48 protein-coding genes (2 of these 48 cut by a window edge) are annotated in these 57,671 nt (G+C 65.0%); 25 read left to right on the forward strand and 23 right to left on the reverse strand.

Annotation, left to right across the window (positions count from 1 at the left end; all coding sequences use genetic code 11):
- Nucleotides 1-275 carry the 3' end of a glycerophosphodiester phosphodiesterase gene (locus AC1DWU_RS17345; RefSeq protein ID WP_477151255.1) on the forward strand. It extends 559 nt beyond the left edge of the window, so the window shows 275 of its 834 coding nt (coding positions 560-834); its start codon lies off the left edge, out of view; it ends in the stop codon at nucleotides 273-275.
- A 225-nt stretch (nucleotides 276-500) separates the two neighbouring features.
- Here the strand turns inward: AC1DWU_RS17345 and AC1DWU_RS17350 are convergent, their stop codons facing one another.
- On the reverse strand, nucleotides 501-1,319 hold the full coding sequence (locus AC1DWU_RS17350; protein WP_477151256.1) for an inositol monophosphatase family protein: 819 nt from the start codon (nucleotides 1,317-1,319) through the stop codon (nucleotides 501-503).
- 195 nt (nucleotides 1,320-1,514) lie between these two features.
- Here AC1DWU_RS17350 and AC1DWU_RS17355 point away from each other — a divergent pair, with 195 nt between their 5' ends.
- From AC1DWU_RS17355 to AC1DWU_RS17370, 4 genes are all read left to right on the forward strand, one after another.
- Entirely contained in the window at nucleotides 1,515-2,195 is a 681-nt protein-coding gene (locus AC1DWU_RS17355) for a hypothetical protein (protein WP_477151257.1), read from the forward strand.
- 1 nt (nucleotide 2,196) lies between these two features.
- Complete coding sequence (locus AC1DWU_RS17360; protein WP_477151258.1) at nucleotides 2,197-3,645, forward strand: O-antigen ligase family protein; 1,449 nt, start codon at nucleotides 2,197-2,199, stop codon at nucleotides 3,643-3,645.
- The gene (locus AC1DWU_RS17365) at nucleotides 3,645-4,442 is read left to right on the forward strand and encodes a metallophosphoesterase family protein (RefSeq protein ID WP_477151259.1); all 798 of its coding nucleotides are present in this window, start codon (nucleotides 3,645-3,647) and stop codon (nucleotides 4,440-4,442) included. Before AC1DWU_RS17360 ends, AC1DWU_RS17365 begins: the two co-directional genes overlap by 1 nt.
- A gap of 123 nt (nucleotides 4,443-4,565) precedes the next feature.
- Nucleotides 4,566-6,719: a GumC family protein gene (locus AC1DWU_RS17370; RefSeq protein WP_477151260.1), complete on the forward strand. Its 2,154-nt coding sequence runs from the start codon at nucleotides 4,566-4,568 to the stop codon at nucleotides 6,717-6,719.
- Here AC1DWU_RS17370 and AC1DWU_RS17375 read toward each other — a convergent pair whose 3' ends face one another.
- The 8 genes from AC1DWU_RS17375 to AC1DWU_RS17410 are packed head-to-tail and all read right to left on the reverse strand — an operon-like array spanning nucleotide 6,720 to nucleotide 16,014.
- Complete coding sequence (locus AC1DWU_RS17375; RefSeq protein WP_477151261.1) at nucleotides 6,720-7,718, reverse strand: glycosyltransferase family 2 protein; 999 nt, start codon at nucleotides 7,716-7,718, stop codon at nucleotides 6,720-6,722.
- Nucleotides 7,715-8,899 (reverse strand): glycosyltransferase, encoded by a 1,185-nt coding sequence (locus tag AC1DWU_RS17380; protein WP_477151262.1) that lies wholly within the window; start codon nucleotides 8,897-8,899, stop codon nucleotides 7,715-7,717. The genes AC1DWU_RS17375 and AC1DWU_RS17380 overlap by 4 nt, the downstream gene beginning before the upstream one ends.
- Nucleotides 8,883-9,959: a glycosyltransferase family 4 protein gene (locus AC1DWU_RS17385; protein ID WP_477151263.1), complete on the reverse strand. Its 1,077-nt coding sequence runs from the start codon at nucleotides 9,957-9,959 to the stop codon at nucleotides 8,883-8,885. The genes AC1DWU_RS17380 and AC1DWU_RS17385 overlap by 17 nt, the downstream gene beginning before the upstream one ends.
- Before the next feature lie 47 nt (nucleotides 9,960-10,006).
- Nucleotides 10,007-11,152: a glycosyltransferase family 4 protein gene (locus AC1DWU_RS17390; protein ID WP_477151264.1), complete on the reverse strand. Its 1,146-nt coding sequence runs from the start codon at nucleotides 11,150-11,152 to the stop codon at nucleotides 10,007-10,009.
- A complete protein-coding gene (locus AC1DWU_RS17395; RefSeq protein ID WP_477151265.1) occupies nucleotides 11,149-12,582 on the reverse strand; it encodes an O-antigen ligase family protein in 1,434 nt (477 codons plus the stop codon). The genes AC1DWU_RS17390 and AC1DWU_RS17395 overlap by 4 nt, the downstream gene beginning before the upstream one ends.
- Complete coding sequence (locus AC1DWU_RS17400; RefSeq protein ID WP_477151266.1) at nucleotides 12,579-13,562, reverse strand: glycosyltransferase family 2 protein; 984 nt, start codon at nucleotides 13,560-13,562, stop codon at nucleotides 12,579-12,581. Before AC1DWU_RS17400 ends, AC1DWU_RS17395 begins: the two co-directional genes overlap by 4 nt.
- Nucleotides 13,559-14,818 (reverse strand): oligosaccharide flippase family protein, encoded by a 1,260-nt coding sequence (locus AC1DWU_RS17405; protein WP_477151267.1) that lies wholly within the window; start codon nucleotides 14,816-14,818, stop codon nucleotides 13,559-13,561. The genes AC1DWU_RS17400 and AC1DWU_RS17405 overlap by 4 nt, the downstream gene beginning before the upstream one ends.
- 35 nt (nucleotides 14,819-14,853) lie before the next feature.
- Nucleotides 14,854-16,014 carry a glycosyltransferase gene (locus tag AC1DWU_RS17410; RefSeq protein WP_477151268.1) on the reverse strand — a complete coding sequence of 387 codons (1,161 nt, stop codon included), beginning with the start codon at nucleotides 16,012-16,014 and terminating at the stop codon, nucleotides 14,854-14,856.
- 294 nt (nucleotides 16,015-16,308) lie between these two features.
- Between AC1DWU_RS17410 and AC1DWU_RS17415 the strand changes: the two genes are divergently transcribed.
- Both AC1DWU_RS17415 and AC1DWU_RS17420 read left to right on the forward strand, forming a co-directional pair.
- Nucleotides 16,309-16,935, forward strand: coding sequence for a class I SAM-dependent methyltransferase (locus AC1DWU_RS17415; protein WP_477151269.1), 627 nt, complete (start codon nucleotides 16,309-16,311; stop codon nucleotides 16,933-16,935).
- Nucleotides 16,936-16,940: 5 nt separating this feature from the next.
- Nucleotides 16,941-18,644 carry a glycosyltransferase gene (locus AC1DWU_RS17420; protein WP_477151270.1) on the forward strand — a complete coding sequence of 568 codons (1,704 nt, stop codon included), beginning with the start codon at nucleotides 16,941-16,943 and terminating at the stop codon, nucleotides 18,642-18,644.
- Here AC1DWU_RS17420 and AC1DWU_RS17425 read toward each other — a convergent pair.
- Entirely contained in the window at nucleotides 18,627-20,450 is a 1,824-nt protein-coding gene (locus AC1DWU_RS17425) for an ABC transporter ATP-binding protein (RefSeq protein WP_477151271.1), read from the reverse strand. The genes AC1DWU_RS17420 and AC1DWU_RS17425 overlap by 18 nt on opposite strands.
- Nucleotides 20,451-20,526: 76 nt before the next feature.
- Here AC1DWU_RS17425 and AC1DWU_RS17430 point away from each other — a divergent pair, with 76 nt between their 5' ends.
- Genes AC1DWU_RS17430 through AC1DWU_RS17445 form a run of 4 tightly spaced genes read left to right on the forward strand, consistent with a single transcriptional unit; the run spans nucleotide 20,527 to nucleotide 25,189 of the window.
- Nucleotides 20,527-21,738, forward strand: coding sequence for a glycosyltransferase family 2 protein (locus AC1DWU_RS17430; protein WP_477151272.1), 1,212 nt, complete (start codon nucleotides 20,527-20,529; stop codon nucleotides 21,736-21,738).
- Nucleotides 21,713-23,308: a glycosyltransferase gene (locus AC1DWU_RS17435; protein WP_477151273.1), complete on the forward strand. Its 1,596-nt coding sequence runs from the start codon at nucleotides 21,713-21,715 to the stop codon at nucleotides 23,306-23,308. Before AC1DWU_RS17430 ends, AC1DWU_RS17435 begins: the two co-directional genes overlap by 26 nt.
- A 7-nt stretch (nucleotides 23,309-23,315) precedes the next feature.
- Entirely contained in the window at nucleotides 23,316-24,296 is a 981-nt protein-coding gene (locus AC1DWU_RS17440) for a polysaccharide deacetylase family protein (RefSeq protein ID WP_477151274.1), read from the forward strand.
- Nucleotides 24,293-25,189 (forward strand): glycosyltransferase family 2 protein, encoded by an 897-nt coding sequence (locus AC1DWU_RS17445; RefSeq protein WP_477151275.1) that lies wholly within the window; start codon nucleotides 24,293-24,295, stop codon nucleotides 25,187-25,189. The genes AC1DWU_RS17440 and AC1DWU_RS17445 overlap by 4 nt, the downstream gene beginning before the upstream one ends.
- 12 nt (nucleotides 25,190-25,201) lie before the next feature.
- On the opposite strand, the gene AC1DWU_RS17450 is transcribed toward AC1DWU_RS17445, so the two are convergent.
- Nucleotides 25,202-25,978 carry a sugar transferase gene (locus AC1DWU_RS17450; RefSeq protein WP_477151276.1) on the reverse strand — a complete coding sequence of 259 codons (777 nt, stop codon included), beginning with the start codon at nucleotides 25,976-25,978 and terminating at the stop codon, nucleotides 25,202-25,204.
- A 567-nt stretch (nucleotides 25,979-26,545) separates the two neighbouring features.
- Between AC1DWU_RS17450 and AC1DWU_RS17455 the strand changes: the two genes are divergently transcribed.
- The gene (locus AC1DWU_RS17455) at nucleotides 26,546-26,995 is read left to right on the forward strand and encodes a hypothetical protein (protein ID WP_477151277.1); all 450 of its coding nucleotides are present in this window, start codon (nucleotides 26,546-26,548) and stop codon (nucleotides 26,993-26,995) included.
- A 77-nt stretch (nucleotides 26,996-27,072) separates the two neighbouring features.
- On the opposite strand, the gene AC1DWU_RS17460 is transcribed toward AC1DWU_RS17455, so the two are convergent.
- From AC1DWU_RS17460 to AC1DWU_RS17480, 5 genes are all read right to left on the reverse strand, one after another.
- The gene (locus AC1DWU_RS17460; protein ID WP_477151278.1) at nucleotides 27,073-27,594 is read right to left on the reverse strand and encodes a transglutaminase-like cysteine peptidase; all 522 of its coding nucleotides are present in this window, start codon (nucleotides 27,592-27,594) and stop codon (nucleotides 27,073-27,075) included.
- A gap of 115 nt (nucleotides 27,595-27,709) precedes the next feature.
- Nucleotides 27,710-32,476 (reverse strand): tetratricopeptide repeat protein, encoded by a 4,767-nt coding sequence (locus AC1DWU_RS17465; RefSeq protein WP_477151279.1) that lies wholly within the window; start codon nucleotides 32,474-32,476, stop codon nucleotides 27,710-27,712.
- Between the two features lie 246 nt (nucleotides 32,477-32,722).
- Nucleotides 32,723-33,313, reverse strand: a complete 591-nt coding sequence (locus AC1DWU_RS17470; RefSeq protein ID WP_477151280.1) for a hypothetical protein — start codon at nucleotides 33,311-33,313, stop codon at nucleotides 32,723-32,725.
- Nucleotides 33,314-33,401: 88 nt separating this feature from the next.
- Nucleotides 33,402-34,376 (reverse strand): UDP-glucose 4-epimerase GalE, encoded by a 975-nt coding sequence (galE, locus tag AC1DWU_RS17475; RefSeq protein ID WP_477151281.1) that lies wholly within the window; start codon nucleotides 34,374-34,376, stop codon nucleotides 33,402-33,404.
- The gene (locus tag AC1DWU_RS17480; protein ID WP_477151282.1) at nucleotides 34,376-35,329 is read right to left on the reverse strand and encodes a UDP-glucuronic acid decarboxylase family protein; all 954 of its coding nucleotides are present in this window, start codon (nucleotides 35,327-35,329) and stop codon (nucleotides 34,376-34,378) included. The genes galE and AC1DWU_RS17480 overlap by 1 nt, the downstream gene beginning before the upstream one ends.
- Before the next feature lie 307 nt (nucleotides 35,330-35,636).
- On the opposite strand from AC1DWU_RS17480, the gene AC1DWU_RS17485 reads away from it, so the two are divergent.
- The 6 genes from AC1DWU_RS17485 (at nucleotide 35,637) to AC1DWU_RS17510 (ending at nucleotide 41,383) form a co-directional block, all read left to right on the forward strand.
- Nucleotides 35,637-37,133: an ABC transporter substrate-binding protein gene (locus AC1DWU_RS17485; protein ID WP_477151283.1), complete on the forward strand. Its 1,497-nt coding sequence runs from the start codon at nucleotides 35,637-35,639 to the stop codon at nucleotides 37,131-37,133.
- A gap of 69 nt (nucleotides 37,134-37,202) precedes the next feature.
- Entirely contained in the window at nucleotides 37,203-38,180 is a 978-nt protein-coding gene (locus AC1DWU_RS17490) for an ABC transporter permease (RefSeq protein WP_477151284.1), read from the forward strand.
- Entirely contained in the window at nucleotides 38,177-39,022 is an 846-nt protein-coding gene (locus tag AC1DWU_RS17495) for an ABC transporter permease (protein ID WP_477151285.1), read from the forward strand. Before AC1DWU_RS17490 ends, AC1DWU_RS17495 begins: the two co-directional genes overlap by 4 nt.
- A complete protein-coding gene (locus tag AC1DWU_RS17500) occupies nucleotides 39,019-39,825 on the forward strand; it encodes an ATP-binding cassette domain-containing protein (RefSeq protein ID WP_477151286.1) in 807 nt (268 codons plus the stop codon). Before AC1DWU_RS17495 ends, AC1DWU_RS17500 begins: the two co-directional genes overlap by 4 nt.
- Nucleotides 39,822-40,568: an ABC transporter ATP-binding protein gene (locus AC1DWU_RS17505; RefSeq protein ID WP_477151287.1), complete on the forward strand. Its 747-nt coding sequence runs from the start codon at nucleotides 39,822-39,824 to the stop codon at nucleotides 40,566-40,568. The genes AC1DWU_RS17500 and AC1DWU_RS17505 overlap by 4 nt, the downstream gene beginning before the upstream one ends.
- Nucleotides 40,569-40,588: 20 nt before the next feature.
- Nucleotides 40,589-41,383 (forward strand): DUF1684 domain-containing protein, encoded by a 795-nt coding sequence (locus tag AC1DWU_RS17510; protein ID WP_477151288.1) that lies wholly within the window; start codon nucleotides 40,589-40,591, stop codon nucleotides 41,381-41,383.
- A 9-nt stretch (nucleotides 41,384-41,392) separates the two neighbouring features.
- Here AC1DWU_RS17510 and AC1DWU_RS17515 read toward each other — a convergent pair whose 3' ends face one another.
- The gene (locus AC1DWU_RS17515) at nucleotides 41,393-41,839 is read right to left on the reverse strand and encodes an RrF2 family transcriptional regulator (RefSeq protein ID WP_477151289.1); all 447 of its coding nucleotides are present in this window, start codon (nucleotides 41,837-41,839) and stop codon (nucleotides 41,393-41,395) included.
- 84 nt (nucleotides 41,840-41,923) lie between these two features.
- Nucleotides 41,924-43,315, reverse strand: a complete 1,392-nt coding sequence (locus AC1DWU_RS17520; RefSeq protein ID WP_477151290.1) for a UDP-glucose dehydrogenase family protein — start codon at nucleotides 43,313-43,315, stop codon at nucleotides 41,924-41,926.
- A 643-nt stretch (nucleotides 43,316-43,958) separates the two neighbouring features.
- Here AC1DWU_RS17520 and gmd point away from each other — a divergent pair.
- From gmd to AC1DWU_RS17555, 7 genes are read left to right on the forward strand one after another with little or no spacing between them, the layout of a single operon-like run.
- Nucleotides 43,959-45,020 carry a GDP-mannose 4,6-dehydratase gene (gmd, locus tag AC1DWU_RS17525; RefSeq protein ID WP_477151291.1) on the forward strand — a complete coding sequence of 354 codons (1,062 nt, stop codon included), beginning with the start codon at nucleotides 43,959-43,961 and terminating at the stop codon, nucleotides 45,018-45,020.
- On the forward strand, nucleotides 45,020-45,949 hold the full coding sequence (fcl, locus tag AC1DWU_RS17530; RefSeq protein ID WP_477151292.1) for a GDP-L-fucose synthase: 930 nt from the start codon (nucleotides 45,020-45,022) through the stop codon (nucleotides 45,947-45,949). The genes gmd and fcl overlap by 1 nt, the downstream gene beginning before the upstream one ends.
- 14 nt (nucleotides 45,950-45,963) lie before the next feature.
- Nucleotides 45,964-47,217, forward strand: coding sequence for a WcaI family glycosyltransferase (locus tag AC1DWU_RS17535; RefSeq protein WP_477151293.1), 1,254 nt, complete (start codon nucleotides 45,964-45,966; stop codon nucleotides 47,215-47,217).
- Nucleotide 47,218: 1 nt separating this feature from the next.
- Complete coding sequence (locus AC1DWU_RS17540) at nucleotides 47,219-48,511, forward strand: hypothetical protein (RefSeq protein ID WP_477151294.1); 1,293 nt, start codon at nucleotides 47,219-47,221, stop codon at nucleotides 48,509-48,511.
- The gene (locus AC1DWU_RS17545) at nucleotides 48,508-49,626 is read left to right on the forward strand and encodes a glycosyltransferase (protein ID WP_477151295.1); all 1,119 of its coding nucleotides are present in this window, start codon (nucleotides 48,508-48,510) and stop codon (nucleotides 49,624-49,626) included. The genes AC1DWU_RS17540 and AC1DWU_RS17545 overlap by 4 nt, the downstream gene beginning before the upstream one ends.
- Nucleotides 49,627-49,670: 44 nt before the next feature.
- The gene (locus AC1DWU_RS17550) at nucleotides 49,671-50,960 is read left to right on the forward strand and encodes a hypothetical protein (protein WP_477151296.1); all 1,290 of its coding nucleotides are present in this window, start codon (nucleotides 49,671-49,673) and stop codon (nucleotides 50,958-50,960) included.
- The gene (locus tag AC1DWU_RS17555) at nucleotides 50,957-51,532 is read left to right on the forward strand and encodes an LbetaH domain-containing protein (protein ID WP_477151297.1); all 576 of its coding nucleotides are present in this window, start codon (nucleotides 50,957-50,959) and stop codon (nucleotides 51,530-51,532) included. The genes AC1DWU_RS17550 and AC1DWU_RS17555 overlap by 4 nt, the downstream gene beginning before the upstream one ends.
- 18 nt (nucleotides 51,533-51,550) lie before the next feature.
- Here AC1DWU_RS17555 and AC1DWU_RS17560 read toward each other — a convergent pair whose 3' ends face one another.
- The 5 genes from AC1DWU_RS17560 to AC1DWU_RS17580 form a co-directional block, all read right to left on the reverse strand.
- Nucleotides 51,551-53,011, reverse strand: a complete 1,461-nt coding sequence (locus tag AC1DWU_RS17560; RefSeq protein WP_477151298.1) for an SGNH/GDSL hydrolase family protein — start codon at nucleotides 53,009-53,011, stop codon at nucleotides 51,551-51,553.
- A 484-nt stretch (nucleotides 53,012-53,495) separates the two neighbouring features.
- The gene (locus tag AC1DWU_RS17565; RefSeq protein WP_477151299.1) at nucleotides 53,496-53,759 is read right to left on the reverse strand and encodes a spike base protein, RCAP_Rcc01079 family; all 264 of its coding nucleotides are present in this window, start codon (nucleotides 53,757-53,759) and stop codon (nucleotides 53,496-53,498) included.
- Between the two features lie 70 nt (nucleotides 53,760-53,829).
- On the reverse strand, nucleotides 53,830-55,266 hold the full coding sequence (locus tag AC1DWU_RS17570) for a mannose-1-phosphate guanylyltransferase/mannose-6-phosphate isomerase (protein WP_477151300.1): 1,437 nt from the start codon (nucleotides 55,264-55,266) through the stop codon (nucleotides 53,830-53,832).
- A gap of 5 nt (nucleotides 55,267-55,271) precedes the next feature.
- Entirely contained in the window at nucleotides 55,272-57,431 is a 2,160-nt protein-coding gene (locus AC1DWU_RS17575) for a GumC family protein (protein WP_477151301.1), read from the reverse strand.
- 200 nt (nucleotides 57,432-57,631) lie between these two features.
- Nucleotides 57,632-57,671 carry the 3' portion of a hypothetical protein gene (locus AC1DWU_RS17580; RefSeq protein WP_477151302.1) on the reverse strand. The gene runs 227 nt beyond the window's last position, so the window shows 40 of its 267 coding nt (coding positions 228-267); its start codon lies off the right edge, out of view; its stop codon occupies nucleotides 57,632-57,634.

The following is a 57,671-nucleotide window of genomic DNA, read 5'->3' on the forward strand; positions in this document are numbered from 1 at the left end:
TGGAGACGCGCGACTACGCGGGCTTTGTCGCCGATGCGGTGGCGGCTTCGCCGAAATCGGAGCTGGATTATCTCGAGTATCGGCTGGTGCTGGAGGCGGACCGGGATGGGTTCGACATCATCGGGGCGTTCCACGCGCATGGGCGGCGGATCGATGCGTATACAGTGCGGCGGGCCGACGACGACGGCATGGCGGTGATCACGCGACTGCTGGAGCTGCGGGTGGATCAGATTACGACGGACGATCCTGAGGGCGTGGCAGCCGCGCTGGGATGAACTCGATCTCTCGTCATCTCTCCCCTTGCGGGAGAGAATGCGATTTCTTGGGCTTAGCCTCTTGGCTAAGTCCTAGAAATCGCAAGAGAGGGGTATTGGAAGGCACATTGGCTCCGCACCCCCTCTCTTGCGAAAACTAAGGACTTAGCTGCGCTAAGCCCAAGTTTTCGCTTTCTCCCCCGCCAAAGGGGGAGAGGGGGCACCGAGTTCGTGGCGGCGTGTGCGCTACACCCCCTTCCGCTCCTTCTTCGGCACGTCCTTCAACTTTTTAATCAGGTACGCATGGGTCGCCTTGTTGGCGACGATCATGGCGCCGGTCTGTTCGTAGTATTCCGGGCCCCTGCCCCACCAGTCGGTGACGATGCCGCCGGCTTCCTGGACGAAGAGGATGCCGGCGGCGGTGTCGACGAAGCCGGTTTCCTCGAAATAGCCGGTGAGCCGACCCATCGCGACATAGGCGCAGGAATTGGCGGCGCTGCCGACGATGCGGACGGCCCCGACCGGCGCGCGGATGGCGTCGAGGCGCTCGTAGGCGCCGGGGTAGAGCGAGAGGCCGGGTGTGGGGAGGCCGGTGCCGATGTTCATGAGGCCGATATCGGTCTGTTCGGAGACCTGCAACTGCTCGCCGTTCATGAAGCTGCCCTGCCCGGCGATGGCGGTGAACAGCTCGTCGGCCGGCGGGTTATAGAGCACGCCCACGACCGTCTCGTTGCCACGGCGGAGCGCGATCGAGATGGTGTAGTGCATGCCGTTGATAAAATTGGTGGTGCCGTCGATCGGATCGACCAGCCAGCGGTATTCCTGATCAGCCTTGTCGACGGGCGGGAATTCCTCGCCGGTGAAGCTCCAGTCAGGATAGCGCTCGAACAGGAACTTGCGGATCAGGAGTTCGGACTCCTTGTCGGCGTCGGAGACGAAATCGGCCGGTCCCTTGATGCCGATCTCGATGTCGCGGAATCGCTTGAAATAGCCTTGGGTCAGGGCGCCGGCCTGCCGCGCCACGCTGACCATGTCGGCAAGAACGGCGTCGTAGGAAATGCTCATCTGAATCACTCGCTTGTGGGTGCGGAACCATAGCGCGGCACGCCTGCGGATGCAGGTGCAATCGGCCCTCCTCGGGCACCCGGTGCAGCCTTTGCGAGGCGTGGAAGTTAAGCCTGGCAATCAAAACAATTTGCTTGTGATGCGCCTAAGTGCCTAATCAACAGACGTAGTTCCGACATCGACTGGCAATGACGCATGGCTGGTGGTTCTGGTACAAGAAAGACCATACTAGTTCTCTCGCTTGCACTGCTCGCCGCGGGAGGATGGGTGGGACTGCGAGAGGCCTCGCCGTACTTTACCGGTGGCATCGAAGATGCAGAGCGCTTCGCGTCGCTCGCGGCGAAAAACCCCTCGCCCGGCCCTTCGATTGCATCGGAGCGGCTGGTGCTCGACAATTGCGTCCGCACCATTTCGTCGCTGTACGGACGCTTGCAGCCGACTGACCGGAAGTCGCAGGTGAGCGAACACTGCCTCGAGGCCGCCGACGCCATCGTGCGGCAGAACCCGAGTTCCTCTTATGCCTGGTATGTTGGGGCGCTAACGTCGGAACTGACCGGGGACACGGCCGGCATGAACGAGCGGCTGCTGAAATCGCAGCAGACGGGGGCCGCCGAGCAATGGATCGCGGAGCTGCGGGTCCCGCTGGCCGAGGATCATCTCGCCGAGCTCGCGCCGGAAGTGCGCGCCAACCACGATCGCGATCTCAAGATGCTGGTCGCCAGCATTCGGGGGATTTCCAGCATCGCCAAACGATATGTCCAACAGGCCGATTTCCGCGAGCGGATAACGGCCATCGTCGAGACGATGCCCGAGGCAGACCAGCGCCGTTTCGTGTCGCATGTCGGCTCGGCGGCACGACAGGCAGTCGGGAGTTAGCATGTCGCAGATCGAGATCACCACGACTCGGCCCGAACATGGGCGCCGCATGGCGCGGCCGGCGCTGTGGAGCCGACAGTCGCAACTGAACGATACGGTGGCGCGGTTGCTGATGCTCGTGGTGGCGCTCGCTCCGGTGCCGCTCGGCAGCAACCGGGGGTTCTTCTGGGCGGTCACAGCGGTAGTGGTGGGGCTAATCGGCACCTTCTACACAATTCGGCTGGGCCGGCTGAACGAGGCTGCCCGCTACGGCTTTCAGTACATGCGGCTGTCGGTTTTCCTGGCCTTGTTGCTGGGCCTTTTCCTGATCTTGCAGACGGTGCCGTTTAGCCTGTTGGGGCCGTGGGCAGACCAGGTGAGGCAGTACCTGTCGATCGTCACGCCTGATGGCGCAGTGCTGACCCCGAACACCATCAGCCTCGCGCCGCAGTCGACGTGGCTGATGCTGATGCGAATGGTGACCTACGCGGTGTTCTACCTGCTGATGCTGCAGGTCACGACCAATCACCGGCGCAAGTCGTTCGTGTTGAATGCGGCGCTGATCATCGTCACGCTCTACGCGATCTACGGCTTCGTCTCGCTGGTGCAGCTCGGCGACACGATACTCGGCCTGCCGAAATGGGCTTATGCCGGCTCCGCAACGGCGACGTTCGTCAATCGCAACTCCTTTGCGACTTTCCTGGCGTTCGGCGGCGTCGTGGCGATGGCGCTGGCGGCCGGCAAGCTGGTGCATGGCGAGGACGAGGATGGCGTGCCCATAGTGCGGCGGTTCGATCCGATGATCCTGCTCTATCTGCTCGCCTATGCGATCATCGTCGCGGCGCTGTTTGCAACGCAATCGCGCATGGGCTTCGCCGCCGCCATTGCGGGAAGCCTGGTGATCATCGTCGTTAGCGTTGCGCACTCCGGCCGGCAGGGAAGGCTGTTCGCGCTGCTGCCGATCTTCGCACTGGCGATCGTCCTCGGCTTCTTCACCTACGGACAGGGGCTGCTGGAGCGCCTTGGTTCGGTCGAGAGCGCATCGGATGTCCGCCTCGACCTCTATGCGCAGGTGGTGCAGATGATCCTCGCCCGGCCTTTCGTGGGCTATGGCGGCGGAGCCTTCGAGCTGGCTTACCCGCTGTTCCACCAGGCACCAGTGAGTGCCGACATGGTCTGGGACAGAACCCACAACAGCTACCTGGCGCTGTGGGTCGACCTTGGACTGGTTGCTGGTTCGATCCCGATAGTGCTGCTGCTGGCCGCGGGAGTCCGCATCATTGGAGGGCTCAGCAAGGTGAGGGCGGACTGGACTGCGAAGCTTGCCGGGCTCGGCGTGCTGGTGGTGGGGGCGACGCACTCGCTGGTCGATTTCAGCCTTGAGATTCAGGCCAACACGCTATTCTTTCTCGCCATCGTCGCGACGGGGGTTGCGGGAGTGGCGCGCAGCGGTCACCATCCATCGCACTGATGCTCGATACTCTTCGCTCGCTGTTCGGCCGGAGACGGCCCGTTTCCTCTCCCGTCGAGACTCGGGCAAGGCTGACTGCGAGCGAGTGGCCGGCGGTCATTTACGCGATCGGCGACATTCACGGCTGCCTCGACGAGCTGCTGCAGCTTGAGCGGATGATCGTCGAGGATGCGGCCGACGTCGGCGAGGGCGAGCGCTGGCTGGTGACCCTGGGCGACTACGTCGATCGTGGCCCCAACTCGGCGCAAGTCATCGGACACCTGATGTCGGCGCCCCCGGCGGGCTTCCGGCGCATTGCGCTGGTGGGCAACCACGAACAATTACTGCTCGACTTCCTGGCCGATCCGGTTGCCAATGCGCAATGGATGGATTTCGGCGGGCTCGAAACTGCTCGATCGTATGGAATGCGGGACCGACCGGTCGCAGGGGGAGCGCGCGGCGCGCGCGCCATTGCCGCCGACCTCAACAGCCTGATCCCCGAGTCCCATCTCGACTTCCTGCGGTCGCTGCCGATCGGCCTTGCCGTGCCCGGGCACCAGTTCGTGCATGCCGGCATTCGCCCGGGGGTGCCGATCGACCAGCAGACCGACGAGGACCTGATCTGGATTCGCGACCCATTCCTCGAGGAGGCCGGCGACGGCAACGTGATTGTGGTTCACGGCCACACGCCGGCCAGCGAGCCCGAAATCAGGGGGTGGCGCGTCGGCATCGATACGGGCGCTTTCGCGAACGGCAGGCTGACCGCAGTGCGACTCGAGAAAGGCCGGGCGCCGACCTTTCTGAGGACCGGACGTTGACCATGGCCGGCCGCACCCGCCTTAAGCGTATTCGAAGAAGTGTATTGCCGCCCAAGACTATGTTGGGCATTTGTTGTGGCAAGGCGGCGCCGGCCGTTTGTCCGTTCTGCTAAGCGCGGTACTATGGAAGACGCTGACTTCGAACTGCGAAATCTAGTCGGGCTCCTGCGCCGCCAACTGCGGTTGATCGTGATCGTGCTGGTCGTGGCGGTGGGGCTCGCGGCGCTTGTCGTCTTCTCGCTGACGCCCAGATACTCCGCATCGGTGCTGCTGCTCGTCGATACCAGCCAGAAAAATCTGCTCGATCCGGGCTACCAGGGCGGCAGCGCCGAGATCGACAATGCACGGGTCGACAGCGAAGTCGAAATCCTGCAGTCGACCAGCATCCTGATGAACGTCATCAAGGAAATGAACCTGGTTCGCGATGCCGAATTCGGGGTGAAGCTGGGGCTGGTCGACCGGGTGATGGCGTTCCTCCAGCTGGGTCGCCCTACCCTGCCGACCGGCGACGCGGCGCTGGGCCGTGTGCTGTTGACGCTGCGGAACTCCATCGAGGTCAGCCGCCGCAACAAGACCAATCTCGTCGACATCACAGCAACGGCCGAGGACCCGAAGCTCGCCGCCGACATCGCCAATGTCTGGGCCGCTGCGTACATCCAGGACCAGGTGTCGGCCAAGGTGAACAGCAGCCTGATGTCGCGCGACGCGCTGCAGGCCCGCATGACGCAGGCGCGCGAAGCCATCGTCACCTCGGAAGGGGCGTTCGACGCCTTCATCAATACGAGCCTGTCGCAGATCGTGACGGAGACCGGGCGCTCGGACATCGCCGGCATGCGCGACAAACTGGCGGGCCTGACCTCGACGCGCGCCGCCGACAGCGAGCGCGCGGAACTCGCACAACTCAGCCTCAACCAGCGCAATTGGTCGACATTGGCCAAGACGTTGCAGTCGGAGGCGCTGGACGAACTCGATCGGCAGCAACGCGAACTGAGCGCTCGAATCCAGGTCGCCTCGGCAGACCAGACCATCGACCTGCGCGCCGAACTGGCCAAGGTCGAACAGCGCCTGGTCGATGCAGCGGCGGGGGAACTCACCAGCTTGCGGCGGAGCGTCTCCGAAGCACAGTCGCAGGAAGGCGAGGTTCGCCAGCAGCTTCGTACGGCAGTGCTGAGCAGCTCGCTGTCGCCCGACATTCTCGCCAAGATTTATGAGTTGCAGCAGAATTCCGAGTTGGCGCGGGCGCAGTACCAGACGCTGCTCACGCGCATCCAGGACATGGAAGCTCAGGCCTCGCTGCAGGTGGCAGACAGCCGCGTGGTTTCGGCGGCGCTGGTTCCGGGCCGGCCCTCGTTCCCCAACATCAACCTTACTCTTGCGCTGGCCGGGCTCACCGGGCTGGGTCTCGGGGTGGTGTTGGCGTTCCTGCGGGAGAACATCCTGGGTGGAATCCTGACAGAGGAGCAGGCCGCGGCGGTGCTGCGGATACCGATTGCGGCGGCGTTGCCGCGCGAAAAGGGCGCGTCGCGTGATGCCGGCAATATGGGTGGGCTGGCCGACCTGATGGTGACGGCGGCGATGTCCTCGTTCCCCGAGGGTATCCGGCGCGTCAAAGTCGCGATCGATCAGGCGACGCACAGGAAGGCACTGAAGGGCGGGACGGCGCGTGAGAGCGGCAAGGCCGTGGTCATCATGATCACGTCGTCGACCGCCAACGAGGGCAAGAGCACGGTGGCGCTGTCGCTTGCCCGAGCCTATGCGCTGGCACGCCGCAGCGTGGTTATCGTCGACTGTGACCTGCGCAAGCCAACCGTTCACAAGATGGTCGGGCTCAACCCATCGACGTCGCTGATCGACTACCTCAGGGACGATCACGCCGAGCTGGACCTGTCAGCGATCACCGAGAAGGACAACGCCAGCGAGGCGCGGGTCATCGTGGGGGCGCGCCCAAGCGATGTGCCCACGGACCAGCTGATCACCGGGCGCGCGTTCGCAAGGATGCTGGAAACGATCCGGGATACCTACGACGTCGTCATCCTCGATACCCCGCCTGTGGGGCCCGTGGTCGATGGCCTGTACCTGGCGCAAAGCGCGGACTTCATCCTCTTCGTGCTTCGGTCGGGCACGACCTCGCAGGCGGAAGCCAAGATGGCGCTTGCGAGCCTAAAGGATGCCAAGGCACCGGAGGCCGAGTTGCAGGGCGTCCTGAACCAGCAGGATCGTGCCAGCGCTTCGTACAAAGGCAAGTACGAGAGCTACTACTACAGCGATACGACCTGATCAGCCGCTGATCCACTCGCCGAAGCTCGGGCCGGCCGCTTCCGGTTTCCGGGCCGGGCCGAGCACCCGCTTGGCGACACGCCTTGCCCCCCGCATGACGACGTGACCCGCAGCGAAGAGCGGCACGAGGATCGCATCCAGCGGCCCGCGCACCTGGCGCTTCAGTTCGACCAGAGCCGGACGGACACCCTCGTCGTAGAACAGCCAGGTGACGAGCAGGCCACACCCATCGTAAAGCGCGCGATGGTAGGCGAGCCTGTCGGTGACGCCGGGGAGCTCGGCCATCGCCCTGATCACCCGCACGCGGGAGCGCAGCATGCGGGCTTCGTTCGCCGACATGTTGCTGGGGGTCCGACGATAGCCGGTAAGGACCCGCGGCACGCTGACGAAGTCGAATCCGTGGGCGAGCCGGAGCTGCAGGAACAGATCCTCGCAGCCCTGCAGCCCCTCATCGCGCAGGAAAACAGGATAACCGCCCATCGCCAGCGCGGCAGACCGGCGCATGGTCATGCTGCTGCCGTTCCCGACAAGATTTGAGCGCAGGTGAAAATCGAAGACGCGGCCGCTCTGGTGGTAGACCGGCGAATGCCGAAAGACCCGATCGTCGGCATCGATGAGGACGAAGGGCGAATATGCAACCGCGGCCCCCTCTCCCGCCGCCTCCAATGCCTTCACATGCTCGGCGACATGGGCGGGGTGCCAGAGGTCATCGGCGTCGAGCGGCGCAACGTACTCTCCGCGGCCTTCGGCGATGCCCCTGTTACGCGCTGCAGCCACGCCGGCATTGGCGGTCGTGATGCAGCGGATGTTGCGGTGAGTTTCGGCAAATTCGGCGACGAGTTGGGCCGTTGCATCGGTCGAGCCATCGTTGACCACCAGGATCTCGATGGGCTGGTAGGTTTGAGCAAGCGCAGACTGCAGTGTGGCCCGCAGCGTGGCCTCGGCGTTGAAGGCCGGGATGACGACCGATACGAGCGGCGCGGCTGCCGGCTTCGTCATCGCTGACTCTTGCCCGTGGCGGCCTGGACAATGGCCCGGTCGACGGCCGCGAGACAGACCTCGAGGGAGAAATCGGCAAGCGCGTGGGCTCGCCCCGCCGCAGCAAGACGGCTTCGCAACGCGGGATCGGCCGCGAGCGCGCCGAGCGCATCGGCAAGGGCGCCGGCGTCGCCGGGTGGCACGAGGATACCGTGCACGCCGTTCTCGATGATCTCCGAGACACCACCGGCATCCGCCGCTATGACCGGCCGCTCGGCCAGCATGCCTTCGACGACCACTCGGCCGAACGGCTCCGGGGCAACAGAGCAGTGGACGACGATGTCGACGCCCTTCATCAGGGAAGCGACATCCGAGCGAAAGCCGAGAAAATGGACCCGGTGGGCAACGCCGCAAGCCTGGGCCTGTCGCCGCAGTTCCTGCTCGTAGGCCTCTTCGCCGAATAGCGGGGCGCCGACCAGCAAGAGGTCGACTTCCGGCAGGCCCTTCAGTGCTTCGATGGCGACGTGCTGCCCCTTCCAGTGCGCGAGGCGACCAAAGACCCCGACGAGCGTGTTTCGGCCGGTGGCAAGCTCCTGGCGCAAGGTGCTGGATGCAGTTTCGGCGTCGATCGCGTCAAACCGCTCCGACGCAACGCCCTGGTGAATAACGGTGGTCGCGACCTTGCCACCCGAGGCGCGGAAGGACTCCGCCGTCGCTCGGGAGTTGGTGAGCACGATGCTGGCCCGAAAATTGGCCACGCGGACGGCCACCTTGCGCAGGGTCGAACTGAAATGCTCGGAGCTAAGAATGTCGCGGAGGTGCCAGATCAGCGGTCGGCGCGCCAGAAGCGAGGCAAGTGCGCCGACCACGAGGGCCTTCTGCGAATTGGCATAGATCACCGCGTAGGGGCCGGCCTGCCTCGCGACCGCAATCGCAGTTCGGACCACCGAGACGGCGCTGCCAAGGGCGGCCCATAGTCCGCTGTCGCGGCGAACCTGGATGCCGCCATCGACTACCCTTACGTCGACATCCGCTGTCTCGAGCAGCTCGCGGTATGGACCGTCGGCCAGGAGGATCATCCGGGCGGTGCGGGATCGCGATTTCAGCGTGTCTAGCAGCGACAGTTCGGCGCCGCCCAAGGCACCAGTCTGACCGATGAAGAGCACAGGCAATTCGGCTGCGGGATCAGAGGAGCCGGGCATAGGCATCCCTCACGTCTGCCGCCACCTTCGGCCAGCCGAAATGCGATGCCGCATAGGTGCTGCAAGCCTCGGCGTCCGGCAGCCGGATCCGGCCGGAAAGGGCCGCATCCAGTCCCGCCGCAATCTCCTCGGGGCTGCCGCCCTCGAGCACGAGTTCGGGCTCCAGTGCGGTCACCACCTCGGGCAATCCGCCAACCGGGGTGACGAGGACCGGTGTGCCGGCCGCGAGGGACTCCGCGGCGATCAGGCCAAAGCCCTCGAGGCTGGCGGTCGGCACGAGGCTGAGGTCCGCCGCCCGATAGGCCAGCGGCAAATCGGCTTCCGCTACGAAGCCGATAAGCTTCGCATGCCCCCCCAATTGGCCGTCCTCGATCGCCTTGGCGAGTTCGGCCTGCAGCGGGCCTCGCCCGCCGATGATCAGCAGTACGTCCGGGTGGGTGGTCTTGATCCGCGCGATCGCGGCAATCGCCGACTCCAGCCCCATGCGCCGCACCAGCCGCCGTACAGCGAAGACAATTCGGCGATCGGCGGGCCAGCCGAGCCGTTGGCGTGCCTCGGCGCGGCCGACCGGCTGACGGAAGCGCTCGGCATCGAGGCCGCCAGGGATCACCTGGATGCGGTCCGGCGCGACGCCGTATGACTCGCTCAGCACCCGGCCAAATGCGGTAGACAGGACAACACACAAGTCGGCCCGGCGATAAGTGCTCGCCTCTATCCACTGACGCATGACCGACGTCCGCTGCCGCCGCTCGGTCGCCACCTCCAGCGCCCACGGTCCGTGAAAGTGGGCGACCAGCGGGCGGTCGATCCGATCGAGGGCCGCTCGGGTGTAAAGCGCGAAATGCGAGCCAACGACCTGCGGGTCGAAGCTGGAAAGAGCCCCGCCGATGGCCGTGCGAGCGGCCAGCAACCGCTGAGGCATGGGAGCAGTACTCGCCGCAAAAGCGGTGACCTTGCCGGCGGTAGAGGCGGCGATATTGGCAGAGCCGGTCACGAGGCCGCGGACATCAAGACCGACGGAAGGGGCGGCCGCGACCAACTCGTAGAAATAGCGCGACAAGCCGCCGGCGCGCTCGGGGAACCAATCCAGACCAATCTGGAGGGTCCTCAATTGCGTGATCCGACACGCGTCTGTCGCCGGGCCAACAGGCTCGCATAGAGGGCCACATATTGATCGGCCATCCTCCCCCAGGACATGGGCTGCACGATCTCGCGCGCCCGCAGGCCTGCCGCGGCGCGTAGCGCAGCGTCGGACGCGACCTGGCGGATGACCGCTGCCAACACATGCACGTCGTCGGGATCATCGAGAACGAAGCCCGCGTCCTCAGCGACGATTTCGCTGGCTCCGGTCGACCGCGTGGTGATCACCGGCAAACCGGCAGCCATGGCCTCGGGCACGACCATGCCCCACGGTTCGTATCGCGACGGGAAGACGAGGAAATCCACCGAGCGCAACAGCAGTGGCATATCCTTGACCATGCCGACGAAATGGACCCGGTCGGCGATGCCGAGCCGCTTGGCCAGGGCGGGAAAGCGGCTGCCATCAGAAGTTCCGGCGACCACCAGATGGAGATCGGGCACACCCGCTACCGCGCTCAACACGGTGTCGAGGTTCTTGCGCTCGGTCATCAAGTCACCAACGAAAGCCGCCATGACACCTGCGGCAGGCAGGCCAAACCGGGCCCGATCGCCCACCCCTGGTGAAAACTCGGCTGCGTCGATGCCGTTCTGCACGACCTCTATGCGACCAGGCTCGATGCTGAGATCGGCAATTTCTCTGGCCAGATGGGGCGACACTGCGACGATCTGCGTGGCATCGAGGAAGGAACGTCGCTCGGCGAGAGCATTGAACCAGCCGAACAGGCCTTGGTAGGTGCCCCGCCAGCCCGGTGAGTTGGAGAAGTGGTCGGATTGGCGCCAGCCACTGTGAACGAAGTGGACGGAGTTCAGATCACCGCGAGCCCAGGTGATTGCGCCGTTCACGTGCACGATGTCCAGCCAGGAGCGGTTGGCGCGAAGCCAAAGCCAGCTTCGAAAGGCAAAGACCTGATAGCGGATCAGGCTGCTCGGCATGACGCCGTACGAAATCTTCACCCAGCGCACATGGGGGTATTTGAGCAGTTCGGGCGCCACATATGCGGCGACAAGGTAGAGTTCGTGACCTAGCTCGGCGGAGCGCAAGGCGGTTTCGTAGTTGACGCGGCCCTGGCCGTCGTTTCGCGCGAACCGGTGTGTAACGATCGCGATCTTCACCGCATCAGCTCCTCCGGTGGACGTTCGCGCGCCTGTTCCGAGTTGCTTTCACCCAGCACGATGGCAAGAGCGAAGAAGGGTAGGATGAGCATGCCCGGGCCCTGAAGCAACATATTCGTGAAGGGCTGCAGCGACAGCGTCGCGATGGCGACGGAGGCTGCCGCACTGCCCTCGATGCTGCGCCTGCCGTTGCGAACAGCGCGATTGAAAATCATCACCAGCGCTGCGATCACGATGAAACTGCCCCAGCCAAAAGTGAAGAAGATATCCAGCACGCCGCTGTCGAAGATGCCGTATTCCCCCAGGCTGCCGGACTGGTTGGTCAGTCGCGTGCCGGCACCTGTCGCGCCCATCCCACGGCCGATCGGGTTCGTGAAGGTGGCGTTCAGCAGGCCATCGATGAAGTCGGCACGGACTCTCAAGCTCGTGTCGTCTTCAAGGCTGGCGAACGTCTCGAAACGCTCCGCTACTGTGTCGGAAAACGGCAGGATGGCCAGTACCGGGACAACAACGACACCGGCCAACAGGATGGAAAGCAGCCAACGCGCTTTCAAACGGGGTGGCCCCATCAGCAGCATGGCGACCAGCCCGACCACCAGGCCGCCCCACCCAGCGCGGACCAGCGAAAGCACCAGCGTGCCTGCTGCAGGCAGAGCCGCCACCCAGCGCAGCACGCCGCTGTTCGCCGCCAGGACGATGAGAGATGCCGCCATGAAGATGGCCAGTGGGCCGGGGGAATTCAGAGTGGCAAAAACGCGTATCTCGCCCGGTTTCGGATAGCCGACCGACAACATGTCGGCGTTGATCATCCAGAATGTGTCCCATTCGGGGGCGAAGTAGTATTGGTAGAGCCCGTAGGCGCCCACAAACAAACCGGCAAACGCGAGCGATCCGAACATGGCCCTGCCGAAATTCGCGGCGTGGGCAGGCTGCGACAGGATGTAAAAGGCGACCGAAAGCGGCGCCAGCCAGGCCAGGAAGCTGTATCCCGCAGCGAATGGTCCCGATGCCATGATGCCGACGAGCAGGGCGAATATCATCATCAGCAGGAAGAGGCTGAAGGGGTAGTAGCGGTTCTCGTGCAGGTGGCGGGAAATCCTGATCACCGTCAGGAATGACAAGCTGCTCACCAGCAGCGGGGCGAGCAGTACCGGATTGAGGGTGCTGTACTCCGTCTGCCAGTCCACCAGGCGTCGAACGAAGGGCGCCAGCATCCAAAGCCACATGGTGAAATGGACGTAGTGCGCCGGATAGCGCTGGAACAGGACGAAGCCCGCCATCAGGCACATTGGCGTGAAAGCATAGTAGAGGAGCCGCGCCTGCCCTGTTAGCAGTGCGGCGAGGCAGATCAGCAGAACCCCGATCTGCAGCAGCGTCGGCGGGGTGATGACGTCCCCGAGGCTGCGTCGCTGTGCGGGGATATCGGTCATCGCCGCAACCATGTTCGGATGCCGGCCAGCGTGCCGCGCAGCGAGGCCCAATAGATGCTGCCGACGCGGTCTACGCCGCTGAGCTTGAGACGGATCACCTGCGCGATACCAGGGACCTCCCGAGAGCCAATCGCCACGGTCCAGGCCAGATAGACAGGCACCTGCCAGAGCGAAAGGTAGTCCAGCAGCGCAAGCGCCTGATTGTGGGAGGCGTTGGTCTGGGCGGCGGGAGTCCGGTATGTGCGCTTGTCGTCGTCGTGCCGCACCGCAAGATAGTGGTCGACGGCAACGTTGGGGTCGTAGACGAGCGTCCAACCCTGCTTTCTCACCTCGAGCGCAAGCTTGAGGTCGTTGGCGACCTGGGCCCCATCGCCGCGAAGCCGCCGGTCGAAGCCGTTTGAGATGGCGCCGCGGCGGAAGCTCATGTTGGCTCCCTTGAGAATTTCGACGTTTCTCGGCTCACCGACACCCTCGTGATGGAATCCGATGCACCGGCCGAACCACTGCACCCGGCCAACGACAGGGTGGTTACCCTTGCGATGAACGCCATCCCAATAGTCGCGCCCCCCTACCCCACCCAATCGACCGTCTGCCTTGAAATGCTGCTCGATCCGCAAGAGCCAGTCTAGAAAGGGCGCCGCGTCGTCGTCGGTAAAGGCTACGATGTCGCCGGCGGCGGCCTGCAGGCCGACGTTCAGGGCCGCCACCTGGCCGGGCTCATCAACACAGACGCCGCGGATGCGGGTTCTGCCTCCGGTCCGCTCGGCGAGCAGCCGCTCAGTCTCCTCATCGCCGGCGCGCCAGACGACGATGACTTCGTCAGGCACCCGCAACTGGCTGTCGAGGGCGGCGATGCATCGGCTCAGGTCGTCGACGCGCATATAGGTGGGCACGACGACGGAAATCGTCATGCGCTCCGGTGCGGTCAGAGCCTGCGTCCGTCGTTTTCTCATCGGCGACACCTGACGAACTACATTCATAGCCGCCTCCGGCTCGGAAAGAACCAGTTGAGCTGCGCGCGCAACGTGAAAAAGAAGCTGATCGCCATCGCGGCCTCAGCCAGATTGATGGTCACTGCAGCGCCCAGCGCCCCGTAGAGGAGGCAGAGTGGCGGGGCAGCTATTGCAGCCGTTGCGGCGCCGGCGAAGATACAGAGCGTGAACTGCCGGTTCAGCCCGAACGGCAGCATGATCAGCTTGCCCATGGCGGAGTTGAGAGCGCTAAGGACGATGACACCGGAGAGGATCCGAAGCACCGGCACCGTGTCGCCGAAGGCATCACCGAGCAGGATCGCGACGACGAGCGGCGCAAAGATGAACAGGCAGACCGCGATGCCCGCGCCGACCGCGGCGTGCAGCTTCAGCAGGGAAATCGCCGTGCGTCGCGCATCCTCCGCGGCTTCACCGACCAGTGCGTTCATCTTGGGATAGGCAACCATGATGATCGGGTTTAGGAGGCTGATAAACGGCCACTTCGTCCGATCCGCCCCGGAATACAACCCGGCCTGGTGGGTGCCCGAGGTGAGCACGAGGATCAGCGACAATCCGCTCGAGTAAACGTTGGTGAGGATCGCCGAGATGAACATGAAGCTGCCCTCGGCCAACTGCGAGACGGTAGCTTCAAGGGACAGTCGAGGACGTTGCAGCAGTCCCCGGCGCAGGGCAGCGTTTATCGTCAGGGCGGCAACGATGAACGAGCCGAGGCTGGTCAACCCCGCCGCGATCCAGACGTCAGATTGCTGGTGCACCAAGAGGTAGACCAGCGGCACAATGACGAGCCTCCCGAGGACGGATGCCGACATGAACTCGCGAAAGGACTCGCTGCCGCGCAGCGCCCACTCCAACGACAGGACCGACCCGACGACGCCCAAGCTCGATGCGATGATGGTCAGCCGGAGCACCGGGTCGGCGACCAGAAACGTGGTTCCCGCAATGACCGCGGCCATGGTCGGCAGGGCGAGCCCCACCTTCGCGGCGGTTGTCGCCCAGATTATCCTGTTGGCCGCGCCTGCGACCTGTCGCTGCTGGGCAATGGCGCGGGAGGCGGTGTACGCAAAGCCCCAGTCGACAATCACCCCGGCGAAGGCCGCCACGGCGAGTGCCACCCCCAGATAGCCAAAGCCCTGCACCCCCAGGACGCGCGCCAGATAGGGGAAGGTCAGCAGCGGCAGCAGGTAGTTTGCAGCCTGCCAGATCGACACCGAAGCCAGCCCCGCCCAGGTGCGCGGACTGAGCATCCCAGTCAGCCTCCTGATGTGCGACTGCACCTCGGTCACCGCTGTGCCGTCTTCGACGAGGGGTGCCGCGCCGCCGTCCTGTGTCGCCTGTTGAGCGCGTATTGAACCTCGTCCATGAAAGCCTCGCGGAAGCGATCCGACGAGAAGCGAAGCGCATTCTCCCGGCACGCGGCGGGTGAGATGGTTGAGGAGAGGCCCTCGAACTCGGCCACTGCGGCCGCGATCGCCGCGGCCGATTGCTCGTGGAAGAACACGCCCGTCCGATTTTGCGGCTTGACGACGATGGTTTCGAGCGAGCCGCCGCGGCCGTAGGCGATCACCGGGGTGCCGGCCGCCTGAGCCTCGAGGGGGGTAATCCCGAAATCCTCCTCCGCCGCGAACACGAAGGCCCTGGCGCGGCGCATGTAGTCGATGACGGTGTCGCGATCCTGATAGCCGAGAACAGTGACGTTCGGCGCCGCCGCGGCACGGACTCTCGGCATTTCGGGGCCGTCGCCGATCACGACCAGGCGGCGCTCCGGCATTGCTGCGAATGCCTCGACGACCAGGGGCACACGTTTGTAGGGCACCAGTCGCGAGGTGGTGAGATAGAAATCCTCGTGTGCGTCGCCGAGGGTAAAGGCCGTCACGTCGACCGGCGGATGCACCACCACGGCTTCGCGCCCGTAGAACTTGCGCGCGCGGCCGGCGACGAAGCGCGAATTGGTGACAAAGTGATCGACCCCGCTGGCCGTACGGACATCCCAGATGCGGAACTTGTGGAGCAGCCAGCGGGCGAACCAGCTCAACGGACCATGCTCGAGCTTGGCCTCATGCAGGTAGGTGGCCTGCAGGTCCCAGGCGTAGCGTGCAGCACTATGCAGGTAGCAGACGTGAATCTGCGCCGGCCCGGTGATGGCGCCTTTGGCTACCGCGTAGGAAGAACTGATGACCAGGTCGTAGGGTGAAAGATCGAGCTGTTCGATCGCCAGCGGCATCAGCCCCAGATACTTGCGATAGTGGCGGCGCACGAACGGCAGCTTCTGGGCGAAGGTGGTACGCGGGGTCCGTCCGCCCAGGAATGCGCGATTTTCTTTGGGAAGGAAGTCGACGACGGAGAACAGATCCGCTTCGGGAAACAGGGCGAGTATCTCGGCTAGGACGCGTTCGGCGCCGCCTTCCACTACGAGCCAATCGTGAACGATGGCTACCTTCAAGTCCCATGCTCCAGCGACGGTGGCCGTGAGCAAACCGAGTCAATGTGTCGTCACTACCGCCAGCGCGCCCTGCCACCCCCTTGCTGCGCGCTGACTGTTCACAATGTCCCAAGGCCCGTCATCTTCAACAATACGCCAAAATTCGCTTCGTTGCATTGATGTAGGTGATAACCTTAACGGCGGAGCGGTCGTCATTCGACAGCGGGCCGCTGAAGCTTCTGGATACACTGGCGATCGATCAATTATCCTGCAGGAGTAACAGCGTTGACGCGGCTACGAAGCAGACTGCAGACAATGGCAACCGACATGGCGAACGCGGCCGCCCGGCAATTGTCGCGAGTCGCCCCCTACCGGCCGATGTCAGGCGGCAAGGCGCACCTGGACGAGCAGTACGCCGGAGGGACTTGGGAATATCTCAGAGGCATCGGCGAACTGTCACGCTTCAGCGTGGTCGTCGGCTACTGCCACTTTCTGAAACCCGGCGGCAGCATCGCCGAGGTCGGCGCGGGGGACGGGATCCTGCACGACCGACTCGATCACACCAAGGTCGGCAGCTACCTGGGCATCGACATTTCGGAAGAGGCGATCGCTCGCATGGCGCCGCGGCAGGACGAGCGGAACAGTTTCGTCGCAGCCGACGCCGCGACATTCGAACCTCCCGGGACTTACGATCTGATCGTCTTCAACGAGGTGCTCGAGTATTTCGATGATCCGCTGGCTGTGGTGCGCCACTGGTCCCGCTGGCTGGCGGAGGACGGGGCGATCATCGTCTCGATGTTCTCCGGCCTCACCACGGCGCGATCCGACACCATCTGGCGGGGGCTGGCGGCTGAATACCGGCAGGAAGCGCTGACCCAGGTTCAGAATGAGGCTCGTTATCGTTGGGTGATCAAGGTTCTCAAGCCCATCGGGTTCAAGTAGACGGGATGGCTGCGCCGGAGTTCAGCGTCGTTGTGCCGACGTTTCAGCGGCGCGACCTAGTGGTCGCCCTCGTACAGTCGCTGGCCGCGCAAGAGGGCGGCATCAGCTTCGAATGCATCGTGGTTGTGGATGGTTCGACCGACGGCAGCGCCGCGGCACTGAGGGCGCTCAGCGTGCCCTTTCCGTTCAGCGTGGTGGAGCAGCCGAACGCCGGCGCGAGCAGTGCGCGCAACCACGGCGCGCGACTGGCACGCGGCCGATATCTGCTGTTCATCGATGACGACATGGAGGCGCACCCGCAGTTGCTGGCGGAGCACGGGCGCTCACATCAGGCTGGAGCCGACGTGGTGCTGGGGCACATGCCGTTGCATCCGCGGGCCCCCGACACGCTGATCGCACGCGGCGTTGCCGAGTGGACGGAGGAGCGGAAAGCCCGGCTGGAGACCGGCGGTCCGCTGACGCTTCACGATATGCTCACCGGGCAGATTTCCCTGCCCCGCGCATTGTTCGAAGAGCTGAATGGCTTCGATGGGAAGTTCACCGAGGGGGGCAGTTTCGGCAACGAGGATATCGACCTCGGCTATCGCCTGCTGCAGCGGCAGGCAAGGGTCGTCTTCAATGCCTCGGCGATCACCTGGCAGAACTATGTTGTCGGGCCCAGGCAATATATGAAGCAATGGCGGGACGCAGGCGAGGCCGACGTCATTTTCTCGCGTAAGCACCCCGATCGCGGACTGGAGCTCTTCAAGCTGAACGGCGCCGACAGCCGCCGGGCGCGCCGATACTGGCAGCCGATGGCACGGTTCCCGCGACTGACGGCACCGATCGCGGCGGCCCTCACGCAGCTTGCCTATTACGGCTTTTCGAGAGGTGGCAGGGACAGCAGGTGGGCGAAGCTGTTCTACAATGTTCGCGACATGCAGTACTGGCGGGGCGTCGCCCGCGCCGGCGGGATGCCGAAGCCGCAGCCGGTCGTCGTGATGTGTTTTCACGCCATCGCCGACCTGTCGGACGCGGGGTTCCTCGCCCCGTATGGCTTGCCTCCCGAGCTAATGGCGGCGCAGCTCGACGCGCTGCTGGCGTCGGGGCACAGCTTCATCAGTGGCGAGCAGTTGCTCCGGTACATGACCGACAACGCCCCGCTGCCCACCAAGCCCGTGCTGGTTACGTTCGATGATTGCTACACCGACCTGCTCGACGTGGCGCTGCCGATCCTGCGCGCGCGCTCCATCCCGGCAGTTGCCTTTGTCGTCTCGGGAGAGATCGGTGGCGGTAACTCCTGGGACGTTGCAAAGGGCGGGCGACCGATGCCGCTGCTCGATCTCGAAGGGCTCAAGCGAATTCGCGACGGCGGGATCGAGATCGGTGGCCACAGCCGTACGCACCCGGAGCTGCCGCGCCTCACCGATGCCGGTTTGGACGACGAAATCGCCGGCAGCCGGCGTGACCTGGAGGCCCTTGGGCTCGGCCCGATCCGGTTCTTCGGCTACACGTTTGGAGAGCACGACCAGCGCGTTCGGGCGGCTACAGCCGCTGCGGGATACGAGCTGGCCTTTGCCCTCCACGACGGATTGGCGCGATCGGGCGAGGATCGCTTCGCCCTTCCACGATTCGAGATCAAGCGGAATGATACGCCCGCCAGCTTGCGGCGGCGGATCGCCCGGTCCCGGGTTGCCAGGTGGCTTCGACGCTCACAACCGGTCGACTGACGCTTCCGCCTCGCTGAGGGCCGCGCCGATCTCCTCGATCGCCTTGCGAACCAGTTTTGGTGAGATCTCGTCTGTCGGCCTCGCCTCGAGGACCGCGCCTGCCTCGAGCACAATGCAATCCTCGCAGTAGGCGACGGTTGACTCGCGGTGGCTGATGACAATCAGCGTCTGTCCCGGGCGCCTGTTGCTGACGAGGTCCATGATCGCCCGCTCCGAAACCACATCCACAGCACTCGTCGCTTCGTCGAGGATCAGAACGTCGGGATCTCGCAGGAGCGCGCGGGCCAGACCGATGCGCTGCCGCTGCCCACCCGAGAGGCCAAAACCGGGGCCTTGCAGTTCGGTAGCGTAGCCCAGCGGCAAGGCGGAGATGAAGCCGTGCGCATCGGCACGCATGGCAGCGTCGACGATCTCAGCCTCACTTGCTTCCGGAGTGCCGTAGCGGATGTTCTCAGCGATCGTGCCGTTGAAGAGTTCGGCATCCTGCCCGGCGATCGCCATGCGAGCGCGCATGGCGGTCGGTTCGATCGTCGACAGCGGGACGCCGTCGATGCTTATGCGCCCGCCAGTCGGTTCGATGAGCCTCGCCAGCAAGTTGACGATCGTCGACTTGCCGGAGCCGGAGCGCCCCACCAACGCTGTACTTCGGTTGGCTCGGATGGCGAAACTCACCTCACGCAGCGCGGCGTCGCGATCGCTGGAGACATCATAGCCGAAGCTGACCTGTTCGAAGCTGATGCGATCGCGAAGCCCAGGATATGGCCCGGTGCCACCAGGCAGCGGTTCGGCGCGCGATGCATCCAACAGCCACTCGACCTCGGCGATGGAACTGCGCCGGGTGGCGATCTCGACGCCAGCCGTGCTGAGGTCGCGGATGTGCGGCTGCATGCGATACATCAGCAGCAGGAAGACGATCAGCGTGCTCAGTGCTACGCCAAGCCAGTGGGCGACGATGAAGATACCCAGGAACAGCAGGGCATAGAGCACCTCGAAGGCAGGGCCTACCATCGATGTCGCGATGGATGCGTCCAGCATGGTGCGCCGCACGTCGTTGGACGCGGCATCGAAGCGCTCCTGCTCCTCGCGCTCGCGGCCGAACAGGCGAACGAGCCGCGGAATGCCAAGGCACAGCGCGATCATGCGGTCGCCGAGACCGAGGTTAGCCGCGCTCACCTTGGCGCCGATGACATTCACGTTCCTTGTCGCCAGCGTCTGCAACAGGCGGATGAGCAAAACGCCGACCAGCGCCACGACGAACAACTGCCACTGCACCAGCCCGACGAACAACAGGAACACCGCGATGGTGACGGCGCTGGAAATGGCCCGGAACATCAGTTGGATCGCGTCGGATGCACGCCACGACTCGGTTGAGATGATGTTCAACAGGCGAATGGAGTCGGCCCGAAGCAGAAACGGGTACCCGACATTGACGAGCCGCTCGGCCAGTTGCGTGCGGATGGCGTGGCTCGCCTGGCCGTCGACCCAGTGGACGAATACGGCGCTGGCTATGCCCAACACGCCCTTGAGAACGATGCCGACAAGGATGAGCAGGGACAGGCCGACTAGCCGATACTCGGCGGGAAACCAGTCGCCGACGCCGGCCAGGAAGCCGAGCCCACTGGCCGATCCGCTGCCGCCCAGCGTTTCGAGCAATGGCATCAGCAGGCCGATGCTCAGGCCTTCGAGCGCACCAGCCAGCGAAACGAGGATTGCCACTACCGGGATGGTCCAGGCGAAACGGACAGCCAGGGGGAAGAGCGGGCTTTCCGGCGAAACGAGCACGGCAGATATTAACTTGCGCAGCAAGAGTATCCCCAGTCGAGCTTTCAACACTCGCGGCAAGCCGCTACCCTGACCTGCGTGCCGACTAAGAATGGACCAAATGGCAGACCAGTCAACATCAGCACCTGTGCAATGGCCAATCGTGCATGTCGATCTGGAAACGTCCTTAACCCGGCAGGATGTGCAGCACGTCGCTGGCGCCGGCGCGTTTATCGTCTATTGGAAAGACAATCGTCCGGTCGGCCAGTGGATCGTCGCCCCGGTGCCGACGATGCCGGATCAGCGGGCGATCATCGCGCGCGGATTGGGCATAGCGGTACCCGCTGCCGGCGTGTCGAAGGGCGCCGGGGAACCGCTCAGCCTGTCCGTCCTGATCCCGACCCGTGATCGCCCGGATGATCTGGCGAGGTGCCTCGCATCGTTCCGCGGCCAGTCTCGAGCGGCGGACGAGATCATCGTCATCGACAACAGTTCTACCGGCTCGGCCCGAGCTGTCGTCGAGACCAATCCCGGGGTGCGGTATGTGCACGAACCGCGCAAGGGGCTCGACTATGCGCGCAACGCCGGGTTGCGCGCCGCCACCTCGGACCTCGTTGCCTTCTGTGACGACGACGTGGCCCTGCATGCCGCCTGGACGGAGCGGATGGCCCTGGCCTTCGACGCACCGGAGATCGAGGCGGTGACCGGCCTGGTGCTGCCGATCGAACTCAGAACCGAGGCGCAGCGGCTGTTCGAGTTCAAGTGGCCGTTCGGGCGAGGCTTTGCGCGTATCGACTACGGTCCGGAGTTCATGACTCGCAACAGCATGCTCGGCTGCCCGGCTTCCGACATCGGGGCGGGCGCGAGCATGGCGTTCCGACGGTCGGTGTTTGCCCGGCTCGGGATGTTCGACCTGCGTCTCGGCGCTGGAGCATCGGGATGCAGTGACGATTCCGAAATGTGGTATCGCATCATCGCCGCCGGCGGGACCTGCCGATACGAACCCGGCATCGTTTCCTACCATCGCCATCGCAGCGAGATGTCGGCGCTGCGCGGGCAGATCCACGACTATGTGCAGGGCTACGTCGTTTCGCTGCTCATCCAGTTCCAGCGCTTCGGTCATTGGGGCAACCTGCGGCGGCTATTCCTGCGGATGCCCTATTTGTACGCCCGCCGCGCGACCCGCATAGTCCTCCGCATCCCCAGGCCTGACGATGTCGTGTTTAAGGATGAACTGCGTGGTTACTTTGATGGTCTGAGGTATTTCTATAAACATGCGGACAGTCCCGACGGAGTGACGCAAGCCGATGGACTCGCATACCGATCGGAGTGATGTCGCGGCACGGCCCGGTTCGGCCGGGGTGACCGTGGTTATTAACACCTACAACCATGCGCACTTTCTCGGCGATGCCATCCAGAGCGTGATCGACCAGACAGCTGCTGCATCGGCCATCATCGTGGTGGACGATGGTTCCGACGATCACCCGGAACAGGTGGTGGCCGGCTACCCGCAAGCGCGGATTATCCGGCAGGCCAACCAGGGTCTGGCGTCAGCCCGCAACACGGGTCTCGCAGCGGCCGATACCGAGTTCATCTGCTTTCTCGATGCCGACGATCGGCTGCTGCCGCAGGCGCTCGAGGCCGGCTCACGGGCGCTGGCGCAGAATGCCGACGCCGTGTTCGCATATGGTGGATTTCGCCGGATCGACGCGACCGGCGCGCCCATCTCGGATGACCTTTACTCACCGCCGGGCGAGCATCCCCACCAAACTCTTTTGCGCGGCAACCCCATCGCTATGCACGCAACGGTGCTGTACCGGACCCGGATGCTGCGAGCGGCAGGCGGCTATGACGCGGGCCTGCGGCTCTGCGAGGATTACGACGTCTATCTCAAGCTCACCGGCCTCCACCCGATCGTGAGCTATTCACAGCCGGTCGCCGAGTATCGCTGGCACGGCGGCAACATGTCCGGCGATCCCCGGCGTATGCTTGCCACCACATTGAGGGTGCTCGACCGATATTCCGGTGACGCCGGAGCCGCTGAGGGCAAGGCAGCCTGGAAGCGCTACTATGCCGGCGTCGCGCTGAAGCAGGCGGCGGAACCTGGGCGGAGTTTTGGCGAACGACTTTCGAAGCTCGGGGACAGCCTTGCCATCGCGCCTAAGCAAGTGGTGCGACGCGGGCTCAAGGCCCTCTTGTCGGCATCGGCGCTCAATCGGGCGCGGCGTCTCGTTCGCGGCGGAAGGCCGGTTGGCACCGTCCGGCTGGGTGACCTCGACCAGACCGTGCCGGTACACGGCGACTTCGGATGGGGCCGCGGGACGCCGGTCGACCGGTACTATATCGAGGGCTTTCTGGAGCGCAGCCGACAGGATGTACGCGGCCGCGTGCTGGAGATTGGCGAAGACACGTATTCAAGGCGGTATGGCGGTGCCAATGTCGTTCGGCAGGACATTCTGCACGTCCATGCCGGCAACCCCCGCGCGACCATCGTGGGGGACATCAGCGTCGCCGGCACGCTACCCGCTGATAGCTTCGACTGCATCGTCCTTACCCAGACGCTGCAGCTGATCTTCGATCTCGATACGACCGTGCGCAACCTGTATGCCGCGCTCGCGCCCGGCGGCGTGCTGCTCGCCACCGTGCCCGGCATCAGCCAGGTCGATCGGGGCGAATGGGGAGTTCGGGGCTGGTTCTGGATGATCACCCCCGCCGCCATGCACCGGCTGTTCGGGCCGGTCTTCGGCGAGGACCAGATCGCGATCGAGGCGCACGGCAATGTCTATGCGGCAACCACCTACCTGCAGGGGCTGGTGGTGGAGGAGCTGGATACCGCAAAGCTCGACGCCGACGATGCCCGCGCCTACCCAGTGATCGTGACGCTGCGGGCGCGGAAGGCATGAAGCGATCATGCTGAGCATTCTCGATCGATTTCGCGGGCGATCCGAACCGGTCATTCTCATGTACCACCGGGTGGCCACGCCGGCCGTCGATCCGTGGGAGATAGCAGTTTCCGCCGACAACTTCGCAAGCCAGATCGAAGCACTTGCCGACCGGCGCACGCTGCTGCCGATGGCCGACTTTGCCGCGCGACAGCTGGCCGGCGCCCTGCCCCGCGACGCCATCGGCATAACCTTCGACGACGGCTATGCCGACAATGTCGCCACCGCGGCACCCATCCTCGCAGCGCACGAGGCGCCGGCCACGTGGTTCATTGCCACCTCATATGTGGGACGCGAGCGCGAGTTCTGGTGGGACGAACTGGCCCGGCTTGTGCTGCTGCATCCCGGGCCTGGGCAATGGGACCTGCCGATGCTGGATCGCAATGTCGGCTTCGGCGGCGACGACGAGCTGGCAGATGCAACGCCGTGGCGCGGCTGGGATCCCCCGGTGACGAGCCGGCAGCGCGTATTCCGCGAACTCTGGGAGTCGCTGAGGCTGCTTGCGCTGCCGCAGATCGAGGCGGCACTCGATGCCATGGGGGAGCAAAGTGCCGCGGCCCCAGCGCCGCCGGAGGACCTTCCCGCAACCGCCGCGGCGCTTCGGCGCTGCACGGAGAGCGGCTTGATCAACCTGGGGGCGCACACGTCTACGCACCGGCCGCTCGCCAGCATCGGGCTCGACGGGGCGCGGGCGGAGATCGCTGAAGGCAAGAGAGCCGTGGAGGCGATCGCCGAAGCGGAGGTCGTGGGCCTCTCCTACCCGTATGGCGATTGCAACGCCGCGGTCGCCGGCCTGGCGCGCGGTGCCGGGTTCGCATGGGCGTGTACGACCCGGAGGGCGGCGATACGACGCCGGGACGACCAGATGCTGTTGCCACGTGTCGCGGTGCCCAACCAGTCAGGCGAGGATTTGCTGCGGTTCATCGATGGCCTTGAGGTAAGGCCATGAGCGGTCCGATCGTCAGCGTCGTCATCTGTTTTCTCAATGGCGCCGAGTTCCTGCCGGCCGCAATCGACAGCGTGCTGGCCCAGACGATGAAGGATTTCGAGCTGTTTCTGGTCGATGACGGTTCGACCGACGGTAGTTCAAAGATCGCGAAGGACTATGCAGCGGTTGATCCCCGGCTAAGCTACCTAGAACACGCCGGACACGTGAACCTGGGTCTCAGTGCGTCACGGAATGTCGGGATCCGTGCCTCAACCGGAGACTTCATAGCCCTGCTCGACGCCGATGATGTCTGGGCACCGGATAAGCTGGACGAGCAGCTGGCGATATTCGCCCTGCATCCGGAACTGGGAATGGTCTGCGGGGCCACCCGGTACTGGAGTTCGTGGGCCGGCGGCGATGATCGGATCGTCCCGTCCGGTCCGTGGCAGGACGTGCCAGTGCAGCCCCCTGACCCTTCGCTCCTCACCTATCCGCTCGGGGGGGCCGACGCCCCCTGCCCGTCCGATCTGCTGCTCCGGCGTTCGCTGGTGCTGGAACTGGGCGGCTTCGAAGAACATTTCCGCCGCCCCTATCACCTCTATGAGGACCAGGCCTTCCTCGCCAAGCTCTACCTGGCAGCACCGGTCTACTTCGCCGGCGAGGTATGGCTCGATTATCGGCAGCATCCGAATTCGATCATCGCAACGCTTGGCACGGGGCCGACCTACCATCAGGTCCGCCGCTATTTCCTTGAGTGGTTCGAGGCCTATCTCGCCGATCGTCCGGCGGTCGATCCACGTGTTGCGGCCGCGGTGCAGCGGGCCCTGTTCCAGTACCGGGCTCCACGGCGATACGCCGCTCTCCGCTGGCTCACTCGCCAGCGGGCGCGACTGGTTCGGCTGATTGACGCCTAACCTGGTCGAGGCCTAGTTGCCGCTGCCCGAAATGAACTCGTCTCGGGCGGTGAGGAAGATGATCCGGAAATCCAGCAGGAGGGAGGCATTCTGGATGTAGGCCATGTCGTGCTCGACGCGTTCGCGCGCCTTGGTCGGATCGTCGGTCGGCCCTCGCAGCCCATTCGCCTGCGCCCAGCCGGTCAACCCGGGTCGAACGCTGCGCCGCATATCGTAGTAGGCGACGAGCGCCCGGTACGGCCTGCCGCCGGCCAGCTGCCCGGCAACGTGCGGACGCGGGCCGACGAACGACATGTCGCCCCGCAGGATGTTGAAGAGTTGAGGAAGCTCGTCCAGGCTCGAGCAGCGCAGCCACCGGCCTATCGGTGTGACGCGTTCATCGCCGAGCACTGTTTGCGCAACACCTGAGTGATCGCACACGTCTACGCGCATGGTTCTGAATTTGTAGAGTTGGAACAGCGTGTCGTTCCGCCCCGCGCGCATTTGCCGAAACAGCACGGGCCCCGGGCTCGTCAGCCTTATCGCCAGCGCCACGCCCAGCAGCAACGGGGCGAGAACTACTATCGCTGCGATAGCCATTACAATATCAACGGCGCGCTTCAGCACCGCATAACAATGGCCAGCAAACGTCGAGGACGCCACGATCGGCATCCCGTCGCGCCACCGCAGCGGCAGTCCGCTGTGATTTGTGACGATGGGCGGCCTTGCTGGGTGTACCGAAGCGATCTGGAAGGTTGCATCCCGACGCAGCGGCTGTCGGGGATTTTGGCCAAATGATATCTCTGCCATGGGCGGCACCTCGCACCCCGGACGTCAGAAGAACCGTCCGCACTCACAGTACTTAAGGCTCCGCAACCCATATGAACTTAACGATATATTAACCAGAAGCGCAAGGACGTAATCACATCAGTGCCTTGTAACGGCCACTAAAAAGCCGACCGGCCAGCCGCCGCGGGCGCATCAAGCATCCAGGTTTTGCCAAGGGTTGGCGTGATCACGAACGATTTACGTCGCCCCGACCGGACAGGCGGAGGCGCGCGCGGGGGCGACTGGGATAATCAGACAAAACAGTTCAGCTTTTCCCCACGACAGTTGTCGTGAGATCGCGGAGCGTCCCCGGCGTGTCGTCGAGCCCGCGGTCCGGGCAGAAATACTCCGCGGTCCGTCTCTGTTTGCTCTATAGCCGAGACAGCACAACTTGGCCTGGCCGCGGCCGGGACCGTAATTGGTCGTCGCCAAGGCCCCGCGATTAACCCTGTCCCGAACTGATTGCCCGGCGCGCCCAGATTTGTTGACTTTCCGCCGAGCGAGGCGCTTACTTAACGAGGTATTAATGTACCGTGTAAGGAAAGCGCTATGAGATGGCTTATTACAGCTGCGGCGGCGCTGGTGTTGTCTCTCCCGGTGGCCGTGCCGCTTCCGGCCCTCGCCCAGAGCAGCACCATAGATGAAGTGATGACGGTCTGTACTGACGTCATCAATCTCCAGTATGAGGACGACCACAGCCGGGATGGCCAGTGCATCAAGGCCGTGGCCGACTTTCTTGGCGTAATCGGGGCCCCCTCGGCGGAGGCTGACCCGCAGATCACTGAACTGATCCTAAAGCTGGTGGAACTGTACCGCGACGATCCGGACTGCAAGATTGCCGAGACTGAATTGCCCGAGGCGATCTCGACAGCGGCCGGCAAGGTGCTCGATGCAGACGTCAAGGCCGAATACATCCTGATCGGCCAGCAGATCGACAGCTGCGATTTCTCACCGACGTCGGCGATCAACCCCATACCCGAGCCGGCCAGCAATAGCTAAGCTGCCGACCAACGAGGTTCGCGAAAAAGGCAAAGGGCCCCTCGGGGCCCTTTTCTCGTTGCGGCAGAGCCGATGGATCAGGCGCCGGTCCACGACTTCGGGTTAGCGCCCGACATGGAGATGATCCGCAGGCCGGCCTGGGCCTTGAGCTTGACCGCGTTGGTGCGGTTGTCGAGCACGAAGTCGCCTTGGCTGGTCTTGACGATGAGGATCGCGTGCCCCTCGCCCGAGCGGGTCTTGGCAAAGGCGATGCGGAGCGCGCCAGGCGGCAGCCCTAGCTTGATCAGCCGGGAACGCTTGGTGACAACATAGTCTTCGCAGTCGCCGCTGCTGGCGTTCAGCGTCCAGACGTCCTTGCCCCGATTGTCGTTCTTGGGGCGGATGGCATTGTTTACCGACAGATTGACGCGCTTGAGCGTCTGCATGGTGGCGTCGGTCATCGGTACCGAGGACTTGCCACCAGGCTGGCACTCACCGGGGTTCTTGATACAGAAAATCTTGAAACCGAGCGGTGACTGGGCGCCCGCTGCCTGAACTTCCACCGTGCCCGCCAGCATGGCGATCACGAGCGCTATTGCAACCATCAATCTGGATTTCATTCCGCCATCCCCTCATTGGGCACGGCGGCACAATGACGCTCCCGGATTTCCGGGCATTTTCAGGTATCCGGCGCATTTTAGCTAATTTGCGCCGGTCAAACTTTCCTATCAGACGTCATTTCAACGTGCTGACCACGACCTCAACAGCAGCAGGACCGAGCGGCCCTGCATCGCAGGCGTTCGCCTTGCCCTTGCTCACGCACAGTTCGCGAATGCCGCGGATGGTTGCCCCGGTCAGCATGCCATCAGGCGTGCCCTCGAAGAGACCCTGCTGCCGCAGCAGCTCCTGCACGACAAAAACGTACGCGTTCTCACTTAGGCCGCGCAATCGCGGCAATAGCATGGCGCGTCTTGGCAGATCGAGCTTCATGAACCGTTCGGCAGCCTCAGCGTAGGCGGCGGGAGACTTGCGGCTGGCGGCGTCGAGCAGCATCTGTTCGAACAGATGATCCTGCGGATCGAGCTTGGTCTCGACCTTGGCCAACATGACGCGCGCCGTCGACGGATCGCGGGCGACGCCGTCGGAGCCCTCGAGCAACAGCGCGATCAAGCGGCGCGCTGCCGCGACGTCACCGGCGTCGACCGCGGCCTTCAGCACCGAGACGGCAGCAGCGGGATCGGGGGCTATGCCATGTCCGGCGAGCAAAGCATCAGCCAGGCGCATCGAGGCGTCAGGCACGCCGGCCTCTGCGGCGCGGCGCAGCAACGCGATACCGGCGTCGGGCGGCTGCCCTTCCATGGCGCCATCGAGATAGCCCATGGCAAGCGAGAACAGCGGGGTCGCATCGCCATCGATCGCCGCCTGAATGAAGTGACTCTCGGCTTTGGGCAAATCGGGCACCAGTCCTGGTGCGCCGAGGTAGAGGGTGCCGAGTTTCGCGAGAACGCCGTGATTACCTGCCGCTGCGGCTTTCTCGAAATAGTCGGCCGCCCTGGCGCTGTCCGCCGAGGCGCTGCCGGGGCTGAACGCATCGCCCAGCGCCGCGTAAGTATCCGGTCCCAGATCGCCATCGAACTGGTCGTAGTAGGAAGCGGCCACACCGAGATCGCGAGGGACCGGCCCGCCCTCGAAATAGAGATCGCCGAGGCGACGGGCCGCCTCTGCATCGCCCTTGGCCAGCGCTTGCTCGTAGTAGGACACGATGCGGGTGGCGTCGGCACCTTGCTCGGCGAAACCGTCGCCGAGGCGCAGCAGGACATCGGCTCCGAGCTGACCGGTGGCGGTGTCGTAATAGCCGCCGGCCTTGACGATGTCGGCGGCCACCAGCTTGCCGTCGAAATAGATGTCACCCAAGCGCAGGGCCGCCGCAGTTTCTCCTCCGGCACTGGAGGCCTGGTAGTAGGCAATGGCCTTGTCGATATCCGCGGGCACCCCGTTGCCATCGCGATAGCGATCGCCAAACGCCAGCGCGGCGTTGGCCGGCACACCGTCAGGCGATTTCAGGTAGAAGGCTTCCGCCTTCGCCATGTCGGCAGGGACGAGCTTGCCTTCGAAGTAGAGATCACCAAGACGCCCCAAGGCCGCGTTCTCGCCGGCCGCAAGGGCGGCCTCGTAGTATTTGAGTGCCGCCGCACCGTCCGGGGCGCCCAGCTTGCCGTCGCGCAACTGATCGCCAACGGAAAGCAGCGCCTTGGTCGGCACGCCTCCAGGAGCGTCGAGGAAATACCTCGCCGCCTTGGTCTCGTCTTTGGCCACCAACTCGCCGTCGAAATAGAGATTGCCGAGGCGGTCGGTCGCGGCTGTCACCCCGCCCTCCAGTGCGGCCTGGTAGTAAGCCACGGCGCGGTTGCCGCCGCTTTCACGCCCCTCGCCGGTGAGCAGTGCATCACCGAGTTCGAGCAGGCGCTGCGGCGGCACCAAAGCTGGCGCCCGATCATAGTGGTCGGCGGCGCCGACTGCATTTCCGGCCGCGAAATCGAGATCACCCAGCCGTACGGCTGCGGCCAACTGCCCATCAGCCACGGCACGCTCGAGGAGATCGGTCGCCATCGGCACATCGGGACTGCCCATCAGCCCCGACAGGTTGGCCTCGGCGGTCGCAATCAGCGCCTTGGCCGGGATGCCCGCCTCGGTCTGCTCGTAATATCCGGCGGCCTTCGCGATATCCTGTGGCAGCAGAACGCCGTCAAAATAGACGTCGCCCAGGCGGGCGGCGGCGTCGGGTGATCCCGATGCGAGCGCGCGCTGGTAAAGCGCGATGCTTCGCTCGGCGCTGACTGCTACTCCATCGCCATCGCGATAGAGATCGCCGAGGGCGAGCAGCGATGCCGGGTCGGCGAGATCTCCGGCGGCGGCGAACTCGTCATATGCCCGAGCGATGTCGCGTGCCGTGCCGTTGCCCTTTAGGTGGACGTCGCCCAAGCGAGCGGCAGCGAGTTTGTCGCCGGCCTGCAGTGCGGCATCGTAATAGGCAATAGCCTCTGCCGGCGCCTCGGCCAGGCGCATGTCGGCTACGGCAATCAGTGCCTTGGCCGGAACGCCGCCGGCCGACTGCTTGTAGAAGTCCGCCGCCTTGGCGACGTCCTGCGGCACCAGTCCGCTATCGAAGTAGAGGTCGCCGAGCCGAGCGGCCGCGGTTGCGTCGCCGCGCGCCAGAGCCTCCTCGTAGAGCGCGGAGGCCTTCTCCGCATCGACCTGCCCCGTCTTTCCGTCCCGGTAGATGTCGGCCAGCTTCAGATAAGCGTCGCGCTCACCCGCATCGGCGGCGAGCTGATAGTTGTCGGCCGCCGCTACCGGGTCAGTGGTGGCCAGCAGGTCGCCCAGCCGCATGCCGGCCCGGCCCGCCTCAACCTTGCGCGCTGCCCTGTAGTATTTGGCTGCCTTGTCGACATCGACGGCAACACCGGCACCGTCGCGATACATGTCGCCGAACGCCAGCAGGGCCTTGTGCGGCACACCATCGGGCGACTGCAGGTAGTAGGACTCCGCCTTGGCGAGGTCCTGCGGCAGCAGCGCTCCGCGGAAATAGATCTCGGCAATCTCCAGGGCAGCGCCCTTCTGGCCGGCGTTCAGGGCTCGGTCATAGAGGAAGACCGCGCGCGCCGGGCTCGGTTCGACCAGCACGCCGTCGCGGAAAATGCTTGCAAGGCGCATCAGCACCTTGTCCGGCACGCGGTCCAGCGCGTTGTCGTAGTAGGTTGCCGCCCGCGCCGGATCGGCGCCGACGATGTTGCCCTCAAGGAACAAATTGCCGAGCCGGATAGCGGCGTCGGAATCGCCGGCGGCCAACCCCTTCTCATAGCTGGCGACGGCCTGCTTGGCGTCGAGCGCGACCAGGGTGCCGCTGCTGTAAAGGTCGCCCAGGCGCGTCCAGCCGGCGCCGATGCCGGCCTCGGTCGCCTTCTCATAGAAACCGATGGCCCGCTTGGCGCTGCCCTTGACGAGCCGGCCGTCGCGATAGAGATCACCAAGCCGAAGCGCCGCGTTGCCGTCCCCAGCGGCCAGGCCAGCCTCATATTCGGCTACGGCCTTGTCGGTGTTCTGCTTAACACCGGCGCCTTCGCGGTAGATGTCGCCGATCTTGGCGTGACCGCCAATCACGCCGTGTTCGATGGCCGCGGTGAAACTAGCTATCGCGCGCTCCGTGTCGTGGCCCGCGAGATAGACCTCGCCGAGCCGCATCGCGGCATCGGCTGTCCCTTGGTCGAAGGCTGCCTGGTAGTATTCGACCGCCTTGGCATCGTCGCGCGGCACCAGCTTGCCGTTGCGGTAGAAATCCCCCAGCCGGAGGAGCGCGCCGCGATCGCCGCCGTCTCGCGCCACATTCAGGTATTTGAGCGCATCTTCGGCGTTACCGGCGGCTCCCGCCATGTCGGCCAGCCGCATGGCACCGGCGAAATTCTTGAGTTCGAGAGCCTTGAGATAGTAGCCGCGCGCCCGCTCGGGGTCGGCCACCACGCTCTTGCCGGACGCGTACAGGTCGCCAAGCCGCAATGCGCCGGCGGCATCGCCCTGCGCCAGGGCCTCGTCAAAGTAGCGCGTGGCTTTGTCGATATCGGCGGGCACCAGTTTGCCGTCATTGAAAATGTCGCCGAGACGGACCAAGGCGTCGCGCTGGCCGGCGGCCTTCGCGCGATCGTAGTAGCCAAGGGCTCCGGCCGCATCACCTGCGGCGGCCTTGATATCGCCAAGCCGCACCAGCGCGGCATTGTTGCCCGCGGCCAGCGCTGATTCGAAATATTCTGCCGCCCGCGACTCGTCCTTGGGCACGTATTTGCCGTTGCGGTAGATCTCGCCGAGCGTGAGAAAGCCCGCCGGCTGTCCCTTGGCCGCGGCTCCTTCGAAGTAAGCCAGCGCCTTTGCGACATCCGCGGGGATGGCATCGCGGCCGGCGATGTAGACGTTGCCGAGCCGCAGCCCCGCGCCGGCGTCTCCGGCGTTGAACGCGGTTTCGAAGTACTGGACGGCCTTGGCGGCATCGGCGGTGACGCCGGTGCCATCAAGGTACAACTGCCCGAGCTTTACGAGCGCCTCGTTCTTGCCGGCCGCGGCGGCCTGTTCGTAGTACGCGACTGCCTTGGCAGGGTTCGCGGCAATTGCTCCGTTGCCGGCGATGTAGAGGTCCGCGAGGCGAATGGCGCCGGTGGTGTCGCCGCTATCGAGCAGCCGCTCGTAGTAGGTGATCGCACGGTCGAGATCGACCGGCATACCGACGCCTTGCCGATAGAGATCGCCCAGTCTCTGTAGCGCCGGCTGCTCACCAAGCCGGAGCGCTTCCTCGTAGTAGGCGGTGGCACGCGGGCCATCGACATCGATGATCTTGTTCTGGGCGAAGATATCGCCGAGCAGGAGGATGGCGCTCGCGTTGCCGGTGTCCCCGATGACGTCGAGCTCGGCGATCGCCTGGCAGTATTGAGCGCCCTGAGCCGGATCGCGGAGCATCTGCCGCAACTCATTCAGTGGACGCACCGTGCGCGGGGCCGGCGGGATCTGGCTGGCCTCACATCGTTCCTGGGCGCTGGCGCTCGATAGGAAGAGGCCGGGAACCACAATCATTGTGGCCAAAACAACAAATCTGCCAAGAGTCACGGCCATCGCACGCCCCTCCATTTTAAGACGACGCTAGCGCTCTATTGCACCACCGTTCCAGTCAATTTTGTCTCCGAAGCACGACCGGCTCTATCAACTTCAGGTGCCCGACCGAATTCCGGCCCGGAGGAAGGCATCATCTACAAGCTCGTCGCGACCGGCGAAGTGATCGAGGTCGCCTTCAACCCTGTGCACCCCCTCGGTGAGGAAGTAGAGTTCGTCGACCTGTTGCATGATCGGCAGCACGTCCTCGCCCGCATCGACGGCATCGAACAGGTGGTCCAGCAAGGTATCCACGGTGACCGTCGCGTCGCTGCTGTACATCGCCTCGGCCCGGTCCCCGGGCCAGTTGGCGCCGCCGCTCTCGGCAAGGTAGCGCAGCGAGATCAGGAAATAGCTGCCCTCGGCGATGAGGTCGCGGCGGAGCTCAGCGGTGTCGCGCGCGGTCGGCCCAGCCGTGCCGACCGCGCGTACGTCGGCGGCGAGCAGCGCGGGAACGTCGGTGGAAGAAATGACGCCGTAGGTGGCGCGGATCATGAAGAGAACCGCTCGCTGCGACACGTAGTGGCGGGCCGCCTCTTGCGCGAGCTCGGGACTAGCCTGCACCGGCCGCGCCGGGACGTCGGCGGCGACGGCGGGAATAGCAGTCCCGAGAAATGCCAGAAGCGCGGCGATCGCATAGTATCGCATACCAATACTCCATAGATGCCGCAGCGAGGTTCCTAACACGGGCTTGCCAGAAGCGGCGCGCGGCATGGCACAATATTGGCCGGTAAGGTTAGCGCCGGAGCCGCGTCTCCCAGGCCCAGGCGCTCGCGACCATCGCGTCGAGCCCGGGATATGCCGGAGTCCAGCCGAGCAATGAGCCAGCCAACGCACTGTCGGCCCACAGTTCGGGCGGATCCCCTGCCCGTCTCGGGGCCAGTTCGTGCGGAACCGGGCGACCGACCACGCTCTCCACGGTGCGGATGACATCCAGCACGCTGTGAGGTCGGCCGGTGCCCAGATTTACTGCGCGGGATTGGCCGCCCCTCACCAGATGCTCGAGCGCGAGGACGTGTGCAGCCGCGAGATCGGAGACGTGGACGTAGTCGCGCAAAGCGGTGCCGTCGGAGGTGGGGTAGTCGGTGCCCATGACCTTGAGCGGCAAGCCGGTGCCGGCGGCCGCCTTGAGGGCCAGGGGGATCAGGTGCGGCTCGGGCTCGTGCATCTCGCCGATCTCTCCCTCCGGATCGGCTCCGGCGGCATTGAAGTAGCGCAGCGCCATCCAGTTGAGGCCATGCGCCGCTCCGGTCCAGTGCAGCAGGCGCTCACAGGCGAGCTTGGTTTCGCCATAGGGATTGGTCGGCTGCTGCGACGTGGCTTCAGTGATGGGCAGCAGTTGCGGCACACCATAGGTGGCGCAGGACGACGAGAAGACGAAGGCTCCGCAAGCCGCGCGCTGCGCTGCTTCGACGAGGCAGAGCGTGCCCAACACATTGTTATCGTAGTAGGCGAGCGGCGCCCGCATCGAGTCCCCGACATAGGCGGAGGCAGCAAAGTGCATCACCGCCTCGGGCCGGAGTTCGGCGAAGAGCACCCGCAGGCGCTCGCGGTCGCGGATGTCGGCCTCGTGTAGCGGGCCCCATCGAACGGCCTCGCGGTGACCGGTCGAGAGATTGTCGATTACGACGGGCTCGTGCCCGGCAATAGCCAGCGCCTTGGCAGCGTGGCTGCCGATGTATCCTGCTCCACCAACCACAGCGACGCGCATCAGGCCGCCAATAGTTCACGGAAGTACGCGATGGTGCGGCTCATTCCGGCCGCCAGCTCGACCGTCGGAGCCCAGCCGAGTTTCTCGCGGGCCAGGGCGATATCGGGACGGCGCTGGCGCGGGTCATCTGGAGGGATGGGCAAGAAGACCAGTTCCGAACGGCTGCCGGTCTGCTGGATGACGATCTCGGCCAGTTCGCGCATCGTGAACTCACCGGGATTGCCGATATTGACCGGCCCGGGGACATCGCGCCCCGTCTCCATCAGCCTGACCATGCCTTCGATGAGGTCGTCGACGTAGCAGAAGCTGCGCGTCTGGCTGCCGTCGCCGTAGATGGTCAGCGGCTCGCCACGCAGCGCCTGGACAATGAAGTTGGACACTACGCGGCCATCGTCGGGCTGCATGCGCGGCCCGTAGGTATTGAAGATGCGCATCACCTTGATATCGAGCTGGTGCTGGCGGTGATAATCGAAGAACAGCGTCTCGGCGCAGCGCTTGCCCTCGTCGTAGCAGGCGCGCGGGCCGATCGGGTTGACGCGACCCCAGTACTGTTCGGTCTGCGGGTGAACCTCGGGATCGCCGTAGACCTCGCTGGTCGAGGCCTGAAGGATGCGTGCGTTCAGCCGCTTGGCGAGGCCCAGCATGTTGATGGCGCCATGAACGCTGGTCTTGGTGGTCTGCACCGGATCGCGCTGGTAATGCACCGGCGAGGCGGGACAGGCCAGATTGTAGATCCGGTCAACTTCTACATAGAGCGGGAAGGTCACGTCGTGCCGGAGCAGTTCGAAGCGCGGGTGACCGAGCAGGTGGCTGATATTGGCCTTTGTACCGGTGTAGAAATTGTCGGCGCAAATGACCTCGTGCCCATCCGCGATGAGCCGGTCGCAGAGGTGGCTGCCGAGGAAGCCGGCGCCGCCGGTCACCAGTATCCGTTGCACCGCACCGTTTCTCATGGCGCGCCTCCCCCTTATGCACCGCGCCGCCCGTGGGCGCTGGAACCAAACCTAACGCAGCGTAACCGCAGACGCTCTGAAAAGCTTGCAATATCTGTAACTTCCGGGCGGCGTGGCGCCGGCCAGCGCCACGAGGAACGAGATTTTCTATTCGCGGGTCGGCAGCGAAGGGCGTTCCGCTACGGGCGTCGCGAACAGTTGGATTAGACTAGTAAAAGCATAGGGTTTTGAGCGGCAACGGGGTATCTAGATACCAATGTGAGACCGCTTTCATGCATCGGTCCACGCCGAACAAGGAGTTCCCCGAATGAACCAGATTTCCATCCGCCGCGCGCTGGTCGCCGCAACGCTGCTTGGCAGCGTTGCGCTGGCGCCGCTAGCCATGGCGCAGGAGTTCGATGCCAACGCTACGATCCGTATCGGCTCGCTGTACGAGCCGCAGAACCTCGACAACACCGCCGGCGCCGGCCAGGGCATCAACGAGGCGTTCAACGGCAACGTCTACGAAGCGCTGTTCCAGCTGACCGATGCGGGCGCCGTGGAGCCCAAGCTCGTCGACAGTTACGCCGCCAGCGAAGACGGCCTCACCTACACCTTTAAGCTGAAGCCGGGCGTCACTTTCCACTCGGGCGATCCGCTGACCGCGGCCGACGTGAAGTACTCGATCGAGCGCGTCACCGCCGAGGCTTCGAAGAGCTCGCGCAAGAAGAGCCTCTCGACCATTGCCGGCATCGAGACGCCGGATGACCAGACCGTGGTGATCACGCTGTCGGCCCGCTCGATCTCGCTGCCCTACAATCTGAGCTACGTCTGGATCGTCAATGACAAGGCGACCGACATCACCGCGACGGAAGACGGCACCGGTCCCTATACGCTCGGCGAATGGCGCCGCGGTTCGGCGCTGGCGCTGGCCCGCAACGACAAGTACTGGGGCACCGCACCGAGCAATGGCGAAGTGATCTACACCTACTTCACCGACGCGACGGCGCTGAACAACGCGCTGCTGACCAACGCGGTGGACGTGATCACCTCGGTGCAGAGCCCGGACTCGCTGGCGCAGTTCGCCGGCAACCCCGCCTACACGGTGACTGAGGGCGCTTCGACCACCAAGGAACTGCTGGCCTGGAACGACCGCGTCCCGCCGTTCGACAACGTCAAGGTGCGCAAGGCTCTGGCCAAGGCGACCGACAAGGCGAAGCTGCTCAACTCGATCTGGGGCGACTACGGCACGCTGATCGGCTCGTTCGTGCCGCCGACCGACCCGTGGTACGTCGACCTGACCGGCGTCGATGCCTATGACGTCGATGCGGCCAAGGCGCTGCTGGCGGAAGCCGGCTACCCGGATGGTTTCGAGTTCACGCTCGATACCCCCGACTACGACCCGCATCCGATCGTCGCGCAGTTCCTGCAGGCCGAGTATGCCAAGGTCGGCGTGAAGGTGAACATCAACGTCATCACCGCCAACGAGTGGTACGAGAAGATCTACAAGGCGCACGACTTCCAGGCGACGCTGCAGGAGCACGTGAACCACCGCGACATCGTGTTCTACGGCAACCCAGACTTCTACTGGGGCTACAACAACCCTGAGGTGGTGAAGCTGATCGCCGACAGCGAGAGTGCGGCGACGACCGATGAGCAGACCGCCAAGCTGCTGGAAGCCAACAAGCTGATCGCCGAGGACGCGGCCAGCAACTGGCTCTACCTCTACCCGCAGATCGTGGTGTCGGCGGCCAATGTCACCGGCTATCCGGTGAACGGGCTGAACTCGCAGTTCTTCGCCTACGGGATCCAGAAGGCGAAGTAAGCTCTGGGTCGCAAGACCCCGGTCCATGACGACGAGGGCGCCGCACGCTAGAGTGCGGCGCTCTCATTTTTGCGAAGGCCGTCTTCCATTCTTACCTACCTCCTCCGCCGTCTCGGCATCCTGATCCTGTCGCTGTTGATCGCGGCAGTGGTGCTGTTCGTACTGCTCCGGCTGCTGCCGGGCGATCCGGCCAATGCGCTGCTGGGCGTCGGCGCCACCGAGGCGCAGATCGAGGCGGCGCGGAGCCAGGTCGGCTCCGACCAGCCGTTGACGACGCAGTTCGTGACGTTCGTCGGCAACCTCGCGCGGTTCGACCTGGGTACGTCGTTCGTCAGCAAGGCCAGCGTCCTGGGTGAGATCGGCAACCGGCTGAGCGTGACGCTGCCGCTGACGATTCTGGGGTTCGTGCTCGCCATCGTCATCGCGCTGCCGCTCGGGATCATCGCGGCGGTGAAGGGGGACCGGTGGTACGGGGCGGCGATTTCGATCGTCAGCCAGCTAGGGATCGCTATTCCGGTGTTCTGGCTGGGGATTCTGATCGTCACGATCTTTGCCATCAACCTCAGGCTGTTTCCGTCCGGCGGCTTTCCGCTGAAGGGGTGGGCCAATTTCGGCGAGGCGGCGGTAGCATTGGCGCTGCCAGTGTTGACGGTGGCGCTGGTGATCGCGGCGTCGCTGCTGCGCTACGTGCGCTCGGCGACGCAGGACGTGATCGGCAGCGACTACATCCGCACGGCGCGGGCGCTCGGCTCGGGCTTTGTCGAGGCGCTGGTGCGGCATGGCATCCGAAACGGGGCCGTGCCGGTGATCTCAATCCTTGGGATCGAGCTCGCGACGACGTTCCTTGGCGCCGTGGTGGTGGAGAAGGTGTTCGCACTGCCGGGGCTCGGCTCGATGCTGCTGCTCGCCATCCAGCAGCGCGACTATCCCAACGTGCAGGGCGTGCTGTTCATTTCGACGCTGCTGGTGCTGCTGATCGGCTTTGCGGCGGACCTGCTGCAGCGCTTCATCGATCCACGGCTGCGCGGCCGGGCGGGTGCGCCATGAGCGCGGTCGTGGCAACTGCGCCGCGGTGGCGCGGGTCGTGGATGCTGTGGCTCGGCTTCGCGCTGGTTGCCATCCACGTGGCTGTGGCGCTGCTGACGCTGGTATGGACGCCATACGATCCGACGGCGCTGACCGGCGGACGGCTGGCGCCGCCATCGTGGGAGCATTGGGCTGGGACCGACCGGCTGGGCCGCGATTTCTTCACGCAGATCATGATCGGCTCGCGCATCGCGCTGATCGTCGGCTTCGGCGCGGTGGCGATCGGCGGGCTGATCGGGGTGACGCTCGGCATGCTGGCGGCGTTCGCGACGCGGCTGCTCGACGATGCGCTGGCGGCGACGCTCGATATTCTCATCGCCTTCCCTACCCTGCTGATCGCCATGCTGGTGGTCGCGGCCAGCGATACCGCGAGCCTCGGCACGGCGATCCTGGCGCTCGGCATCGCGCTGTCGGCGATCGTGGCGCGGCTGACGCGTATCCTCGCCAAGCGGGTGCTGCTGATGGACTACATCACGGCGGCGCGGACCTCCGGCACCTCGTGGCTGGGCATCGTGTTCCAGCATGTGCTGCCCAACATCTGGCCGACGCTGTCGGTGAACTTTGCGCTGCAGTTCGGCCTCGCGGCGATTGCCGAGGCGTCGCTCAGCTACCTCGGGCTGGGGGCGCCGCCGCCGAACGCCAGCTGGGGCCGGCTGCTGCAGGAAGCACAGGGGACAGTGTACACCGCGCCAATCGGGGCGATCGCGCCGGGCATCGCGCTGGTGTCGCTGGTGATTGGGATCAACCTGCTGGCGGATGGGCTGCGCGATATCGGCGACCCGACGCGGAGGGGTTCGCGATGAGCCTCCTCACGATCGACAAGCTCAATCTCAGCGTCGACGGCAAGCCGCTGGTTTCCGATCTCTCATTCTCGATCGCGCCCGGCGAGCGGCTGGGGCTGATCGGGGAATCGGGGTCGGGGAAGTCGCTGACGGCGATGGCGGCGACGGGGTTGTTGCCGCGGGCCATTGCCGCGAAGGGGTCGGTGCTGCTGGGTGGGCAGCAGGTGATCGGGGCGCCGGACCGGGTGCTCGACGGGCTGCGCGGCACGGTCGCGGCGTTCGTGTTCCAGGAACCGCTGACGGCGCTCGATCCGCTGCTGCGGGTGGGCAAGCAGGTGGCGGAGCCGCTGCGGCGGCGGGCGCGGCGCGATGGGCGTGAACTGTCGGGCGGCGCGCTGGATCGCGAAGTGCTGGCGCTGCTCGAGCAGGTGGCCCTGCCCCAGCCCGAGCGGATTGCGCGCTCGTATCCGCACGAGATTTCGGGTGGGCAGCGGCAGCGGGTGGCGATTGCCATGGCGCTGGCGTGCCGGCCGCAACTGCTGATTGCCGACGAGCCGACCACGGCGCTCGACGTGACGACGCAGGCGGAAATCCTGAAGCTGCTGGACGGGCTGGTGCGGGAGCGCGGCATGGCGCTGCTGTTCATCAGCCACGACCTGCCGGTGGTAGCGGAGATGGTCGACCGGGTGGTGGTGATGAAGGCGGGCGTGGCAGTAGAGGCCGGGCCGGTGGGCGAGGTGTTCGGCGCACCGCAGGACGACTACACTCGCTCGCTGGTGGCAGCTGCCAAGGCGTTCGACGACGCGCTGGAGGGCACGCCATGAGCCTCGTCAGCGTCGAGAATGTCAGCTTCGGCTATAGCCGCGAGCGGCTGGTGCTGAATGACGTGTCGCTCAGCATCCGCGCTGGCGCCAGCGTCGGGCTGGTGGGCGAGTCCGGATCGGGCAAGACCACCCTGCTCCGGCTGCTGCTCGGATTGACCAAGCCGAGCGCGGGGCAGATCCGGTTCGATGGCAAGAGCCTCGAGACCGGCAATGGCGGCTTCATGCGGGACTATCGCCGGCAGGTGCAGGCGGTGTTCCAGGACCCATACTCCTCGCTCGATCCGCGACAGAACGTGCTCGGCATCGTCTCGGAGCCGCTGCGCTCCCTCGGTATTCCCGGCGACCGGCGGACGCTGGTCGAGGCGGCGCTGGTTTCCGTGGGGCTGGAGCCGGGCATTCTCGGACGCTATCCGCACGAGTTCTCGGGCGGGCAGCGGCAACGTATCGCCACCGCGCGAGCTATCGTCGCCAAGCCAAAGCTGCTGCTGGCGGATGAGGCAGTGAGCGCGCTCGATCTTTCGACCCGCGTCCGCATCGTCGAGCTGCTGAAGCGGCTGGCGGCGGACATGACGCTGGTATTCGTATCGCACGATCTCGGTGTGGTGGCGGCGCTTTGCGACGAGATGGTAATCCTCGAAAAGGGCCGCATCGTCGAGGCCGGCGCCACTCGCAAAATCCTCGCCGACCCCCAACATCAATACACCCGGAAACTGCTCGGCAGCGTTCCGCGGATGCCAGCCTGAGCCACCCAAGGACGACTCGCATGACTAACTCTGATTACTTCGCCGCGCTCGATGCCTGGAAGACCAGGCGCCTCCACAACCTCAAGGCGCCGAACGGCTGGCTCAACATTATCGGCCGCTTCGTGCTCGACCCCGGCACGGCAAGCGTCGGCACTGCCGAGGACAACGACATCGTCATCTCGGCCGGCCCGGCGCACCTGGGAACGGTGACGCAAGAAGCGGACGGGACGGTGACGTTCAAGCCGACCGACGGCGAGGCCATCCACATCACGCCGAACAAGAAGAACCCGCCAAAATTCCAGCTCGGCACCCTGCTCTGCGAGATCACCACGGTGAACGGCGACAACGCCCTGCGCATCCGCGACACCGCCTCGGCGGCGCCGGGTGCCTTCCCGGGGATCGAGTACTTTCCGGCGCAGCAGGACTGGCGGATCGTCGCCGAGTGGGTGCCGTTCGAGGCGCCGGTGGAGATGGATGTCGACACCACGGGCAACATCCGCACGGGCGTCGCGGTGACGCACAAGGCGGTGTTCACGCATGAGGGCAAGACCTACGAGCTGATCGCCACGCACGGTACGCCGCAATCGCCGCAGTTCGTGATCCGTGACCCGACCTCGCGGGATTCGACCTACCCCGCCTCGCGCTTCCTGTTTGGCGAGGAGGTAACGGAGACCAGTATCGTGCTGGACTTCAATAAGGCCATCAACCCGCCCTGCGCTTTCACCGAATTCGCGGTGTGCCCGCTGCCGCCGCCGGAGAACGTGCTGCCGTTCCGCATCGAGGCGGGCGAGAAGCGCGTGCCCTATCCGGCCTAAGGCGGACCGTCAGGCGGTCTGAAGCTCGATCGGCAGGACGTCGCCTTCGGCGTCCCGCATCTGCGCCAACGTGGTGCGATCGAGCACTTCGGCGATGGCGTTGCGGACGTTCAGCATGGTGTGGCGGACCTGGCAGGTCGCCACATCGCAATCGTCGCAGGCTTCGTAGCGGGTGTGGCTGGCGCAAGGGATGGGCGCCAACGGGCCATCGAGCACGCGGACAATCGAGCCGACCTTGATCTCCTCGGGGGGCCGCGCCAGGCGATAGCCCCCGCCCTTGCCCTTGCGGCTCTGGACGATACCGGCGTTGCGCAGGTCGCCCAGGATGGCGTCGAGGAACTTCTTGGGAATGTTGTTGGAAGAGGCGATGTCGGCCACCAGTGCCAGCTCGCCGGGCGGAAACTGCGCGAGATGCACCAGCGCCTTCAGGCCATATTTTCCTTTGGCAGTGAGCATCCGTCGACAATCATCCCGGGCAATGAGCCTGCGCGAGGTATAAATTCTACCGACTAGCTATACAAGTGCCCCGTGTCGGGAGGATCAGGAGACCTGCCGGCGGCCGATCGGGAAGTAGGCGAGGCCGGCGTCCTCGACTGCCGAGGGCTCGTACATGTTGCGGCCATCGAAGATCGCCTTGCGGGTCAGCCGGGCCGCGAGCGACTGGAAATCAGGGGCGCGAAACGCCTTCCACTCGGTGACGATCACCAGGGCGTCGGCACCCTCAATGGCGTCGTTGGCAGAGCCGGCGAAGCTGATCCGGTCGATATTGCCGTCAAGGTCCAGCGCCAGCACACGCTTTGCCTCGTCCATCGCTACAGGATCATAAGCGCGGATGGTGGCGCCGCGGCGCACCAGGTCGGCGATCAGTACCCGGCTCGGGGCATCGCGCATATCGTCGGTATTGGGCTTGAACGAGAGGCCCCAGATTGCGAAGGTCAGGTTGCTGAGGTCGTCGCCGAAGCGGGAGCGGATCTTGGTGCCGAGCACATCTTTCTGAGCCGTGTTCACCTCCTCCACTGCGGCAAGGATGCGCATGGGGCGGCCCTGCTCTGCCGCGCTCCGCTGCAATGCGCTCACGTCCTTGGGGAAACAGCTCCCGCCATAGCCGGTGCCGGCATAAAGGAAGCTGTAGCCAATGCGTGGATCCGATCCCATGCCGCGGCGCACCAGCTCGATATCGGCACCCAGATCCTCGGCGAGGTTGGCGAGCTCGTTCATAAACGAGATGCGCGTGGCGAGCATGGCGTTGGCGGCATACTTGGTGAGTTCGGCTGACCGAACATCCATGACCATGGTGCGATCGTGGTTGAGGGTGAATGGGGCGTAGAGATAGCGCATCAGTTCGAGGCCGCGGCGGCCGCTGGTGCTGGCGTCGGCGCCGATGACGATGCGGTCCGGGCGGTTGAAGTCGGTTACCGCTGCACCCTCCTTGAGGAACTCGGGGTTGGAGATGACGGTGAAGTCAGGCTGGCCGAGGCGGATGCGCTCGTCGGCATTGGCGGCAAAACCGCGCTTCACCAGTTCCTCTGTGATCGCGGCGGCAACCATGTCACCGGTTCCGACGGGCACGGTGGACTTGTCGGCCACAACCTTGAAGCCGGTGAGGTGCTCGCCGATGCTGTGGGCGACGGCGAGAACGTAGCGCAGGTCCGCCGAGCCGGTTTCATCGGGGGGCGTGCCTACCGCGATGAAGAGTGCCTCGCCGTGCTCGACGCCCTCCGCGATGTCGGTGGTGAAGAACAGCCTCCCGGCGGCGCGACTGCTGGCGACGATCGCCTCGAGGCCCGGCTCGTAGATCGGCACGCGCCCGTCGTTGAGCATGGCCACCTTGTTGGCGTCGATATCGACGCAGACGACATGGTTGCCCGCGTCGGCCAGGCAGGCTCCGGTAACGAGGCCCACATAGCCCGACCCAAAAATCGTTACTTTCATTCATCGCTCCGAAGAGAACGCTCGCAGCATACATGCACGGTTCCGGCGTGCGGCGTCCATCGGCACAGCGCGCTCGGGACGGAACGAGACCCGCGCGACGCGGGGTTGGTTACCGTAGCGTGACTGCACTCTACTCGAGACTGCCAAATCAACGGCTATAGATGTGTCATACGCGCATGTCGGGAATGCGAACCGGCCGTCGCCGGCATGTACTCTGCATGAGACGCACCTCGATTTTTCAGCGACTCAGTAGTCGCCCGGCACACTCATCAATCGCTTTGCAATCCAGTTTTCATTTTTTGCTTGTGCAAAATGGTAAATTTATCATTAATCCGCGGATTGAGAGCGGCGCCCGCAGATAATGCGCGACGTCGTGTAGTCATCGACAATCTGGGGGCGGATTGATGAGTGACGCGTGGGGCGATGCCGAAGCACATTCTCGGCTCGGGCACGGGCAACATCTTACGGGCATCACGCGAACTTTCGGGCGTCGTGGTCACCCCGGCTGCTGCGATCCGCCACCACTGAATTTCTGATGCTCCTTCGCTAACTTATTGACACGGCGTCTGTGCGGTTGCCGTGGCATGGATCGGCCTGTACGACCCATATTCCGACTCCTCGCACCTGGTTTTGAGTAACGATTTTGAGCAAGCGTGTTGCACTGATTACCGGCGTTACCGGTCAGGATGGCGCCTATCTGGCCCGGTTGCTGCTAAGCAAGGGCTATGTGGTGCATGGCATCAAGCGGCGATCGTCGTCGTTCAATACCGGGCGGATCGAGGACATCTACCAGGACCCGCACGAGGATGATCCGCGGCTGATCCTCCATTACGGCGACATGACCGATGCGACCAACCTCATCCGCATCGTGCAGCAGACGCAGCCGGACGAAATCTACAACCTCGCGGCGCAGAGCCATGTGGCGGTCAGCTTCGAGACGCCGGAATATACTGCCAACGCCGATGCGCTCGGCACGTTGCGGTTGCTGGAAGCGGTCCGCATCCTGGGGCTCGAGAAGAAGACGCGGTTCTACCAGGCTTCGACGTCGGAGCTTTATGGAGCGGTACATCAAACTCCGCAGAACGAGATGACGCCGTTTCGGCCGCGTTCGCCCTACGCGGTGGCGAAGCTCTACGCTTACTGGACCGTGGTGAACTATCGCGAGGCCTACGGCATCCACGCCAACAACGGCATCCTGTTCAACCACGAGAGCCCGTTGCGCGGCGAGACCTTCGTGACCCGCAAGATCACGCGCGCTGCCGCGGCCATCAGGCTGGGCATGCAGGAGAAGCTCTACCTGGGCAACCTCAATGCGCTGCGCGATTGGGGCCATGCCGAGGAGTATGTGCGCGGCATGTGGATGATGCTGCAGCAGGAGGTTGCCGACGACTATGTGCTGGCAACAGGTGTAGCGACGTCGGTGCGCCAGTTCGTCGAATGGGCGTTCGCAGACGCCGGCATCGCTGTCGAGTGGCGCGGCGAGGGGATCGAAGAGCGAGGCTACGACACGAACGGCCGATGCCTAATCGAGATCGATCCGCGCTACTTCCGGCCGACCGAGGTGGATGCGCTGATGGGGGACCCGACCAAGGCGCGTACCAGGCTTGGTTGGCAGCACGAGAGATCGGCGCGGGATCTGGCCCGGGAGATGGTGCTCGAAGACCTCAAGCTCATGCAGAGCGCCGCAACTGCGAGTAACACCTGATGTACGAGCTGACCGGGAAGCGCGTCTGGGTCGCCGGGCACAACGGCATGGTGGGATCCGCACTGGTGCGGCGACTGGCAAGCGAGAGCTGCGAGATTGTCACCGCGAGCAAGGCCGACGTGGACCTGAGGCGGCAGTCAGAAGTAGAGCGCTTCGTCGCCGAGGCGAAACCGGACGCAGTGGTGATAGCTGCCGCGAAGGTGGGCGGCATCCTGGCCAATGACACCTACCCAGCCGATTTCCTCTACGAAAACCTGCTCATCGAAACCAATGTGATCGGCGCCGCCGATGCCACGGGGGTTGAGCGGCTATTGTTCCTCGGATCGAGCTGCATCTACCCGAGGCTGGCACCGCAGCCGATCGCCGAGGACGCGCTCCTGACAGGCCCGCTCGAGGAAACCAACGAGTGGTACGCGATCGCCAAGATCGCCGGAATCAAGCTGGCGCAGGCGTTCCGCAAGCAGCGCGGACGCGACTACATCTCGGCGATGCCGACCAACCTCTACGGGCCGGGCGACAATTTCGATCTTATGTCGAGCCACCTGCTGCCCGCACTGATCCGCAAGGCGCATGAGGCAAAGGTGAATGGCGCCCCGGAGATTATCCTCTGGGGGACGGGCACGCCGCGGCGCGAATTCCTCCATGTGGACGATTGCGCCGATGCCCTGGTGTTCCTGCTGACGCACTACTCCGCCGCAGAACACATCAATGTCGGCTCGGGGGTCGATCTCAGCATTCTGGAACTGGCGCAACTGGTCTGCCGGGTGGTCGGATTCGAAGGCAACATCGTCCACGATCTCAGCAAGCCCGACGGCACACCGCGCAAACTGCTGAACGGCGAGAAACTGCGGGCCATGGGCTGGGCGCCGCGCATCGCGCTCGAGACGGGGATCGCCGAGACCTATCGGTGGTTTCTCGCACACCGCTAGAGGGGTAAGGCGGCATGAGACTGCTCATCCTGGGGCTGAACTACGCACCCGAAAAGATCGGCATCGCGGTCTACACGACCGGCATGGCCGAGGCACTGGCCGCGGAGGGGCACGATGTGCGCGTGATCGCTGGCCAGCCCTACTACCCAGCCTGGAAGATCGGCAAAGGTCACAATCCATGGGCGTACATGCAGTCCGAGGAGAATGGCGTGTCGGTCACGCGGGCACCGCACTACATCCCGGTCAACCCGACGGGGAAGCGACGCCTGCTGCATCACGCGAGCTTTGCTGCCACGGCCCTGCTGCCGGCAATCTGGAGCGGACTGACCTGGCGCCCGGACGTTGTGCTTGCCGTGGCGCCCTCAATGGTTGCGGCGCCGGTGGCGCGCCTCGCGGCGGCGCTGGCAGGGGCGCATAGCTGGCTGCATATCCAGGATTTCGAGGTCGAGGCGGCGTTCGCCACGGGCCTCATCGAAGGGGGCGGTCGGCTTGCCGGGCTGGCGCGGTGGTTCGAGGGCCGTGTGCTGAAGAGCTTCGAGCGGGTCAGCGCCATCTCGCCTGAAATGTGCCGGCGACTGGCGGACAAGGGTGTCGCGGCCGGGCGGATCGTCGAGCTCCGCAACTGGGCAGAGACCGGTTCGGTGCGGCCGATGTCGGTGCCTTCGCCTTACCGCCAGGAATGGAACATCGAGACCGAGCATGTTGCGCTCTATGCCGGCAACATCGCCAACAAGCAGGGCATCGACATCGTGCTCGATGCCGCCCGGCAGCTGCAGCATCGGCAGGATCTGACGTTCGTGATCTGCGGCGAAGGCCCGAACCGGGACCAGCTCAAGGCACGAGCGCGTGGCTTGGGGAACGTCCGGTTCCGCGACCTGCAACCGAAGGAGCGGCTCAGCGAGCTCATGGGGCTCGCGACGGTGCATCTCTTACCCCAGCTTGCCGGGGCTGCCGATCTGGTACTACCGAGCAAGCTCACCAACATGCTCGCCTCCGGCCGACCGGTGGTGGCGACAGCAGCGGCGGGGACGGGGTTGGCGCGCGAGGTCGAGGGCTGCGGCATCGTCGTGCCACCTGGCGACGCGCTGGCCTTCGCCCACGCCATCGATCGGCTGATGGATGACAGTGCCTTGCGGGCGGCAACGGGAGCGGCCGCGCGGGCGCGGGCTGACGAACGCTGGTCCAAGGCGGCGATCCTCCGGTCGCTCACGTTCGACCTGGCGCGGCTCACCACCAGCGCTTCGGCGCCCCCGGCCCCCGTGGCGTGATATGGATACCCGGCTGGCCATAAGAACTGCCGGCCGATCGGCTGATTTGGGCAGCGAGACGCGACGTAAGCGGCTGAATGTAGCGCTGCTCATCGGCAGCTATGCAGCAGGGCAAGGCGCGATCTTTGCGGTGCAGACGCTGCTGGTAGCACAGGAAGAGCTACCGTTACTGGCCGCCTTTGGCTCCGCTTTTTCCTTCGCCATGCTCGCCAGCCTGCTCATCGATTTCGGCGCACTGACGGTGCTGGCGCGAGAGACCGCTCACGCCGAGGGCAACGAGGAGCACATCTGGTCCAGCTACTGGAGCGTCACGGGGTTCCGGCTGGCGATTGCAGCTGGAGTCGCCGCGCTCGCGCTGGCATATGCCGGGCTCTGGGCCGATGATTTCTCGCTGAACTACACGCTATGGGCACTGCCTTCGGTGCTGCTGTGGTCATTCAATGCCAGCGGCGTGCTTGATGGTCTGCGGCTAGGCGGCATCAGCGGGCTGACAGCCTCTGTGCCCTATCTGTGTTCGGCGCTTGCGCTTTCGGCGACGATCGAGGCCTCGCCTACGGTGGCCGGTGCGGTGCTGGGTAGTGCGCTGACCGCCGGCTATGTCCTCACACTGGTCGGGCAATACACGGCGTTGCGTATCGCGAGCCATGCGCCGCAGTTCGTCCGGCCGGCTGCGGGGCAAATGCTGACATTGGGTCGCGACGCCGGCACCGTGTTGCTGACCACACTGCCCGGCCAGCTGTACTTTCGATACCAGTTGCTCCTCGCCAACTTCGCCCTTGGGCCCGCTGGCGCAGCGCTGTTCATCTACGCCAAGCAGATCGCGACAGCGTTCGCGCAGGTGGTCGGCTTCGTCCAGCGCGTGGAGTTTCCCGACCTTGTGGCCCGCCTGACCAACATCCGGGGCGATTCAGCGGCGCTGGTTCTCAATGTCCGGTCTGCGGGAACGCTGGTCGGCGGCGTGGGCACCGCCGTGATGACTGCCGGTGGGCTCACGGGGTATCTGCTCCTGCCTGCCCCGCTCAGCGCGGCGGCCCTCGCGGTGGCCATGTTCGGGCCGGTGGTCGTGGCCGGAGCGATTGTTACCGCATTGGTGCAGCACCTGCAGGCTGGGCGCCAGTATGCGGCGGCAGCAACTGCGATGGCGGTGGCGGTTGGCGTCGGAGCGAGCGTCAGTGCCGCCGTTTTGGCTTTGCCGGCGATTGTGATCTTCGCAGTTGCCGACCTCGTTCTCTATGGTTCGGCGATCCTAGGTACACGAGCTGCGCTGCTCGCCCAAGCAAGGCACGCAGCATGAGGGTGGCGTACGTTTCGAGTTCGCTTTCGCGCTCCGCCGGCGGGCTCTATCACTCGGTTTCGGGGCTCGCGCGTGCGATCGCCGAGCGGGGCGTGGACGTAACTGTGTTCGGCGGCGCCGACCGCCACTTCGAGGACGATCGGCATGAGTGGGCCGAACTTCCACTTCGCACCCACCCGCTTTCGGACGTTTATGGCTTTCATTGGCGGGTTTTCGGCCGGCTGCTGTCACACCGGCCCGACCTGCTGCATCTGCATGGCATCTGGACCGCCACTTCGATTTACGGTCGCTTCGCGCAACTCGCTGGGATCCCCCTGGTGGTGTCGCCGCATGGCATGCTGGAAGGGTGGATCCTTCGCCGTCGCAGGCTGGCCAAGGCGATGCACGGGGCGCTGTTCGAGCGGCCGCTGGTTGGCGGTGGACATGTCCATGCGCTCTGCAAGGCGGAGTACGGCGCGATCGGCAGCTACATGCCCGGCTCGACGCGTCGGACGTTCATCTTGCCGAATGGAACAACGGAGGTCTCACCCATACCGGCGGCCGCGGAGCGAAGTGGGGTTCTCTATCTCGGCCGGCTGCATCCGAAGAAGCAGGTCCTCGAACTGGCTAGAGCATGGGTCCGGTCCCCGGCGCTGCGCGAAGTGACCCTCACCATCGCCGGGTGGGGCGACCCGGACTATGAGGCCGCGGTGAAGGCGGTGGCGCACGGATCGGCCAATGTGAGGGTCGTCGGCCCGCTCTACGGCCCTGCCAAAGCCGAAGCATTCGAAACCGCACGAGCGTTCATCCTCCCTTCGCTCAGCGAGGGGTTGCCGATGAGCGCGCTGGAGGCACTGCAGTATGGCTGCCTGCCGATCATCACCGATCAATGCAACCTGCCTGAGCTGTTCGCGGACGGCGCTGCGCTGCGCATCGCGACGAATCTCTCCGACTTCGAGCGCGTCGTGGCCGATGCCGTCGTGGCCCCGGAAGACGAGGTGCGCGCGCGAGCGCATTACCTGACGTCCTACGCACGCCGCTACCGGTGGAGCGAAATCGCGGAGGCGATGATCGGACACTATCGGGCGATCATCGATGTGCATACCTCGAGGCGGCGCGGAAAGGCTCACGGCTAATGCCGGCAGATGCCGACAACGGACGGCGGAGACTGCCGCGGGCGGTGTCACAGGCCGCACTGCTGGTACTCGCAGCCCTTACCGCCAAGGAGTGGACCTCTGTGCTTCTGGTGCTGCCGGTCGCACTTTGCGGGCTCATTGCCGCGGCGCGAAACGACAATGCGGAGGTGGACGCGATCGACGTTTACTGGCTGCTGTCGACGCTCTTCTTCGTGGTCCGGCCGGCGCAGACGTTGGCTCTGGGCTCGGTGACGATGTACGCCGCCAGGGCGCCGGTGCACTACGAGCCGGAAATCATCCTCCTGACGTTCGCGTCATTGTACGTCTTCTCGATCATCATGCTCGTGTTGCTGCCGCCCACCGGTCGCGCGGTCAGGACCCTGGCGGTCACACCGAGTTCGGGGCTGCTGCTGTTGGCGGCGCTTGCCGGCTTTTCCCTGATGCTGGTCTTCGGTGGCGATGTCGGCAACCTTCTCGCTCCGAGATATGAGAAGCTGGCCGATCAGATCTCACCGCTGATAGCCGTCGGCCAAGGCCTAATGATTGCAAGTGCGGCGATGATGACCGCTGCGTTGGTGTCCAGCCGCAAGCCGCGCACGCCCGATATATTCAGCTTGCTGTGCTGCCTCTCATTGTTGGCCATCGCCTTCAACCCGTTGAACACTTCGCGGTTCGGCTTGATCGCTGCCTGGCTGCCGGTTGGGCTGATCCTCATGCCGGCCGTGCGGAAACCCTTGGTGTTCGCTGCCGTGGCCGTTGGGGCGATCGTCGTGGTGATGCCGATCCTCAGCGTGACCACGCGCTTTGGCTGGGACCTGAACCGGGTGCTGAACTCCACCGAACGCGGTTCCATCGGAGAGATTCCGTATGTCGATACCTTCGACGCGTTGCTGCATGGGGTCTACTACGCCCACCATTACGGCCTTCAGGTCGGGGCGAAGATTCTCTCGATCCTGCTGTGTTTCGTGCCGCGTGGCTTGTGGCCGGAGAAGCCGATCGTCAGCGGCCTCGATATCGGCAACGACCTGTTCGTGCAGGGGCTGGTGGGGACACCGAACCTCTCGATGCCGATCGCCGGTGACTTCTACATGGACTTCGGGCTCATCGGCGTGGGGCTCGGGGCAATCGTCGTGGCGGTGGGGTGCCGCGGGCTGCTGCGTACGCAGCCGGCTATCGGGGGATACCCGGTCTACGGTTACCTGATCATCGGCGCGTTGCCGATCGTGGCGCGCGGTGCGGTCGGCGCCGTGATCCTGCTGCCGGCCTCTACATTGATCGCCTCCAGCCTGCTTACGGCACTGTCACGGCGCCACGTCGTTGCAGCTACGGCATGACGAACGACCCGCAAATCCTTCGCGGAGCCGATGTCGGCGTTGCCGCCGGTCGCCCCAGCTTCTCGCTCCGGCATCGACTGTTCCGGGCGGTCTGGGTGGTAAGCTGGACGTTACTGGCAGCCTGGACTCCGCCTCCGCTGTACCACTGGCGGCGGCTGGTACTCTTGGCCTTCGGAGCGAAGGTGCACCCGACGGCCAGGGTCTATGGCAGCGCCAAGGTGTGGTTTCCTCCACACCTGCGCATGGGAGCCGGCGCGGTGCTGGGTCCTCGCTCGACCTGCTATTGCGTGGCGCCGGTAGTGCTCGGGGACGGAGCGATCGTCTCACAGGGTGCACATCTGTGCGGCGCGACCCATGCCATCGACGAGGTGAGTTTCCAGTTGATCGCCAAACCGATCGCCATCGGCAAGGGCGCATGGATTGCCGCCGAGGCCTTCGTTGGCCCGGGTGTCACGGCCGGGGAAGGTGCGGTGCTGGGCGCGCGCGGGGTGGCGTTCAGCGATCTTGCTGCCAACACCGTCTATGTCGGCAACCCGGCACGCCCACTCCGCGCGCGACGCCGGACGGATTGAAGCCGCCGGCGGACACTTTCACCACCCCATGGCGTCATTGGCCGCTCTGAACGCGTCGGCGACGATGGCGTAGCCAGCGTCGTTGGGGTGGATCGTATCGGCCCTCAGCGAGCGCGGCACCCAGCCGTTTCCGACATCGCTCAAATCGCCGGGTGACCCATCATGGGCATCCTTGAGCGCCTGCAGCAGGTCGACGAAACACGCGCCATAGGTCGCGGCGAGCGCAGCATTGGTCACCGCGATGCCGGCAACAGTGGAGGGGGTGTCGGACGCGGCAGTGAGGATCGAGCCGACGAGATAGCGCGGATGGTTGAGGTAGGCGACCGCGGCGGCAATGTCGCCCGCCACAGTGAAGCCCGACTGCGCACCGTTCCGGCCCATCCACAACCAGGCCGTGCGATGTCGCAGGCTAAGCCCCACGTCGGTGACAAAGGGTGTGCCCGACGGACAAGCAACAGCGCTGCCGGCCGCAGTCCGGGTGAAACTCCAGTTGCCCGATGCATCCGTCGACATCGTGCCGTGCACGCCGGCAAGACTGCCGGCGAGCGCGCCAGTAAAGCTCCCGGCATCCTGAAGCACGTTGATGTTCTTGGCGGTGATCGCGACGCTGCCGGAGGCGGGCAGTTGATCTGTTGCTGCGGTGACTAGGATAGGGCGCGCATTCATGCGGGCAGCGATCTGCGTCGAGGTCTGCCCTCCGATGCCGCGGTTGCTCACCGCCCGGTCCGGGGCAAACAGGGTCGCGGCAACCGCCGGATAGGTCGTCGTCGCACCCGAGGCCCCGGCGCCGGCGGTGAGGCTGTCGCCCCAGGCTGCGACGAGGTTGCCGACCAAGGCGGACGACAGGTTCTCCACCTCCTCTACGGTCTTCGTGGCGGCGAAAAGCATTACCCGAAAGATCGTCCCATCCCAGTTGTTGGACGTGGCTTGTCCACGCCCGATCCGCATCTGGGCGGCGCCCGGGAAGGCGCCGGACGCATCGGACAGGGCGGGTTGCCCGTCGCGCGCCGCTATGAAGGCGTTCGGCGCCGCAGAAAAAGCGACGCGAAAACTGGTCGACACCTCGACCAGACCCAGGTCGAGATCGGCCTGCGTGGTGGTCGAGCCGGTGACGGCCTGCGCGCTCACCAGCAAGTGCAGGTGCTTGCCAGCGTCCCAGCAGAGGCGGATGTAATTGCGCTCGGTGGGCGCGCCGCTGGTGAAATCGATGGCCCCGTCGTCGGTCTGCCACAGGATCTTGGTGCCGCTCGCGGCTGCGGGCGTGGTGGCCTCGACGACGCCCGACAGCGCCATCGGGACGAACCCGGCGAACGGCACGCACTCCCGGCAGGAGTAATTGTCGAGACCGAAGCTGCCGCTGGCGGGGTTGAAGATAGCGCGGGCGCCCACATACATCGTGGTCGCCGCTCCGACGGTCGCAAAGGTGCAAACGGTCTCGACGAGGTCGGTCGTCGCGTTGATATGCCCGACCGAGCCCATGAAGCCGGTGCCATTGGCATTGGGCGTGATCCAGAGATTCGGGCCAAAGCCCGCTCCGCCCCCCTGACCGACCCTCGCGCTTGATAGGCCCGGCCGGGCGCAACAGCGACGCCCTGCCCGGCGAACGGACTGTTCGCGCCGTTGCTGCTGACCACCAGTTCGCCGGCCACCACGGCGTTGGTGGCTGGACCGAGCCCAGCTTGCGTCGTCGTCCAGCCGACGGTACCCGATGCGAAACTGCCATTGCTGATCAGTTCCGGGGCGCCGGGAGCGATGTAGGGACCGATGGAGATGGCGCCGGATGCTTCGCTGGCGCCGATGGCGGCGAGGAAGGCGTGTCTATCGGCGTAGTTTCGTCCCCTGAACGCAAAGCGTCCGGCGGCAAAGTCGGCGTCGAGGATCGAACCCGATCGTGACCATCCACGACCCGAGCCCATCGATGCGAGGCCGAGCCGCGGGCCTATCGCAATGGCTGCCGTTCCCATCAATAGAGCCCCACCAGATGGCCGGCACTGGTCCCCGTTGCCTTGACGCGGCGGACACGCACCGGCAGCACCGTGCCGCCACCGAGGCCGACGAAGCTCACCTCGTCGCCCGAGGCCAGCACCGCCACGAGATCGCCGGCGCTGCCGACGTAAATGGCGCGGGTCTCGGCCAAAAGATCGGCGGAGTCGCTGGTGGTGATTGCAAATCCGCCGCGGGCGGGTGCTGCGATGTCGTCGGCACGGCCCTGGTATTTCTCGCTCATGTTCTGCTCCATCAATGGAGCCGCGAGCTTAGGGCCGCGCCCAAACGCGGGGATAAGTGGCGGTCGTGGGCTAGGCCCGGCCGAACTCGTCCTCAATGCGGATGATGTCGTCCTCGCCCAGATACGAGCCGGTCTGCACTTCGATCAGCTCCAGCAGGATCTTGCCGGGGTTGGCCAGCCGATGCACCGAACCGAGCGGCAGGTAGACCGACTGGTTCTCGGTCAGCATCATCACCTTGTCGTCGATGGTCACCTCGGCAGTGCCGGTGACCACCACCCAATGCTCGGCACGGTGGTGGTGCTTCTGCAGACTGAGCTTCTTGCCCGGCTTGACGAACAGGCGCTTCACCTGGAAGCGCTCGCCATTCAGCACGGACGAGTAACCGCCCCAGGGCCGATAGGCGGTACGGTGGATTTCGGTCAGCCCATGGGTCGCCGCATCGGCGCGCAGTGCCTTCACCATCGGGCCGACGCGCTGCGCTTCAGAGAGCTTGCCGACGTAGATCGCATCTTCGGTCGCGATCACCGCGACGTCGTCGAGCCCTTCGACCGCGATGTGGGCCTTTTCCGACATGACGAGGGAATTGCGGGTGTTGGAGAGCGTGGCATTGCCATTGGTGACGACGTTGCCGGCGGCGTCCTTGCCCGACACCTTCCACACTGCGTCCCAGGCACCGAGGTCGGACCACGGGTAGGTCACCGGCACCAGAGCTACCTGCGTCGACTTTTCGAAGATGGCGTAGTCGACTGAGATATTGGGCGCGGTGGCGAAGCCGGCTTCGTCGAGGCGGATGAAATCCAGATCGGTCTTCGCGGCCGCGACGGCGGCCGCCGCGGCCCGCAGAGTATCGGGCGCCAGCGCTTCGACCTCGCGCAGGAAGCTGCCGACACCGAGCATGAAGGTACCGGAGTTCCAGTAGTAGCCGCCATCGGCGAGCATTTTCGCCGCGGTTTCGCGATCGGGTTTTTCGACGAAGCGGGCGACGGCACGCACGCCCTGATCGAGTTCTGCCCCGGCCTCGATGTAGCCGTAGCCCGTTTCTGGAGCAGTGGGAGTGATGCCGAAGGTGACGAGACGGCCGGCACGGGCGGCCTCGGCAGCCGTGGCGACGCTCCACCAGTAGTTGTCGTCGGGCTCGACCGCGTGATCTGAGGCGAGGACGTGGATTACTGCGTTGTCGCCGAACCTGCCGCGGACGAAGACGGCGGCTGCAGCGATGGCCGCCGCGGTGTTGCGCGCCACGGGCTCAAGCAGCACCGCCGAGGTCGCCACTCCGGCCTCCTGGGCCTGCTCGGCGACGAGGAAACGGTATTCGGCGTTGGTGACGATCACTGCCGGCGTATAGTGCGCGGGATCGGCCACGCGGAGCAGCGTCTGTTGATAGAGCGAGGTGGGCCCGGTGAGCGGCAGGAACTGCTTGGGGCGCGCGGCGCGCGACATCGGCCAAAGCCGGGTCCCCTGCCCGCCTGCGAGGATTACCGGTACGATCGGAGTGGCTTCAGTCATCGGTTCTAGGCCTCGGCGTAGTATCCCGCGTACTTGCTACGATATGCGGCGGGATTGCTAGTTTGATGGTTGAGAATGGTTAGGATCGGCACGTCATCCGCTTTGGCGCCGATCAGCGACGCCATCGCCGCCTTTACCTCCTGCTGGGGCGTGCTGGAGAATTTCACCACAACGGCGATAGCATCGGTCATGCCTGCCAGATAGAGGCCATCGACGACCGACCCCACCGGCGGGGCGTCCAATATCACAACATCGAAGTTCGTCCGCGCCGCGGCGATCAATCGCGCGAAGGTCTTGCCGGTCACGAATTGGTCGGTAGCGCCATCGCTGCGCCGCGAGCCGACGATGACTTTGGCCCCGCTCCCGGGATCGACAGTGAGGATCGCCTTCAGATCGGATGGGTCGCTGCTGTGGGCGAGATACTCAAGCAGCCCCCCGGAGGCCTCGATGCCGAGCAGCTTGTGGACGCCGGGTTTGCGCAGGTCGCAATCGATCAGCAGCGTCGACATTCCGGCCAGCGCGTGAGCCCGGGCGAGTGACAATGCCACGGTGGTCTTGCCCTCCCCTGGAGCGGCCGACGTCACGAGCGTGACGGAACCGGATTTTGCCTCCGTCGCGTCACCACGGGGGCGTTTGCGCACCGCCTGGTCGATGCCGATCCGCACCCGGCGGATCGACTCCGAATAGGCCGATAGTGGCGCAAGGACCACCGAGTCCGCGACGGTAAGCGTCTCCTCCCCGTTGCGCCGAATCGGCCGCTGGCGGGGCACTGCGGCGACTACCGGGGCCTTGAGGATCGCCTCGGCCTGCGCAGCGGAGGTGAATCCGCCGACGAAGTTCTCGATGAGGAAGGCGAGCGCGATGCCAAGGCCGAGGCCGACAAGGCCGGCGAGCAGGAGGATCAGTCGTGGATTGGGGAACGATGGGGTATCGGGAGGCGTCGCCTCCGCCGCCAGCCGGCTATCCGCCACCTGCAGGTAGGCCTGGGTATCGAGGTCCTTCTGCCGGGTCAGCAGCGCCTGGTACTGCGTCCGCGCGATCTCGGAGGCCTGCTGCAGCCCATAGATACCGGCAAGAATCTCCGACGGCAAATCGCTCTGGAGGATAGAGTTGCGCAGTTGTGCGCGGAGTTCTGCGAGGCGGGCCTCGGCGTTCACGACGTCCTGCCTGAGGCCGGCGACAGCCTCGGTCGTGGCCGCCACCAGTTGCGCCTCGATGGCCGCGACTCGGCCGCGCAGGTCGACCGCCAGTTCGCTCGCCTCGCTGGCATCGGCGACATCGCCGAGAAGTGCGGCACGCTGCCGTTCCAGGTTGGCGATGGCGTCATCGCGGAGGGTTGTCGCCACCGCGGTCCAATCGCGGCGGGCAAAACTGCTGGCGGCCCGCCCCAGCAACGAGCTCGACTGCGCCCTGAGGCCGTCCAACCTCGCGATTTCGTCGCGCATCTGCAGGAAGTCGGTGCGCCCTGTCGCCTCGCCGATGCGCATGATGTTCTGTTCGATAAATGCGTCGAACGCTCGTTCGGATTCGCCGATTGCGGCGCTTGCCTCGCTCATGCGGTCCTTGAGAATGGCAGCCGAAGCCAGAGTGGAGGCAACCTTCGCCTCAAGCTGCTGCCGGATGTACGTCCGCGATACCGCGTTGGCGATTTGTGCAGCGAAATCGGGGCGCTGTGACCGGGCGCTCACGGCGATAAGGAAGGTGAGGCCCCGACGCTGGACAAGGACATTGTCGCGCAGGTTGCCGAGGGCGGCGGCTAGTGTTTCCTTCGCGCTCGGCTGTACCGGGTCGCCCAGGTGCAGCACAGACCGCAACATGTCCAGCATGCCGAGACGAAAGCCGTACTCGGGGTCAGCCGCGAGATTCAGTTCTCTTGCGACCGCGAAGAGCGTCGTCTCCGCCTTGACCAATTCCACTTCGCCATCCACCCGCAGGCTGTCGGACCCGGAGCCGGTTGTCTCCGTGTCGGGATCGAGCAGGTTCTTCGTGCTGGGGTCGACAAGTACCAGTGCAGTCGCCGAATAGACCGGCCTCATCGCGAGAAGCGCCAGGCCAGCAACGCCAAGCACAAGGGCGGCCACCACAATGATGAGCCATGCTCTGCGCCTCAGGAGATCGAACGCGGTCTTGAGATCGAGGGCATCACCGTCCATGCGGCGATCCAAACGATTGGGTGCGGCAGCAGCCGTAAACGGCGGCTCCGATCTCGGCCGAATAGTCGAGCGGCAAGCCCCCTGCCGTCACGCTTACACTACGCCCCCAAGCAGTACTCGGCCGCCTTCCTTATGCTGAAAGGCGTCGTAACTAATGATTAACCAACGAAGGCGGGGAAGTCTAGGAAGTACTGGGGAACAATCAGCTTTGCTTATCGAACGGCGGTGACGTCAGAAGGGCCGAGCCTGATC

The organism is Devosia sp. P2_G7 (assembly GCF_056403495.1).

Coding starts and splice junctions, on each gene's coding strand:
- AC1DWU_RS17350 (WP_477151256.1), bottom strand. CDS start 1,319: ATGAGCATTTCCTACGACGCCGTTCTTGCCGACATGGTCAGCGTGGCG.
- AC1DWU_RS17355 (WP_477151257.1), top strand. CDS start 1,515: ATGGCTGGTGGTTCTGGTACAAGAAAGACCATACTAGTTCTCTCGCTT.
- AC1DWU_RS17360 (WP_477151258.1), top strand. CDS start 2,197: ATGTCGCAGATCGAGATCACCACGACTCGGCCCGAACATGGGCGCCGC.
- AC1DWU_RS17365 (WP_477151259.1), top strand. CDS start 3,645: ATGCTCGATACTCTTCGCTCGCTGTTCGGCCGGAGACGGCCCGTTTCC.
- AC1DWU_RS17370 (WP_477151260.1), top strand. CDS start 4,566: ATGGAAGACGCTGACTTCGAACTGCGAAATCTAGTCGGGCTCCTGCGC.
- AC1DWU_RS17375 (WP_477151261.1), bottom strand. CDS start 7,718: ATGACGAAGCCGGCAGCCGCGCCGCTCGTATCGGTCGTCATCCCGGCC.
- AC1DWU_RS17380 (WP_477151262.1), bottom strand. CDS start 8,899: ATGCCCGGCTCCTCTGATCCCGCAGCCGAATTGCCTGTGCTCTTCATC.
- AC1DWU_RS17395 (WP_477151265.1), bottom strand. CDS start 12,582: ATGACCGATATCCCCGCACAGCGACGCAGCCTCGGGGACGTCATCACC.
- AC1DWU_RS17400 (WP_477151266.1), bottom strand. CDS start 13,562: ATGAATGTAGTTCGTCAGGTGTCGCCGATGAGAAAACGACGGACGCAG.
- AC1DWU_RS17405 (WP_477151267.1), bottom strand. CDS start 14,818: ATGCTCAGTCCGCGCACCTGGGCGGGGCTGGCTTCGGTGTCGATCTGG.
- AC1DWU_RS17415 (WP_477151269.1), top strand. CDS start 16,309: ATGGCAACCGACATGGCGAACGCGGCCGCCCGGCAATTGTCGCGAGTC.
- AC1DWU_RS17420 (WP_477151270.1), top strand. CDS start 16,941: ATGGCTGCGCCGGAGTTCAGCGTCGTTGTGCCGACGTTTCAGCGGCGC.
- AC1DWU_RS17430 (WP_477151272.1), top strand. CDS start 20,527: ATGGCAGACCAGTCAACATCAGCACCTGTGCAATGGCCAATCGTGCAT.
- AC1DWU_RS17435 (WP_477151273.1), top strand. CDS start 21,713: ATGGACTCGCATACCGATCGGAGTGATGTCGCGGCACGGCCCGGTTCG.
- AC1DWU_RS17440 (WP_477151274.1), top strand. CDS start 23,316: ATGCTGAGCATTCTCGATCGATTTCGCGGGCGATCCGAACCGGTCATT.
- AC1DWU_RS17445 (WP_477151275.1), top strand. CDS start 24,293: ATGAGCGGTCCGATCGTCAGCGTCGTCATCTGTTTTCTCAATGGCGCC.
- AC1DWU_RS17450 (WP_477151276.1), bottom strand. CDS start 25,978: ATGGCAGAGATATCATTTGGCCAAAATCCCCGACAGCCGCTGCGTCGG.
- AC1DWU_RS17455 (WP_477151277.1), top strand. CDS start 26,546: ATGAGATGGCTTATTACAGCTGCGGCGGCGCTGGTGTTGTCTCTCCCG.
- AC1DWU_RS17460 (WP_477151278.1), bottom strand. CDS start 27,594: ATGAAATCCAGATTGATGGTTGCAATAGCGCTCGTGATCGCCATGCTG.
- AC1DWU_RS17465 (WP_477151279.1), bottom strand. CDS start 32,476: ATGCTCCGCGATCCGGCTCAGGGCGCTCAATACTGCCAGGCGATCGCC.
- AC1DWU_RS17470 (WP_477151280.1), bottom strand. CDS start 33,313: ATGCGATACTATGCGATCGCCGCGCTTCTGGCATTTCTCGGGACTGCT.
- galE (WP_477151281.1), bottom strand. CDS start 34,376: ATGCGCGTCGCTGTGGTTGGTGGAGCAGGATACATCGGCAGCCACGCT.
- AC1DWU_RS17480 (WP_477151282.1), bottom strand. CDS start 35,329: ATGAGAAACGGTGCGGTGCAACGGATACTGGTGACCGGCGGCGCCGGC.
- AC1DWU_RS17485 (WP_477151283.1), top strand. CDS start 35,637: ATGAACCAGATTTCCATCCGCCGCGCGCTGGTCGCCGCAACGCTGCTT.
- AC1DWU_RS17495 (WP_477151285.1), top strand. CDS start 38,177: ATGAGCGCGGTCGTGGCAACTGCGCCGCGGTGGCGCGGGTCGTGGATG.
- AC1DWU_RS17500 (WP_477151286.1), top strand. CDS start 39,019: ATGAGCCTCCTCACGATCGACAAGCTCAATCTCAGCGTCGACGGCAAG.
- AC1DWU_RS17505 (WP_477151287.1), top strand. CDS start 39,822: ATGAGCCTCGTCAGCGTCGAGAATGTCAGCTTCGGCTATAGCCGCGAG.
- AC1DWU_RS17510 (WP_477151288.1), top strand. CDS start 40,589: ATGACTAACTCTGATTACTTCGCCGCGCTCGATGCCTGGAAGACCAGG.
- AC1DWU_RS17515 (WP_477151289.1), bottom strand. CDS start 41,839: ATGCTCACTGCCAAAGGAAAATATGGCCTGAAGGCGCTGGTGCATCTC.
- AC1DWU_RS17520 (WP_477151290.1), bottom strand. CDS start 43,315: ATGAAAGTAACGATTTTTGGGTCGGGCTATGTGGGCCTCGTTACCGGA.
- fcl (WP_477151292.1), top strand. CDS start 45,020: ATGTACGAGCTGACCGGGAAGCGCGTCTGGGTCGCCGGGCACAACGGC.
- AC1DWU_RS17535 (WP_477151293.1), top strand. CDS start 45,964: ATGAGACTGCTCATCCTGGGGCTGAACTACGCACCCGAAAAGATCGGC.
- AC1DWU_RS17540 (WP_477151294.1), top strand. CDS start 47,219: ATGGATACCCGGCTGGCCATAAGAACTGCCGGCCGATCGGCTGATTTG.
- AC1DWU_RS17545 (WP_477151295.1), top strand. CDS start 48,508: ATGAGGGTGGCGTACGTTTCGAGTTCGCTTTCGCGCTCCGCCGGCGGG.
- AC1DWU_RS17555 (WP_477151297.1), top strand. CDS start 50,957: ATGACGAACGACCCGCAAATCCTTCGCGGAGCCGATGTCGGCGTTGCC.
- AC1DWU_RS17560 (WP_477151298.1), bottom strand. CDS start 53,011: ATGGGCTCGGTCGGGCATATCAACGCGACGACCGACCTCGTCGAGACC.
- AC1DWU_RS17565 (WP_477151299.1), bottom strand. CDS start 53,759: ATGAGCGAGAAATACCAGGGCCGTGCCGACGACATCGCAGCACCCGCC.
- AC1DWU_RS17570 (WP_477151300.1), bottom strand. CDS start 55,266: ATGACTGAAGCCACTCCGATCGTACCGGTAATCCTCGCAGGCGGGCAG.